We start from the raw sequence: 57,671 nt of genomic DNA on the forward strand, positions 1-57,671 counted from the left end.
CCCGCAGCAGCGCCGCGTCCGTATCGCTCTCCCCGTGGCCCCTCATGGGGCGGAACAGTCTCACACCCCCTCTATCGACGAAGGTCCGGCGACCGGTTCACGGGCAGGGGCGGGCGGGGGCGGGGAGACCGTGTCCCGGCGCGGGGATCGCGAGTTGGACGGGACGTGAACGAGACCAGCCAGACCATGGAGCAGCGGCGCTGTGCGGTGTGCGACCTCATCGTCGGAATGGGGTGTCCGGGCTGCGGCACGGGCACGGGGTGGGCGCTGACCCGCGGCGCACCCGCCGCCGCGGCCCGCGAGGCGTGGCACCGCTTCCCGCCCGGCGCCATCCTGATCTCCCGGACCGGGTACGCGCACATCCCCGGCTGCACCCATCTGACCGAGGAACTGGTGAGAGCGCCCGAGTGGGGGTGGATCCCCGATCCGGCGGCCGGCCTCTGGGACCGGGCGAGCGCGGCGCACCCGGTGACGGCGACGGAGGGCAACACCCGGCTCAGCGCGGTACGGCGGTGCACGGAGTGCCAGTCCTGGCTGACGGACCGCGTGTGACGCGGTCGGGACGTCTGCCCGCGCCTCCGCTGGGTAGGCCTGCGGTGACCGACGCCCCACCCCACGAGGAGCCCACCGTGACCGCGCCCGCCCCCTCCAAACGCCCGGCGGAAGCCTCCGCCGCCCCGCTCGACGAACCCCGCCAGGGCGCCTTCAGCGCCGAACGCGCGTGCGCCGAGGCCCCGCTGACCAGCGAGCCCCCGTTGCCCGACGCCGAGCCCCTCACCAGCGAGCCGCCGCTCGCCGCCGTGGACACCGACACCACGAGGCCCTAGATGACCGCACCCCTCGGCGAGGAACTCGCCCGGCTCGCCGCGCTGCACGGTGTCGCCACCTCCTACCGGCCCGCCCCCGACCGCACGGTCACCGCCTCGCCCACCGCCGTCACCCGCGCGCTCGCCGCGCTCGGCGTCGACGCGGACACGCCGCGGTCCGTACGGGACGCGCTCGACGCACGGGAGCGCGAGCTGGCCGCGCGCCTGCTGCCGCCGACGGTCGTCAGCTGGAGCGACGGCCCGTGCGCCGCGCTCGCCGCCCTCCCCGGCGGCACCCGGCTGCGCGTCGAGACCGAGCAGGGGGAGGTCCGCGACAGCGCCGACGGGCTGCCGCACGGGGTGCACCGGCTGACGGCCACCGCGCCCGACGGCCGAACCGCCCGCGTCCACCTGGTCGTGGCTCCGCCCCGGCTGCCCACACCGCCGCACCGCTCGTACGGACTCCTCGTCCAGCTGTACTCCCTGCTGTCCCGCCGCTCCTGGGGCATGGGCGACCTGGGGGACCTCGGGGAGCTGGCCGACTGGGCGGGACGGGTCCTCGGCGCCGGGTTCGTGCAGGTCAACCCGTTGCACGCGGCCGTACCGGGGGCGCCGACCGATCCGTCGCCGTACCGGCCGTCCTCGCGCCGCTTCCCCGACCCCGTGCATCTGCGCGTCGAGGAGATCCCCGAGTACGCGTACGTCGAGGACCGCGCGGCGGCGGAGCGGGGGGCGCGGCTGCGCGAGGCGGTGCTGGAGAAGGGGGAGCTGATCGACCGGGACGCCGTGTGGGAGGCGAAGCGGGAGGCGCTGGAGCGGGTCGCCGCGGTGCCGCTCGGGCCCGGCCGGCGGGCGGCCTACCGCGACTTCGTCGCCGGACAGGGACAGGCCCTGGAGGACCACGCCACCTGGTGCGCCCTCGCCGAGGTGCACGGGGCGCGGTGGAGCGACTGGCCCGAGGAGCTCAGGGACCCCCGCTCGGCGGGGACGGCCCGCGCCCGGCGCGAGCTGGGGGACCGGGTCGGCTTCCACGCCCGGCTGGCCTGGCTCACCGACACCCAGCTCACCGCCGCCCAGCGCACCGCGCGCGAGGCCGGGATGGGCATCGGGATCGTGCACGATCTCGCGGTCGGGGTGCATCCGTCCGGCGCGGACGCCTGGGCCCAGCAGGAGTACCTCGCCGCCGGGATGTCCGTCGGCGCCCCGCCGGACGCCTTCAACGCGCGCGGCCAGGACTGGGGCCTGCCGCCGTGGCGCCCCGACCGGCTCGCCGAGTCCGGCTACGCGCCCTACCGCCGTCTCCTGCGCGGCCTCTTCCGCTACGCCGGCGCCCTGCGCATCGACCATGTCATGGGGCTGTTCCGGCTCTGGTGGGTCCCGCAGGGGCAGGCGCCGACCGAGGGCACCTACGTCCGCTACGACGCCGAGGCTATGCTCGCCGTCCTGGTGCTGGAGGCCGCACGGGCCGGCGCGGTGGTGATCGGCGAGGACCTGGGCACCGTCGAGCCGGGCGTCCGGGAGGCGCTGCGCGCCCGCGGGGTGCTCGGGACGTCCGTCCTGTGGTTCGAGCGGGACTGGGACGGCGACGGGCGCCCGCTGCCGCCGGAGCGCTGGCGCGCCGACTGCCTCGCCACCGCCACCACCCACGACCTGCCGTCCACCGCCGCCCGGCTCACCGGCGAGCACGTCGAACTGCGCGACCGCCTGGGCCTGCTCACCCGGCCCGTCGAGGAGGAACGCGCGGAGGCCGCCGCCGACACGGGGGAGTGGCTGGGCCTGCTCACCCGCCTCGGGCTGCTGTCCGGTGGCGCGGCGCTGTCCGGTGGCGCGGGCGCGGGCGGCGGGGACCGCGCCGCCGAGGAGGCCGAGGAGGCCGAGGTGCAGGCCCTCCACCGCTTCCTGTTGCGCACCCCCGCCCGCATGATCGGCGTCTGGCTGCCGGACGGCGTGGGCGACCGCCGCCCGCAGAACCTGCCGGGCACCTGGGACCAGTATCCGAACTGGCGGCTGCCGATCGCCGACGGCCGGGGCCGCCCGATGCCCCTGGAGGAGCTGGCCGCGGCACCCCGGCTGCAGCGGCTCTTCGACGTCCTCAGGGAGGCGGCGCGGGAGTGACGGGCTGCCGTGCAGGCTCCCGTACGGCACCCCGGGCGCGCGGCCCCGCGAGGCGTTCGCTACTTTTGCTCTGTGGACAAGAAGAACGCCCTGCGCGCCGGCGCCCTGGCTGCCGGTACGACGCTGATGATGCTGCTCATGTCGTCCCCCGCCCTCGCGCTGACCCGCGACGACGGCGACGACCCCGGCACCGGCCTGAGCGTCGGCGAGACGCTGGGGCTCTATGTCGTGCTCCCGATCGTGATCTTCGCTGTCATCACCGGCCTGGTCATGGTGCTCGACAAGTCCCACCCCGACCACCGCGTCTTCAAGCCGGGCAAGGCCAAGGCCAAGGCCTGACCCCCCACTTCCCGGCACCACCTCCCCTCTGAGGCCGCCGCCCCCACCGCCCGCGCATCCCACGCGACCGGGCACGGGGGCGGGGCCTTTTTCGCGTGCCGTGCCACCGAGGCCGTGCCGTCGGCCGGCGCCCGAGAGCAGCAGCGTGCCGTCCCCCGTACGGCACGCTGCTGCTCGTGGGGCCGGCAAGGGGCCGGCCGTTTCTCCGGTGCGGTGGTGCCGGGGACACCATGGAGGCGGAAGGTGGCCCGGAAGCTTGCGGGAATCTTGCCTCGCAGGTGGCGGGGTGGTTGGGTGGCGCCCGGCGGGGAACGCGCGGGGGATTGCGCGGTGGGCTCGGCGCGGGGCAGGGGGGACGGCGTGACGGGATTTCGCCTGCTGGGGCCCGTGGAATTATGGGTGTCGGGCCGGCCCGTGGACCTGGGCCCCGCCAAACGGCGCACCCTCCTCGCGGCGCTGCTCGTGGACGCGGGCCGCTGGGTGTCCGCCGAGACACTGATCGACCGGGTCTGGGGCGAGGAGCCGCCCGCCCAGGTCCGCGCCACGCTCTACGCCCATGTCGCCCGGATCCGCGGGGCGCTCGCCCAGGCGCTTCCGCATCTCGGTGACGGCGGGACGGGGAAGGTCCCCGCGCAACCGCCCCTGGTGCGCGGCTCGGGGGGCTACCGGCTCGACGTGCCGCGGGACCTGGTCGACGCCCACCGGTTCCGCGACCTGGTCACCACGGCCCGGCTGAGCGGCGGTTCCGCCGCCGCGCGGGTGGCGGTGCTGCGGGAGGCGATGGGGCTGTGGCGCGGCGAGCCGCTCGCCGGACTGCCCGGCGACTGGGCGGCCCGTACCCGGGAGAGCTGGACACAGCAGCGCATCCACGCGGTCCTGGACTGGGCGGACGCCGAACTCCGCGTCGGCGGACACCCCGTGGTGGTCGACGTGGTGTCCGCCCTGGTCGCCGAACACCCGCTGGTCGAGCCGCTCGCGGTGGCGCTGATGCGCGCGCTGCACGCCGCCGGGCGCGCCCCGGAGGCGCTCGCCTGCTACATCGCGCTGGGCAAGCGGCTGGCCGAGGAACTCGGCACCGCCCCGGGCGCCGAGGCACGGCAGGCCCACCGGACGATCCTCGGCGGGAAGGCCGCCGGAGCGGGGACCCGCCGCCCACCGCCCGTCACCGCCGGGGCTTCCGCCGTCGCCACCGGGCGGCCCAGGAGCGTCCCCGCGCAACTCCCCATGGAGGCAGCTGGGTTCACCGGGCGGGACGAGGAACTGGCCCGGCTCGACAAGCTCCTGGTCGTGGCGTCGGACCGGCCGTCCGCCGTGGTGGTCTCGGCGGTGTCCGGGACGGCGGGCGTGGGCAAGACGGCGCTGGCGGTGCACTGGGCGCACCGGATCCGGGACCGCTTCCCGGACGGCCAGCTCTATGTGAACCTGCGCGGCTACGACCCCGAACGGCCCATGACCGCAGCCGACGCGCTGGTCCGGTTCCTCACCGCGCTCGGGGTCCCGGGCCAGGACGTCCCGCCGGAGCCGGACGACCGGGCTGCGCGCTACCGCAGCGAGATCGCCGACCGGCGGATGCTGATCGTCCTGGACAACGCCGCCACCGTCGAACAGGTCCGCCCCCTGCTGCCCGGCACCGGCACCTGCGCCGTCCTGGTGACCAGCCGGGACAGCCTGGCCGGACTGGTCGCCCGCGAGGGCGCCCACCGCCTCGACCTCGATCTGCTGCCCGCCGACGCCGCCCGCGCCCTGCTGCGCCGGCTCGTCGGCCCCCGCGCCGAGGCCGAACCCGACGCCGTCGACGCGCTCGCCGCACAGTGCGCCCGGCTGCCGCTGGCCCTGCGGGTCGCCGCGGAACTCGCCGTCGCCCGCCCGGCCACCACCCTGGCCGACCTCGTCCGCGAACTCACCGACCAGCAGCGGCGACTGGACCTGCTCGACGCGGACGGCGACCCCCGGGCCGCCGTCACCGCCGTGTTCTCCTGGTCGTTGCGGCAACTGCCGCCCGACGCGGCACGCGCCTTCCGGCTGCTCGGCCTGCACCCCGGCCCCGATCTCGACGTCCACGCCGCCGCCGCGCTGACCGGCGGCGCCCCGGCGGACGCCCGCCGGATGCTCGACGTCCTCGCCCGCGCCCATCTGGTCCAGCGTGTGGACGGCACCCGCTACGGCATGCACGACCTGCTGCGCGCCTACGCCACCCGGCTCGCCCATGCCGAGGACGCCCCCCAGGCCCGCGAGGCGGCCCTCGACCGGCTGTTCGACCACTATCTCGCCACCGCGGCCGCCGCCATGACCTGCCTCCACCCGGCCGAGGCCCATCTGCGGCCCCCCGCCCCCGAGGCCGCGACCCCCGACCTGTCCGATCCCGACGCCGCGCGCGCCTGGCTGAACGCCGAGCGGGCGTGTCTGACGGCGATGTCCGCCCACACCGCCGCCCACGGCCGGCCCAGCCACGCCATCCGGCTCTCCCTCACCCTCTACCGGCACCTCATCACCGGCCGGCACACCGACGGCCTCACCATCCACGGGCACGCCCGGGACGCGGCCCGGCTGCTCGGCGATCCGGCGAGCGAGGCCCGCGCGCTGCTGGGCATCGGCACCGCGCACTGGCAACTGGCCCGGCACGAACCGGCGCGGCGGCACCTCCAGGAGGCGCTGACGCTGTTCCGGCAGGCCGACGACCCGCCCGGCGAGGCCCGCGCCCTCGTCAACCTCGGTCTCGTCGACGAGCGCCTGGGCCGCTTCCGGTCGGCCGTCGGCCTCCTCGAACAGGCCCTGGTGCTGTACCGGAACGCCGGGGACCGCTCGGGCGAGGCGGTCGTGCTGAAGGACCTCGCCACCGTGGAGGGGCAGCTGGGCCGCTACGGAGAGGCCGCCGACCGGCTCCAGCAGGCGCTGGCCCTGCTCCGCGCGGTCGGCAACCGGTATCTGGAGGCCCACGCGCTCAACGACCTCGGCACGGTCGAGGCGCGGCTCGACCGGCTCGACTCGGCGGCCCGCCACCAGGAACAGGCCCTGGTCCTGCTCCGCGAGGTCGGCGACCGGTACGGCGAAGCCGGGGCGCTGCACAGCCTCGGCGTCGTCCACACCCGGCTCGACCGGCCCGCGGAGGCCGCCGAGTGCCACCGGCAGGCGCTCACCCTCTACCTCCAGAACGGCGACCGGGACGGCGAGGCCAGAGCGCTCAACGGCCTCGGCGAGGCCGCCCGGGCCGCCGGCCGGCCGCTCGACGCCGTCACCCACCACACCGACGCACTCGCCATCGCGGAGGACATCGGCAACCCCGGCCAGCAGGCCCGTGCCCACAGCGGTCTGGGCGACGCGCACCGGGCGCTGGGCGACACCCCGCTCGCCGTCACCTGCTACGAACGGGCCCTGACCCTCTACACCGACCTGGGCATGCCCGAGTCGGCCGCCCTGCGCACGACCCTGGCCGCCCTCACCGACACGGGACCGGACACAGGACCGGACACAGGACCGGACACAGGGCCGGACACAGGGCCGGACACAGGGCCATAGGAAAGGGCGCCCGGTGTGGTGACACCGGGCGCCCTCATCGCCGTACGGACGACTCCCGTACGCACAACTCCCCTGCGGACGCCTACTGCGCGTCCGCCGCCTGGGCCTTCAGCGCGCGCTCCACGCCCGCGCGGGCCTCGGAGACGAGGCGGCGCAGGGCCGCGTTCGGCTCGGCGGCGGCCAGCCAGGTGTCCGTGCGGACCAGGGTCTCCTGGGAGACTTGGATCGCCGGGTAGAGGCCGATCGCGATCTGCTGGGCGATCTCGTGCGAACGGGACTCCCAGATGCCCTTGACCACCTCGAAGTACTTCTCGGTGTACGGGGCGAGCAGCTCGCGCTGGTCGGTCTGGACGAACCCGCCGATGACGGCCTCCTGGACCGCGTTGGGCAGCTTGTCCGACTCCACCACCTGCGCCCAGGCCTCCGCCTTGGCCTCCGGCGTCGGACGGGCGGCCCGGGCGGTCGCCGCGTGGCGCTCACCGGCGGCGGTCCTGTCCCGCTCGTACTCGCCGGCGATCTCCGCCTCGTCGAACCGGCCCACGGCCGCGAGACGCTCCACGAACGCCCACCGCAGCTCGGTGTCGACGGCCAGGCCCTCGATCGTCTGCGAACCGTCCAGCAGGGCCTCCAGCAGGTCCAGCTGCTCCGGCGTACGGGCGGTGGCGGCGAAGGCGCGGGCCCAGGCCAGCTGGTGGTCGCTGCCCGCGGCGGACGTCCGCAGGTGGGCCAGGGTGGCGTCGGTCCAGCGGGTGAGGAGGGCCTCACGGGTGGCCGGGGCGCCGTACAGGTCGATGGCGAGCTTGACCTGACGGTGCAGCGACTGCACCACGCCGATGTCGGACTCCTTGCCGATGCCGGACAGCACCAGGGACAGGTAGTCACGGGTGGGTAGTTCGGCGTCCCGGGTCATGTCCCACGCAGAGGCCCAGCACAGGGCGCGCGGCAGGGAGGACTCGAAGTCGCCGAGGTGCTCGGTGACGAACGCGAGGGACTGCTCGTCGAGACGGACCTTGGCGTACGACAGGTCGTCGTCGTTGAGCAGCACGACCGCCGGACGGCGCGTGCCGACCAGCTGCGGTACGGCGGTCAGCTCGCCGTCGACGTCCAGCTCGATGCGCTCGCCGCGCATCAGCTTGCCGCTGTCGTCGTCGAGGTCGTACAGGCCGACGGCGATGCGGTGGGGCCGCAGGGTCGGCTCGCCCTTGGCGCCCGCGGGGAGGGCCGGGGCCTCCTGGCGGATCGCGAACGAGGTGATGACACCGTCCGCGTCCGTCTCGATCTCGGGGCGCAGGACGTTGATGCCGGCCGTCTCCAGCCACGCCTTCGACCAGGCCTTCAGATCGCGGCCGGAGGTCTCCTCCAGCGCGCCGAGCAGGTCGGACAGGCGCGTGTTGCCGAAGGCGTGCGCCTTGAAGTACGCCTGGACGCCCTGGAAGAACTCGTCCATGCCGACGTAGGCGACGAGCTGCTTCAGCACGGACGCGCCCTTGGCGTACGTGATGCCGTCGAAGTTGACCAGGACGTCGTCGAGGTCGCGGATCTCGGCCATGATCGGGTGGGTGGACGGCAGCTGGTCCTGCCGGTAGGCCCACGTCTTCATGGAGTTGGCGAAGGTGGTCCACGAGTGCGGCCAGCGCGACTCGGGGTGGTACGCCTGGCAGGCGATGGAGGTGTAGGTGGCGAACGACTCGTTCAGCCAGAGGTCGTTCCACCACTCCATGGTGACCAGGTCGCCGAACCACATGTGGGCCAGCTCGTGCAGGATGGTCTCGGCGCGCAGCTCGTACGCCGCGTCGGTCACCTTGGACCGGAAGACGTACTGGTCGCGGATGGTGACCGCGCCCGCGTTCTCCATCGCGCCCGCGTTGAACTCCGGCACGAACAACTGGTCGTACTTCTTGAACGGGTACGCGTAGTCGAACTTCTCCTGGAACCAGTCGAAGCCCTGCCGCGTCACCTCGAAGATCGCGTCCGAGTCGAGGAACTCGGCGAGGGAGGGCCGGCAGTAGATGCCGAGCGGCACGGACCGCCCGTCCTTCTCGTACACGCTGTGCACGGAGTGGTACGGCCCCACGATCAGCGCGGTGATGTAGCTGGAGATCCGGGGCGTCGGCTCGAACTCCCAGACGTCGTCCTTGGGCTCGGGCGTGGGGGAGTTGGAGATGACGGTCCAGCCCGTCGGCGCCTTCACCGTGAACCGGAAGGTCGCCTTCAGGTCCGGCTGCTCGAAGGAGGCGAACACCCGGCGGGCATCCGGCACCTCGAACTGCGTGTACAGGTAGGCCTGTTCGTCGACCGGGTCGACGAACCGGTGCAGACCCTCGCCGGTGTTGGTGTACGCGCAGTCGGCGACGACCCGCAGGACGTTACGGCCCTCCAGCAGGCCCGGCAGCGCGATCCGGGAGTCCTGGAAGACCTCCGTCGCGTCCAGCGGATCGCCGTTGAGCGTGACCTCGTGGACGGCCGGGGCGACCAGGTCGATGAAGGACTCCGCACCGCCTTCGGTGACGTCGAAGCGCACCGTGGTCACGGACCGGTAGGTGCCGCCCTCCTGCGCGCCGGAGAGATCCAGATCGATCTCGTACGAGTCAACGGTGAGCAGCTTCGCCCGCTGCTGCGCCTCTTCGCGAGTCAGGTTTGTGCCAGGCACGCGGTCATCTCCTCGTTATGGGTCGGTTGCGCCATCCTTCCACGGGTCGGGTGCCCGGGGCGACGACGTTACGGGCGGTCCGGCGGGCGCGTTGGAGGGCCCCTCTCCTCCTGGCCGCGACCCTCTCCCTGACAGCCCTGCTCACCCACCCACCCGACTCGGCCGGGTGACAGGCCGGCGACGGGCGCTGCGGTGGCCGGGGGGACAACGCCCCCGGCCCGGCAGCGGCAGCCGCTCCTACGCTCCCCGGCGGTCCGTGCCCCGGCCCCCGGCTCCGGCGGAGCCGCCCGTGGCTCCGGTGCCCCGGCCGCCCGTGCGGCGGCCGGAGCCGCGGGTGCCGCCCGTTGCCGGGCCGGTGGTGGTCCGGCGCTCGGATCCGCGTCCGGCCGTCCCGGTCGTGGAGCCGCCGGAGCCGCGGCCCGGCTTGGTGGAGCCGTTGGCGCCGGGCGTGCCGGGTGCGCCGGAGGCGGTGCGGCGGGTGGCGCCTCGGCCGCCCGTTCCGGTCGTGCCCGGCGCGGCGCCGGAGCCGCGCGCGGCCTTGCCGGTCGCCGGGGCGGCCGTGGTGCGGCGTGCGTTTGCCGCGGTGCGCCGGGTGGTGCCGCCGTCGTTCGCCTCGGCCGTGGTGCGGCGGGCGTTGGTGCGGCCGTTCGCCTCGGCCGTCGTGCGGCGGGTGGTGCCGCCGTCGTTCGGCTCGGGCCTGGTCCGGCGGGTGTTGGTGCGGCCGTCGGGTGTGGGCGTGCCCGTGCCCCGTGTGCCCCTGCGGCGCCTCGTCGCGGTTGCGGTGCGGCGGCTCGGCGTGGGCGGTTCGGCCGGTGCGGGGAGTTCGATCGTGACCGCGACGCCGGACGGTTCGCGGGCGCCCGTGAGGGTGGCCAGCTCCGTGTCGCCGGAGGTGATGCGGGCCGTCCGCGGGCGGATGCCCGCGTCCGACAGCAGCCGGGTCATGTCCCGTTTCTGCTCCGGCAGGACCAGGGTGACCACACTGCCGGAGCCGCCGGCCCGGGCGGTGCGGCCGCCCCGGTGCAGGTAGTCCTTGTGGTCGGTCGGCGGATCGACGTTCACGACGAGGTCGAGGTCGTCGATGTGTATGCCCCGGGCCGCGACGTTGGTCGCCACCAGCGCGGTGACCTGGCCGTTCTTGAACTGCTCCAGCGTGCGGTTGCGCTGCGGCTGGGAGCGGCCCCCGTGCAGGGCGGCCGCGCGCACGCCGACGGACAGCAGCCGCTTGGCGAGCCGGTCGGCGGACCGCTTGGTGTCGAGGAAGAGGATGACCCGGCCGTCACGGGCCGCGATCCGCGTGGTCACGGCCTTCTTGTCGGTCTCGTCCTGGAGGTGCAGGACGTGATGCTCCATCGTGGTCACCGCCCCGGCGGACGGATCCACGGAGTGCACCACGGGATCGGTCAGGAACTGCTGGACCAGGCGGTCGATGTTGGCGTCCAGGGTGGCCGAGAACAGCATCCGCTGGCCGTCCGGCCGCACCTGCCGGATCAGCTTGGTGATCTGCGGCAGGAAGCCCATGTCGGTCATCTGGTCGGCCTCGTCCAGGACCGTGATCCGCACCTGGTCCAGGACGCAGTCCCCGCGCTCCACGAGATCGTTGAGCCGGCCGGGGCTCGCCACGACCACCTCGGTGCCGCGCCGGAGAGCGTCGGCCTGCTTGGTGATCGACAGCCCGCCGACCACGGTGGCCACTCGCAGGTTCACCGCCGTCGCGTACGGCGTCAGCGCGTCCGTCACCTGGAGGGCGAGTTCCCGCGTGGGCACCAGCACCAGGGCGAGCGGAGCCTTGGACTCCGCCCGCAGCCCGGCCGTGCGGGCCAGCAGCGCCAGCCCGAACGCGAGGGTCTTGCCCGAGCCGGTGCGTCCCCGCCCGAGCAGGTCACGGCCGGCGAGCGAGTTGGGCAGGGTGGCGGCCTGGATCGGGAAAGGCGCGGTGACGCCCTGCGCGGTGAGGGTTTTCAGCAGCCCCGAGGGCATGTCCAGGGACGCGAAGTCCTCGACGGCGGGGAGGGCCGGCGTCGTGTTCTCCGGCAGCCGGAATTCCCTCGGCGACGATGTGGACGGTGGGGGTGACGAGGGACGCCGGTTCGGCTTCCGGGGTCTGCGGGACATGCGGGGGTCTGCCTTCCTGGAAACAGCACAAACCGGGGTCCGCACCATGACGGTGCGGACCCCGGTGAGCGGAATACGCGTCCGGCGATCAGGCGGGGACGATGTTCTCCGCCTGCGGGCCCTTCTGGCCCTGCGTGACGTCGAAGGAGACCCGCTGGCCCTCCTGCAGCTCACGGAAGCCCTGGGTCGCGATGTTCGAGTAGTGGGCGAAGACATCGGGGCCGCCGCCGTCCTGGGCGATGAAGCCGAAGCCCTTTTCGGAGTTGAACCACTTCACGGTGCCCTGTGCCATTGCTATCTCCTTGTGTAGGCGTTCTATAAGCAGAGGCCCCATCCGGAGAAGCCGGTAAAACAAATAATGCGCCTGGAGGAAGACATTCCCAGCAGGCGCACATAGGTTCATGGGTACCACAACTGCAACACGACGACCGTAGCACAGCTCGGGGTTCGACGTCCGGATTCCGCCGGTGATCCGGCCGGCGCGGCGCGAGAGTCGGACGTATGACGGAAACCGCGAGCACCACAGGCCGCACCCACCTCCCGCGCCCCATTCCGCCGGACGTCGTCGCCGTACTGCGCACCCGGGACGACGCCGGCCGGCGGACCGTGGCCTTCGTCGACCGGGAGGGCGGCGCGCCCCTGCGCTGCTGTCTGCGCCGCAGCGAGCCGGGGGAGACGATCGCGCTGGTGTCGTACGCGCCGTTGCGCCGCTGGGCGGCGCTGCACGGGGCCGAGCCGGGCGCCTACGACGAGCAGGGGCCCGTCTTCGTGCACGGCCGGGACTGCCCCGGGCCGGCCGGCGGCGAGCTGCCGTTCACGGGGGCGCACCGCACCGTGCGCCGGTACTCGGCCGCCGGGCACATCCTCGGCGGGGAACTGGTCGCCGACGGTGACATCGGTCGCGCCTTCCGCGACGCGTTCGACGACCCCGACGTGGCACTCGTCCACGTCAGGGCCGTCGAGTACGGCTGTTTCCTCTACGAGGTCCGCAGGGACTCCGCAGGCACGCCCCAGTGTTTCGACACCCCCTAGGGGGTGTTTCGAAAGTCCCGCACAGCACCCACGGCGCCCGGCACGCCCTCTCGCCGCACCGGCCGAAACCCCAAGTACGTCCAGTACGAGGGCTTTCGTCCGGCACGCCGAGAGCACGCACCGGACACCGCGGGCACCGCACGGGACTTTCGAAACACCCCCTAGCCCTTCAGCTCGGCCGCGACCAGTTCCGCGATCTGCACCGCGTTCAGCGCGGCGCCCTTGCGGAGGTTGTCGTTGGAGACGAAGAAGGCGAGACCGTGGTCCACCGTCTCGTCGGCGCGGATGCGGCCGACGTACGACGGGTCCTTGCCGGCCGCCTCGAGGGGCGTCGGGATGTCGGTGAGGACGACGCCCTCGGCCGAGGAGAGCAGCTCGGTGGCGCGCTCCACGGACAGGGGACGCGCGAAGCGGGCGTTGACCTGGAGGGAGTGGCCCGAGAAGACCGGCACGCGGACGCAGGTGCCGGCGACCTTGAGGTCCGGGATCTCCAGGATCTTGCGGGACTCGTTGCGGAGCTTCTGCTCCTCGTCGGTCTCGTTCAGGCCGTCGTCGACGATCGAGCCGGCGAGCGGGACGACGTTGAAGGCGATCGGGCGCCGGTAGACCTGCGGGTCGGGGTAGGCCACGGCCGCGCCGTCGTGCGTGAGCTTGTCCGCCTCGGCGACGACCTTCTGCGCCTGGCCGTGCAGTTCCGCCACGCCCGCGACGCCCGAGCCGGACACCGCCTGGTAGGTGGCGACGACCAGCGCCTGCAGGCCGGCCTCCTCGTGCAGCGGCTTCAGGACCGGCATCGCGGCCATCGTCGTGCAGTTCGGGTTGGCGATGATCCCCTTGGGACGGTCGGCGATCGCGTGCGGGTTCACCTCGGACACGACCAGGGGGACCTCGGGGTCCTTGCGCCACGCGGAGGAGTTGTCGATCACGACCGCGCCCTGCGCGGCGACCTTCTCCGCCAGCGCCTTCGACGTCGCGCCACCGGCCGAGAACAGGACGATGTCCAGGCCGCTGTAGTCGGCGGTCGCCGCGTCCTCCACGGTGACGCCGTCGAGCTCGGTGCCCGCCGAGCGGGCCGAGGCGAACAGCCGCAGCTGCGTGACGGGGAAGTTCCGCTCCTTGAGGATCCTGCGCATGACCGTGCCGACCTGACCGGTGGCTCCGACGATTCCGACCCTCACGGCGACTCCTGACTCTCACTCTTGACCGGGGCTTTTCCATCATGCGGCCGACCCCGGTCCACCTGTCCAATTCTTTGCGCCGCATGCCCGAGGACTGGGACGCCCCCACCTGATCAACGGTTTCGGAACTTCCGTCGTACCCCTGTTGATCTGCAGAAATTCGCCCTACGGTCACGTCGTGCCGCAAGCCGTACGGCCCCGCGCCCGGATGTGACGTACGCCTCCGAACGTTCGCGCCCCCTGCGGCGTCGTAGGAGAAACGCGGCGAGGGGAGGGGTGTCTGTGCTGCGCAGAATCGCCCGTCGCGTCCAGGGGGACGACCAAGGTGATCCTCTGGACGTGACGCAGGAACGCCGGGTGCGGGCGGTGCTCGCGCTGGGCGGGGTGCCGCAGGCGGACCTGCCGGACGGGGTGCAGCAGGTCCGCCTGCGGCTGCTGGAGCGGGCCGCCAAGGGGCAGGAGGCGCCGCGGGACGTCTCCGCGTGGGCGGCGGTCGTCGCCTCCAACCTCGCCATGGACTGGCACCGCGCCCGGCGCCGCCAGGAACGCCTCGGCGAGCGACTGGCCTCGCTGCGTCAGCACGAGCACCCCTCGGGCGAGGACACCAGCGTGCTCTCCCTCGCCGTCGCCCAGGGTCTGGACGATCTGCCCGACGCCCAGCGCCAGGTCGTCGTCCTGCGGTTCTTCGCCGATCTGCCGGTCGTCTCGATCGCCCGGGAGCTCGGCGTCCCCGAGGGCACGGTCAAGAGCCGCCTGCACACGGCGGTCCGGGCCCTGCGCGCCCGCCTGCACGAGGACGAGGTGGTGTGACATGCCCGGACAGCGGCACGAGAACCCCGACGGACCCGACGGACCCGACGGACCCGACGGCATGGACGGCACGGACGCCCTGATGGCCGCGATCACCGGTGATCCCCTCCCCGAGGAGGCCCGCGCCGATGCCGCCCTGCTGGCCGCGCACCGCTCGGCGACGGCGGACGTGGCGCTGCTGAGGGAGCAGCTCGGTCTCCTCGCGGAGGTGCTCACGGAGCCCGTCGAGCGGCCCGCCCCGGCGGTCGTCCGGCCGCCGCGACGCCCCCGTGCCCGGCTGCGCCCCTTCGCGCTGCGGGCCGTGGGCGCGGTCGCCGCCGGTGCCCTGGTGTTCGGGGCGGGGTGGGTGGTCGTGCAGGGGGGTCCGGCCGGCGTCCGGTCGAGCTCCGACAGCGGGGCGAAGGCCGTCTCGGGTCAGGAGGACGCGGGCAGTCCCCTGGGTGACTCCGCCTACCTGGCCTGTGCGCGGCTGGTCGTCGAGGGCGATGTGACGGCCGTACAGGCGGTGCCGGGGACGGACGAGGAGCGGATCACCCTGCGCGTGACCCGCTCGTACAAGCCGGAGAAGGCGCCGCGGGAGGTGCGGTTCCTGCTGGCGAGGGACATGGATCCGCTGGTGGCGGAGGGCGACCATGTGCTGCTCGCCCTGGCGCAGGGGTCGTCCTCCCCGGACGTCTGGGCGGTCGGCGAGGCGGACATCGCCGCCGAGCGCACGGTGCTCCGGCGCGCCCTGCCGCAGTCGGCGGGAACGGCCTGCGAATGACGAAGGGGCGGGTGTCCCCCCGGACACCCGCCCCTCTGTCCTCTCATACGGTCGTTACGGGGTGACCTTCTCGATCGCCACGTTGCCCGAGCCCGCGACCGTGCCCCGGGCGTTCACCAGCTGGACCTGGCCGAAGAAGGCCCGGCCCTCCGGTGCGGCGGCCGCGGCGGTGACCTTCGCGGAGACCTGCGCCGAGGCGCCCGTGGCCAGCTTCACCGGCGCGGAGTCGTCGACGGAGATCGTGCCGAGCGAGGTGGCGTAGAAGACGTCGAAGTAGTCGTACGCCGTCGTCCCGGCCGGGACCGCGTAGCCCGACACCACGATGGTGTAGGTGCCGGCGGCGGGCGAGGCGAGGGAGACCGCCTCCTCCGAGTCGCCGTCGGCGGAGATCCCGACCTGCTTGCCGCTCGCGTCCAGGACCACCAGGTCGAGGTCGGCGGAGGCGTCGGAGACCTTGCCGATCTTCACGTCGAGGGACTTGGCGCCCGCGGGGACGTCGACCGTGGTGGTCTGCTCCTCGCCCTGCGCGATGGTCGGACGGGTCGTCTTCGAGGAGCCGAGCGGGCCGCCCACCAGGTGGCCGTCGACGGCCGCGTAACCGTTCGTCACCTTCCAGGAGGCGGTGGCCGGCCGGCCGACCTTCGCCTCGGGCACGGTCACGGTCGCCGGGTCGAACGCGGCGCCGTAGACCGTGGCATCCAGCGTGTACGGGTTGTCGAGCAGCGGCGAGGTGCGGCGCGACTCGACCTCGATCTCCCAGACGCCCGGCAGCGGGTCGGCGTAGGAGCGGACGTCCGGCTTGCAGCCGTTGCCGTCGAGGTAGTTGTTGTAGCAGAACGGCGTGCCGCTGTCCTCGACGGCGACACCGTAGGGGTGGATCGAGATGAACCGGGTCTGGCTCTTGTCCTTCAGCCCGCCGATCGCGACCTCGAGCGTCCCGGCGCCCTCGGGCACGGTCAGGAAGTAGTGCTGCGAGCTGTTGCGCTGCACGGTGTTCGCGGCGTGGAAGGCGTACGTCACCGGGGTGGAGACGATGACCGTGTTGAGGATCTGCTTGTCGACGCCCTCGGTCCGCGGGTCGTCGACCTCGAGGATCGCGCTCTTGATCCCGGCGGACCGGGGGGCGGCCTGGATCTTCACGGTGACCGGCTTGTTCAGCTCCAGCTTCACGGTGTCCGGGCCGAGGATGCGGAAGGCGCCGTCCGCGTTGTTCTCCAGGCTCAGCTCGTGCCGGACCGCCTTGTCGGCGCCCGTCGTGCGGGTGACGGTGACCTCGTAGGTCTTCTTCTGACCGGCCTTCAGGCCGCCCTCGCGGTCGTAGATGCCGGTGCCGAACCCGGGCGTCTTCAGCGCCTGGTCGAGCGCGGTGTCGACCGGGGCCTTGACCGTGTACTCGTGGGCGGTGGCGCCCTTCCTGAGGGACTTCCAGGCGTCCACGATGTCGATGCGGCCCGCGCCCTCCTCGTAGGCCTGCACACCCTTGATGTGGTGGGCCGTGGAGGTCAGCGCCGTGCGCAGGTCCGCCGGGCTGAGGGCGAGGCCCTTCTGCTTGGCGGCGGAGATCAGCAGCGCCGAGGCGCCCGCGGCCTGGGGGGAGGCCATCGAGGTGCCCTGGAGCATGGAGTAGCCGGCGGGCAGGGCGTAGCCGGACTCGGCGACCGGGCTGCCGGGCAGCCAGGTCTGGGTGGTGTTGACGGAGGCGCCGGGCGCGACGAGCGTCGGCGTGAAGCCGCCGTCCTCACGCGGGCCGCGCGAGGAGAACGGCAGCAGCGCGTACTTCTTGGCGACCTGGGAGCCGTAGTTGGAGGCCCAGGTCTCCTTGGAGATGGCCGCGCCGACGGAGATCACCTTGTCGGCCAGACCGGGGTCGCCGATGGTGTTGGCGCCCGGGCCCTCGTTGCCGGCGGCGATCACGAGCTGGACGCCGTAGGTGTCGATGAGGCGGGTGTACAGCTCGGCGCGCGCGTTGTTGCCGTCGTTGAGGCCCGGCAGACCGCCGATCGACATGTTGACGATGTCGACGCCGCGGTTGACCACCAGGTCGATCATGCCCTCGGTGAGCGCGACGTTGGTGCAGCCGCCGGTCCAGGTGCAGGCCCGGGAGGAGACGATCTTCGCGCCGGGCGCGGCGCCGTTCATCTTCCCGCCGAACAGGCTGTTCGCGGCGGTGATGCCGGCGACGTGGGTGCCGTGCTCGGACTCGATGATGCCGATGTTGACGTAGTCGGCCTTGTCCCCGGCGGCGTTGTAGACGACGTCCTTGCGGGTCTCGACGACGAACGGGATGCGCTCGGCGACGTCGGTCGCCGGGTTGTCGGTGCCGAAGTAGCCGCTCTGGTAGCCGTCCTTGTACGGCTTCATCGGCGCGTCGTCGGTGAAGTCGAGGTTGTCGTTCGCGTCCACGCGGACGGTCCCGGTCGCGGCGTCGTAGAGCACGCCGAAGGCGTCGGTGGTGTCGCCGTCGCGGTTGACGTCGCCCTTCTCGTCGCCGCCGGCGGTGATGGACTCGTAGAAGTAGTTGAACTTGTACGAGCCGGCCGGGGCCTTGAAGGTCTCGGGCACACCGGTGGTGGCCGGGGTCGCGGTGAACTGCGGGCCGCTGACCGAGGTGAGCATCCGGCGCCAGGTGGCGTCGTTGTCGGAGACCGGGTCGGTGGCCGTCACCCAGTCGACGATCTTGCGCTCGCCGGTGGTGGTCCTCTGCAGCGCGGGGTGCGCGAGGTCCACACCGGAGTCGAGGATGCCGATGGTGACGCCGCGGCCGTCCGCCTTCGGGTTCTTCCGCACGAAGTCGACGGCGCCCGTCTCGAAGGACGGGTTGTACGGGTTCGCGGCGGGGGTCTTCCTGTCCGGCGCGGCGTAGGTCCTCGTCTTCGACGAGGTCCCGGCGCCCTTGGCGGTGTCCGCGCTCGGGGTCGGGTCGTCCAGCGCGATGTCCTGGCGCAGGTCGATGGCGTGCACCGAGGACAGCTTCGCGGCGGCGGCGATCGCGGCGTCCGCCTTCGCGGTGGGGACGGTGGCGCGGACGTAGCCGACCTTGTCGAAGGTCCGGCCGACGATGCCGCCGTTCACCGCGTCCAGCTGCTCGGCGACCTGCTCGGTCTTCCCCGGCGCGGTCGCGACCATCATGGTGACGGTCTTGTCGCCCTCGGCCTTGGCCTCGGCGAGCAGTCCGGCGTCGTCGGAGCCGAGCTTGTCGTGGGCGGACTTCACGCCCGGGTCGGCGGCGGCCGGGGCGTGGCCCGCGTCGGCGGCGAACGCCAGGGGTATCGGTCCGGCCGCGGACAGCGCGGCCACCAGGCCGACGGCCGCGGCGACGCGTGCCGCGCGTCTGGTGCCGGATATCGGTTCGCGCTGGGGGGTGAAAGTCATCGGCATCCCTTGTTGGTAAAGGAACGGTCGACCGGGCTGGTCATACCTGATCGAGAACGTCCGGGACGCGGTCCCGGACGAGCGGAAAGCTTTACGCAACAGACGGGTGTTTGGGGAGTGTTGACCGAAACGATATGGATCTATGGGGAAAACCCTCTACGAGAACCCTGTGCGGCGAATATTCGCTCCCTGTGCGGGTCCTTCGCGGCTAACGTGCCCGTATGCGCAAGAAGTTGAGGGTGGCGGCCTACGCCGTGGTCGTCCGTGACGGCCGGCTCCTGCTCGCCCGCTCACCGGCCGACGACGGCGGCCACGAGTGGGTGCTGCCGGGCGGCGGCATGGACCACGGCGAGGACCCGCTGGACACCGTCGTGCGTGAACTCGACGAGGAGACCGGCTACCGCGTCGAGGTGACGGGCCTGCTCGGTCTGGACTCGTCCCGGCACGTCTTCGGCAGCTGGGCGGGTCTCCAGGGGCCCGTCGACCACCACGGGCTGCGGATCGTCTACGAGGCCCGGATCGTCGGCGGCGAACTGCGCGACGAGGTCGACGGCTCCACCGACATGGCCGCCTGGCACGACCTGGACGCGGTGCCCGGCCTGCGCCGGGTCCGGCTGATCGACATCGCGCTGCGGTTGTGGCGCGAACGGCCCGTGGACGGACGGGCGTTCGTCCCGGCGGAGCCCCCGGTTACCCCGTGAGATGAACACGGAGTGACCGGTTCCCGGCCGTTTCCGGGCTGTTTCCCGGCGGCGCGAGGAGAGGTCGGGGCGCCTCCGGGCGCCCATGATCCACGTACGGCGATCGGCGCTTCACGTTGCGGAAGCGTTCACGCGCAGGCCATACCCGGTGTCGAGCATCCGATACGAGCGGGACGTTCGCGGCTGCGACCGCCCCGCGTCCACTGTCGACGCGTTCGTACTCGGGGAGATCGCGCCATGTCGCGCTCACGCTCTGTCACGTCCTCCGCGCTGGGGGTCGACCGTCGTACCGTCCTCGCCGCCTCCGCGGCCGTCTCCGTCTCCGCGGGCGTCGGTTACGCCCTGCGGCCCACCGACAGCCAGGCCGCCTCCGTGCCGCCGCAGGCACCGGCCCCGGCCGCCGGGACCGCGGCGGCCTCCGCGAGCCCCTCCGCCGCCCCCCTCGCGCCCTACACCAAGGGCACCACCCTCGCCTCCGTCGCCGCCCCGCGCTCCGGCTCCGGCTACCGCCGCCTCGGCAGCGCCGCCGGCTGGAAGCGCGTCGTGCGCACCGACCTCGCCGCCGCCAGGTCCGGCCGCGCGAGCCGCCGTACCGGCCTCGCCGCCTTCGTCCAGCTCACCGATCTGCACCTGATCGACAGCCAGCACCCGCTGCGCCTGGAGTACCTGCGCGCCGCGAGCGAGATCGCCTGGCGGCCGCAGGAGGCGCTCACCGTGCAGGGCGCGGTCTCGCTGGTCGAACGCGTCAACTCGCTGCGGGCCGCGCCCGTCACCGGCGCCCCGCTGGACTTCGTCGTCACCACCGGCGACAACACCGACAACAACGCCCACACCGAGCTGGACTGGTACCTCACCGTGATGAGCGGCGGCCGGATCAGCCCCAACTCCGGTGACCCGCGCCACTACGAAGGCGTCCAGAACAGCGGAATCCCCCTGTACTGGCAGCCCGACGCCGGCTCCCGCGACGCGTACAGGCAGCGCGGCTTCCCCCATCTCGACGGCTTCCTCGCCGCCGCGATCCGCGAGGTCAACAGCCCCGGCCTGACCCTGCCCTGGTACTCCACCGTCGGCAACCACGACGCCATGCCGCTCGGCTGCTACGCGCACGGCGACCCCTGGCTCGCCGAGTACGCGGTCGGCGGCCGCAAGCTGATGGAACTGCCCGCGGCCGAGGCGGCCCGGCTCCAGCGGAGCATCAGCCAGGACCGGGACCCCCGGGGCACGGTCATCCGCGACCTGCTGAAGTCCAGGACCCGCGCCATGCGCACCGTCACCCCCGACGAGCGCCGCGCCCCCTACACCCCCGCCGAGCACGTCAAGGCCCACCTGGACCCGGCGTACCGGGGCGCCGGCCCCGTCGGCCACGGCTACACGGCCGGCAACCTGGCCGCCGGCACCCAGTACTACACCTTCCCCGTCGCCGAGAACGTCGTCGGCATCAGCCTCGACACCACCGACCCCGGCGGCCACTACAACGGCTCGATCGGCACCGCCCAGCTGAAGTGGCTGGACGCGACCCTGCGCTCCCACAAGGACACGTACGCGATCGTGTTCAGCCACCACACCAGCCAGAGCATGTCCAACACCCGCCCCGACCCGGCCCGCCCCGGCGAGCGCCGGCACAGCGGTGCCGAACTGACCGCGCTCCTCGGCCGCCACCGCAATGTCGTCGCCTGGGTGAACGGCCACATCCACCGCAACGACATCACCCCCCACCGGGGCGCCGCGGGCACCTTCTGGGAGGTCTCCACGGCCTCCCACGTGGAGTTCCCGCAGCTGGCCCGGGTCATCGAGCTGGTCGACAACAAGGACGGCACCCTCTCGATCCACACCACCCTGATCGAGTCCGCCGCGCCCCACCGCACCGACTTCACCGACCTCTCCCAGACCGGCCTCGCCGCCCTCTACCGCGAGCTGTCGGCGAACGCCCGCTTCGACGGGGCCCGGCTCGCCGGCGAGGCGAAGGACCGCAACACGGAACTGGTGCTGCGGAAGGCCTGACGCTTCCGTCATCCAGCCTGCGCACACACGTGACGTCCAGTTCACTCGTATGAAACGTCCGTACCGCCTCATATCGGCTAACCCGCACTTCACGGGGGTGGCTGGATATCGGTGCGAGGCGGGTGACGGTGTTGCGTACGGGACGCGGACTGCGGGTGCTGTCGGTCTACGAGGGGTTCTTCTCCGGCGGGGCCCGGATCGTGCACAGCGACGTGGTGCTGGGACTGCGCGAGGGCGGCCAGCACCACCGGGTGCTGAGCATCCACGGCGAGGTGCACCGCGAGGCCACCCGCCAGCGGATGGAGGACGACGCCTGCTACCGGGCGCTCACCGGCGCCGACGTGGGCGTCACCTCCCTCGGCCGGACGTTCGGGATCGGGGGCACGGATCCGGCCGCCTTCAGCGGGCCGGAACTCGCCGACACCGCACGGGCGACGGCCGACGCCGACGTGATCCTCTCCCTCAAGGAGCAGCCGCTCGCCCTGCTGCGCCAGGCGGGCCTGCCACGCCGCCCGGTCGTGGTCTGTCTGCACCGCTCCGACCCGGAGAACCAGGGCCGTGCCCTGCACGACCTCAAGGCCGGGATCGCCGACGGCACGGTGGCGGCGGCCGTGTGCTGCGCCGAGTCGACCCGGGCGGCGTACGAGGCGGCCGGCGTCCCGGCCGCGCTGCTGCACGTCATCCCCAACGGGGTCGACCTGATCCGCTTCCGCCCGGACCCGGCCCGCCGGCGGGCCCTGCGCGCCGCGCTCGACGTCCCCGCCGAGGCCCCGGTGGTCGTCTTCGCCGCCCGCTACGACGGCATGAAGAACGTCCCGCTGTTCCTGGCGGCGGCCGGCGCCTGGCTGGACGCGGTCCCCGACGGACACGTCCTGATGTGCGGGGCCGGCATGTCGGCCGCGAACCCGGGCCTCGCGGCCGACATCGCCGAGGCGTTCGACGGACGGCAGCGGGGCCGTGGCCGGCTGCGCCTGCTCGGCGTACGGCACGACATGGAGACCGTGTACGCCGGCGCCGACGTGGTGGCCCTCACCTCCTCCTGGGGCGAGGCGGCCCCGCTGTGCCTGATCGAGGGCATGATGTGCGGCGCGGTCCCGGTCGCGACGGACGTCGGCGACAGCGCGGCGATCGTCGCGGGCCACGGCCTGGTCACCCCGCCGGACCCGGAGGCGATCGCGGCGGCCTGGTCGGAGGCGGTGGCGAACCGGGACGCGTACGCCCCCGCCCTCGCCGCGAGCCGCGAACGCTTCAGCCGCACCCGCATGATCGCCTCGTACGCAGCCCTCATCGACCGGGTGTACGACACGCGGAGGGGCCACCCGTCGCCGGTGGCCCCTCCGCTCCCCTCCTGATGCGCCGCCCCGGTCCTCCCTACCGGGGCAGCACCACGACGTACGCCGCCGGTTCGCGGTCCCCCGCCGCCATCAGCGCCGTGCGGACCACCGCGGCCTGCTGCTCCATGGCGTCCCGCAGCTTCTTCGGCGTGATGTACACGGCCGTGATGCCGAGCCGCTCCAGGTGCTCACGCTTGCGGGCGTACTCCGACCACAACGCGTCGTCGTCCTGGCGGGGCGCCCGCGTGTCCAGTTCCACCGCCACCGCCTGCTCCGGCCAGTAGGCGTCGAGTCCGCCGAGGTGCGGCCCGCCGGGCAGGCGCAGGTCCACGTTCCAGACCGGGTCGGGGAGGCCGTACTCGACGACCATCCGGTAGAGGCGGTCCTCGGCGATCGCCCGGCCCTCGGCCAGCAGGGAGTCCACCGCGTCCACCACATGGGGCCGCCCCAGCAGCTTGGCGCTGTTCAACTCCCGCACGACGGCAGCCGGTTCGCAGTGGCCGCCGCGCACCGCCTCCGACAGCAGCCGTCGTACCGCGCCCGCGTCCGTCAGCTCCGCCACCGCGTCGGCCAGCGCCCGCGGGACGGGCGCCACCGGAACGCCCGTCGCCTGTTCGGGGACCGGCAGGCTCGTGGTGCGCACGACGTGGGCGCAGCCCGTCGAGCGCAGCCGGCGCAGGCGCGGGACCAGGACGTCGATCCGCTCCAGGGAGGACAGCGAGGGGGCCGAGGCGAAGCCGTACAGGGTGAGCGCCGCGAGGCCGGTGATCATCGCCTCCCGGTACGTCGGGCGGTGCGGGCCGTCGGCGTCCGGCTGGGCCGGCACCCCGGCCGGTTCCTGCTGCTCGCGGGCCGCGTACAGCAGGACCGCGTGCAGCCGCTCCTCGCTGGTCGGCGGCCCCTGGTGCAGCATGAACACGCCGGGGAGGAGCTGCTGCCAGGGGCCGCCGGGGCGGCACTGCTCGGTGGCCTCGGCGCCGGAGACACCGTGCGAGCGGAGCTGGGCCGCCGTCAGCACCCGGCGTCGGCCGTCGTGGGAGAGGTGGCGCAGCGGGCGGGGGGCGGCCGGGGGGAGCGGCGTGTTGTGGTTCATGCAACGGGGATTCCGCTCCCGATCCCTCCTTTAACGGCTGTTACACGCCTGTCGACAAAACCGGACAAGCTCGCCCTAAAGGACGGATGTTCGGATGCCGAGTAGGCATCGAAAACCCCTGGTCCCGTCGGGCGGGTCCAGGGGTTACGGGTCCGATGGAACGAATTCCGTAACGGTCACCGCCGACGGAATCCATGGCCAGAGCTAGTGGTGTTCCTCGGCCCTGGCGTCACAGGCCTGCCCGCGCAGACCGCGGGCCAGGTCGTCCCAGGCCTCCAGGACCAGCCGGCGCAGCGCCGGGGGCGCCGCGTCGTGGGCCGCGAGCCAGACGTCCGTCTCCACCAGGGTCTGCGGGGTGTCCTGGAGGTAGGGGTACAGCCCCTTGACGACGGTCATCGCGATCTGGATGGACCGCTCGGACCACACCCGGTCGATCGCCGCGAAGTACTTCTGCGCGTACGGCGCGAGCAGCTCCCGCTGGGACGGCTGCGCGAAGCCCGCGATGGTCGCCTCCACCAGGGCGTTGGAGAGCTCCTCGGACTCCACCACCTGCGCCCACGCCTGCGCCTTGACCGCCGCCGAGGGACGCGCGGCCAGACAGCGGACCTGGTGGCGTCGGCCCGAGGCGGTGTCGTCCCGGGCGAGCTCCGCCTCCAGCGTCTTCTCGTCGGCGTATCCGTGCGCGACCAGCGGCTCCAGGAACGTCCACCGCAGCTCCTGGTCGACGCCCAGCCCCTCGATCTCCGAGGTGCCGTCCAGCAGACCCTGGAGCAGCTCGAAACCGCCCTGGTCCTCGGCCGTCTGCGCGAAGAACCGCGCCCACGCGAGCTGGTGCTCGCTGCCCGGCTCGGCCGCGTACAGCTCGCGCTCGGCGCCCTCGGCGAGCAGTCGCGACCCGGTCGCCCGCAGCGGCGGCGCCACATAGTGCACCAGAGCCGACTCCGCCCAGGCGTGCAGCATCTGGAGCACCCCGATGTCCGACTCGCGCCCCGCGAACCGCAGCACCAGGGCGATGAAGTCCCGCGCGGGCAGCAGCGCGTCCCGGGTGAGGTTCCACAGCGCCGACCAGCACAGGGCGCGGGCCAGCGGGTCGGCGATGTCGCCGAGGTGCGTGTGCAGCGTCTCCAGCGAGGTCTCGTCGAAGCGGATCTTGCAGTACGTGAGGTCGTCGTCGTTGACCAGCACCAGCTCCGGGGCGGCCTCGCCGGCCAGTTCCCTGACGATCGTGCGCGGACCGTCGACGTCCGCCTCGACCCGCGCGTACCGCACCAGCGCGCCGCCCTCCGCGCGGCGGTACAGGCCGATCGCCACCCGGTGCGGCCGCAGCTCGGGATGCGACTCCGGGGCCTCCTGCACCACCGCCAGCTCCGCGATCCGGCCATCGGCGTCCAGCAGCACCTGCGGGGTCAGCGAGTTCACCCCGGCCGTCTGCAGCCACGACCGCGCCCACGCCCCCATGTCCCGGCCGCTGGTCTCCGCCAGCACCGACAGCAGGTCGCCGAGGCGGGTGTTGCCGTACGCGTGCCGCTTGAAGTAGCGGCGGGCGCCCTCCAGGAACGCGTCCCGCCCGACGTACGCCACCAGCTGCTTGAGGACGGACGCGCCCTTGGCGTAGGTGATGCCGTCGAAGTTGAGCTTGGCGTCCTGCAGGTCGCGGATGTCGGCGGTGACCGGGTGGGTGGAGGGCAGCTGGTCGGCGCGGTACGCCCAGGCCTTGCGGCGGTTGGCGAAGGTGATCCAGCCCTCGGTGAACCGGGTGGCCTCGACCATCGAGAAGGAGCCCATGAAGTCCGCGAAGGACTCCTTCAGCCACAGGTCGTCCCACCACTCCATGGTGACCAGGTCGCCGAACCACATGTGCGCCATCTCGTGCAGGATGACGTTCGCCCGGTTCTCGTACGACACCCGGGTCACCTTGCCCCGGAAGATGTACTCCTCCCGGAAGGTCACCAGCCCCGGGTTCTCCATCGCCCCCAGGTTGTACTCCGGCACGAACGCCTGGTCGTACTTGCCGAAGGGGTACGGGTAGTCGAAGTGCTCGTGGAAGAAGTCCAGCCCCTGCTTGGTGATCAGGAAGACGTCCTCGGCCTCGAAGTAGGGCGCGAGACCCTTGCGGCACAGCGCGCCGAGCGGGATCCGAAGCGTCGTGCCGTCGGCGAGCTCACGGCTGTAGGAGTCCGTGACGTAGTGGTACGGCCCCGCCACCACACAGGTGATGTACGTCGAGATCGGCTTCGTCTCCGCGAACCGCCACACCCCGTCGGCGCGCTCGCCCGCACCGTTGCTCCACACCGTCCACTCCTCGGGCGCCCGCACCTCGAAGCGGAACGGCGCCTTGAGGTCGGGCTGCTCGAAGTTCGCGAACACCCGGCGCGAGTCGGCCGGCTCGTACTGCGTGTAGAGGTAGACCTCGCCGTCCTCGGGGTCGACGAACCGGTGCAGACCCTCGCCGGTGCGGGAGTACGCGCACTGCGCGTCCACGACCAGCTCGTTGTCGGCGGCCAGGTCCTCCAGCAGGATGCGGGAACCGTCGAACACCTCGCCCGGGTCCAGATCGCGGCCGTTGAGGGAGACGGACGTCACACTCGGCGCGATCAGATCGGCGAAGCTCGCGGCGCCGGGCTCGTTGCAGCGGAAGCGGATCGTGGTGACCGAGCGGAAGGTGCGCGGCTCGTCGGTCCCCCCGCCGACGGCCGAACGCACGTCGAGGGACACGTCGTACCCGTCGACGGACAGCAGGGCGGCCCGCTCCCGGGCCTCGTCGCGGGACAGGTTCTCACCGGGCACGGGCGGTACTCCCTCGTTGGTGGCCGGACGGCACATGGACAGGAGTGATCCTGCCACGCGCCCCTGACCGCGGCAGCGGGGAATGTGTGCCGCACGTGACGGTGTTGACGCGAGGAAGGCCCTTTCTCTCAGGTTCCCCGTTCCTCTGCCGATCTCCCGAGGAGACACATGTCCGAGAAGACCCCCGTCGACTTCTGGTTCGACCCGCTGTGCCCCTGGGCGTGGATGACCTCCCGCTGGGTCCTGGAAGTCGAGAAGGTCCGTGACATCGAGGTGCGCTGGCACATCATGAGCCTCGCCGTCCTCAACGAGAACAAGCTGGACGAGCTGCCCGAGGAGTACCGCGAGATGCTCGCGGTCAAGGCCTGGCAGCCGGTGCGCGTGGTCACCGCCGCCTGGCAGCTGCACGGCGCCGACGTCCTCGGCCCGCTCTACACCGCGCTCGGCACCCGTATCCACAACAACGGCGAGGGCCCGACGGTCGAGGCCATAGCCGGCGCGCTGGCGGACGTGGGCCTGCCCGCCTCCCTCATCGACTACGCCGAGCAGAGCGACTTCGAGTTCGACGCCCAGCTGCGCGCCTCCCACAAGGAGGGCATCGAGAAGGTCGGCCAGGACGTCGGCACCCCGGTGATCGCCGTCCCCGGCCCGGACGGCGAGCAGATCGCCTTCTTCGGCCCGGTCGTCACCCCCGCCCCGAAGGGCGAGGAGGCCGCCCGCCTCTGGGACGGCACCGTCGCGGTCGCCTCGGTCCCCGGTTTCTACGAGATCAAGCGCACCCGTACCAAGGGCCCCGATTTCAGCAACCTGTGACGACTCACCTGCGGAACCCGCCCCCGCGAGCAGCCTCGCGGGGGCACCGCGCACTCCGTGACGCCCGGAGGCAGTGAGGGAGCGGTCCGCGCGTCAGCCCCTGGCGCGCGTCCGCTGCCAGGCGTACCCGGCCGCCGCCAGGAACACCGTCATCCCGCCCGACGCGTACAGCTGCACCCGGGTGCCGGGTTCGCGGGCCATCAGGACGAAGATCGCCGCCATGCCGGCCAGGGCGACCCAGGTCAGCAGCGGGAACGCCCACATGCGGACGGCGAGCCGCTCCGGGGCCTCGCGCTCCAGGCGGCGCCGCAGCCGCAGCTGTGCGGCGGCGATGAAGATCCAGACGATCAGGATCACCGCGCCGATCATGTTCAGCAGCCAGGGGAAGACGTCGTCGGGCCGCCAGTGGCTCAGTGCCACGCAGCCGAAGCCGAACACGCACGAGGCGAGGACCGCGGGGCGCGGCACCCCGCCCGGTGCACGGCCCAGCGCCTTCGGACCGTGGCCCCGGGCCACCAGCGACCAGGCGATGCGCGAGGAACCGTACACATTGGCGTTCATCGCGCTCAGCAGCGCGGCCAGCACCACCACGTTCATCGCCTGGCCGGCGCCCGGGATGCCGAGCCGGTCCAGGGTGGCGACGTACGGGCCCTTCTCGACGACCGCGGGCGCGTCCCAGGGGACGAGGGTGACGACGACCGCCATCGAGCCGACGTAGAACAGCGCGATGCGCCACATGGCCGTACGGACCGCGCCCGCCACGCCCCGGACCGGGTCCGGCGACTCGGCCGCGGCGATGGTGACGGTCTCCAGACCGCCGTAGGCGAAGACGGAGGCGAGCAGGCCGACGACCAGGCCCTCGCCGCCGTGGGGGAGGACGTCGCCGAGGTGCGCGGTGCCGGGGGCGTCCGTGCCGGGCAGGACACCGGCGATCGCCAGCACGCCCAGCACCAGGAACAGGGTGATCGCGCCGACCTTCAGCGCAGCGAACCAGAACTCGAACTCGCCGAAGTTCTTCACCGCGGCCAGGTTCGTGCCGCAGAACACCAGCATGAACAGCGCGACCCAGGCCCATTCGGGTGTCCCCGGCAGCCAGCCGGTGACGATCTTGGCGGCGCCGATGCCCTCCAGACCCACGGCCGTGCACAGCAGGACCCAGAAGGCCCAGCCGACGGTGAACCCCGCCCAGGGGCCGAACGCCCGCTCGGCGTGCGCCGAGAACGAGCCCGACGAGGGATGCGCGGCGGACATCTCGCCCAGCATCCGCATCACCAGCATCACGAGGAGGCCGGAGAGGGCGTAGGCGAGGACGATCGACGGGCCGGCGGCGGCGATCCCCGCGCCCGAACCGACGAAGAGCCCCGCGCCGATGACACCGCCGAGGGCGATCATCGACAGATGGCGCTGTTTGAGGCCCTGGTGGAGGCCGTGGGTGCGGCCCTGGTCGGGGCCGGGGGTGGCGTCCGGCTCTTGTGGAGCCTCGACGGTGCTGCTGGGCATGGGAGCGGTTCGTCCAATGCGTGAGACGGGCAAAAACGCCCACAGTCTGGGCGGCCCCTCCGCCGCCGCGGAGCGGCCGCCCACGATCCGGACGCGTCCGGTACGCAGCGTGCCTAGGCCGCTACGGCCGTGTAGTGCGAGGCACTGCCCTCGACCGAGTGGCTCTCCTTCCCGTCGACGCCCACCGGAACGTCTCCCGCGGCGGTCACCCGGTGCAGCCGGCGCGGCGCGCCGTCGTAGTTGTCGATGGCGTAGTGCTGGGTGATCCGGTTGTCGAAGACGACGAGCTGGTTCTCCGACCAGCGGTGGCGCAGGACGTTCTCCGGCCGGGTCACGTACGACTGGAGCAGATCGAGGATCTTGCGGGACTCGGCCACCGACAGCCCCACGATCCGCTGGGCGAACCCGCCGATGAACAGCCCCCGTTCACCCGTGAGCGGGTGGACCCGGACCACCGGGTGGACCGTGCGGTACGTGATGGAGGTGAACTGGGCGCGGGCGGCGGCCCGGGCCTCGTCGACGGCCTCGTCGGGCACCGCGTAGTCGTAGTCGTTGGTGTGCTCGGCCCACAGGGTGTCGGCCAGCAGCCGCAGCGGCTCGGGCAGGTCGCGGTAGGCGGCCGCGGAGCTGGCGATCAGCGTCTCGCCGCCGTACGGCGGGACGGTCAGGCTGCGCAGGGTGGTGACCTGGGGCGGGTTGAGGACGAAGGTCACGTCGGTGTGCCAGTGGTTGGCGGCCCGGCCGCGCTCGCTGTCCACGGGCAGCACGTTCGGGGCGCCGTCGACCGAGGCCACGGTCGGGTGGGCGGTGGTGACCTCGCCGAAGTGCCGGACGAAGGCCTGGTGGGTCTCGTCGTCGAGGTCCACCTCGTCGAAGACCAGCGCCTTGTGGACGTTGAGCGCCTCGCGCAGGGCGGCGTAGGTCTCCTCGTCGAGGGGCTTGGCGATGTCGACGCCGCTGACGTGGGCGCCGATGCGAGCGGTGACCTTGCGGATGTCGAGCGTCATGGTGGTGTCCTCTCAGACCAGGGCGGGTGTCTTGACGTACTGGTTGGCGGGGCGCGGCAGGCCGTAGCGCTCGCGCAGGGTCTGGCGGGGGCCGTACTCCGTGCGCAGCAGGCCGCGGGCCCGCAGCAGGGGGACGACCTGGTCGACGAAGGCGGTCAGGCCGGAGGGCAGCACAGCGGGCATGATGTTGAAGCCGTCGGCGGCACCCCGGGTGAACCAGGTCTCGATCTTGTCGGCGACCTGCTCGGGCGTGCCGGCGAAGGTGAGGTGCCCGCGCCCGCCGCCGAGCCGCCCGATCAGCTGCCGTACGGTCAGCCGCTCCCGGCGGCCCAGCTCCACGACCAGCGTGTAGCGGCTCTTGGCGCCCTCGACGGCGTCCTCGGTGGGCAGCTCCGCCGGCAGCTCGGCGTCCAGCTCCAGCGCCCCTGCCGGCAGCTGGAGCAGCCGCTCCAGGTTGGCCACCCCGTGCCGGTGGACGATGTGGTCCTCCAGCAGCTGCTCGTTCGCCCGGGCCTCCGCCTCCGTGGAGCCGAGCACCGGCACGATGCCCGGCAGCACCTTGAGGTGCCCGGGGTCGCGGCCGGCCGCCGCCGTGCGCGCCTTGAGGTCGGCGTAGAAGGCCTGCGCGTCGGCGAGCGTCTGCTGTGCGGTGAACACGGCCTCCGCGTACCGGGCCGCGAACGCCTTGCCGTCCTCCGAGGACCCGGCCTGCACCAGCAGCGGGTAACCCTGCGGGCTGCGCGGGACGTTGAGGGCGCCCTCGACGCTGAAGTACGTCCCCCGGTGCCGGGGCGGATGGATCTTGGCGTCGTCGCCCCACACCCCGGAGGCCTTGTCGGCGAGGATCGTGTCGTCCTCCCAGCTGTCCCAGAGCTTCAGCGCCACGTCCACGAACTCGGCGGCCCGCGCGTACCGCTCGGCGTGCGCGGGCTCCGCGTCCAGGCCGAAGTTGCGGGCGGCCTCCGCGCCCGCCGTGGTGACGATGTTCCAGCCCGCCCGGCCGCCGCTGATGATGTCGAGCGAGGCGAACTTGCGGGCCAGGTTGTAGGGGGAGTTGTACGACGTGGAGGCGGTCGCGATCAGCCCGATGTGCCGGGTCGCCGTCGCCAGCGCGGTGAGCAGCGTCAGCGGCTCCAGCGCCCCGGCCGGGCGCTGCGCGACACTGCTCCACAGCTGCGGCCCGTCGGCCAGGAAGAGGGAGTCGAAGGTGCCGCGCTCGGCGGTCCGCGCGAGCTCGACGTAGTGGTCCAGCTCCACATGGGCGTGCGGGTCGCTCTCCGGGAGCCGCCAGGACGCCTCGTGGTGCCCGGTGTTCATCAGGAACGCGTTCAGGTGCAGCTTTCTCGAACTCACTGGTGGTCCTCCGTGACGCCCAGCGCGGCCAGCAGCCGCTCGCGGTACTCCCCCAGCAGCGGATCGCGGTACGAGCGCGGATGGGGTCGGTCGATGGTCAGGTCGAGGCCGATGCGGCCCCGGTCGAGGACGAGGACCCGGTCGGCGAGCACGATCGCCTCGTCCACGTCGTGGGTGACGAGCAGCACGGACGGGCGGTGCCGCTTCCACAGCTCCCGCAGCAGGGCGTGCATCCTGATCCGGGTGAGCGCGTCCAGCGCCCCGAACGGCTCGTCGGCCAGCAGGAGTTCGGGCTCCCGGACCAGTGAGCGGGCGAGTGCGGCGCGCTGTGCCTCGCCGCCGGACAGCTCGTTCGGCCAGGCCCGCTCGCGGCCGGCGAGGCCCACCTCGGCGAGGGCGGCCCGCCCCTTCTCCTCACCGGCCGTCCCCAGCAGGACGTTGTCCAGCACCCGGCGCCAGGGCAGCAGCCGGGAGTCCTGGAAGACGACCGACACCCGCTCGGGCGCCGTCAGGTCCCCGCTGCCGGCGACCTCGTGGTCCAGGCCCGCGACCGCCCGCAGCAGGGTGGACTTGCCGGAGCCGCTGTGCCCGAGCAGGGCGACGAACTGTCCGGCGGGGATGTCCAGGTCGATGCCGTCGAGGACGGTCCGTCCGTCGAAGGACCGGGTCAGGTCCCGCAACCGTACGGCGGGACGGGTCAGTTGCTCAGTGTGCGGCGCCATGACAGCACCCTCCGTTCGACGAGACGGACCGCGCTGTCGGAGACCAGGCCGAAGACGCCGTAGATCAGCAGACCGACCAGGATGACGTCCGACCGGCCGTAGTTCTGGGCCTGGAACATCAGGTAACCGAGGCCGCTCGTGGCGTTGATCTGCTCCAGGACCACCAGGCCGAGCCACGATCCGGTGACGCCGAGCCGGAGTCCCACGAAGAATCCGGGCAGGGCGCCGGGGATCACGATCTGCCGGACGAACTGGAGCCTGGACAGCCCCTGCACCTCGGCGAGTTCGACGAACCGGTGGTCGATGCCGGACAGCGCCGCATGCGTGTTCAGATAGATCGGGATGTAGACGACGATCGCGATGATCGCGATCTTGAAGGTCTCGCCGATGCCCAGCCACAGGATGAACAGCGGGATCAGCCCGAGTACCGGGATCGCCCGGTTGAGCTGCACGGTCCCGTCGATCAGCGCCTCGCCGGTCCGGCTGAGCCCGGACGCGAGCGCCAGCACCACCCCGGCGGTCAGCCCGATCGCGAAGCCGTACCCGGCGCGTTCGAGGGAGGTGAGGACATCGGTGGGCAGGGTCCCGTCGGTCCACAGCCGGGCGCCGGTCGCGAGGACGGTCCAGGGCGCCGGGACCGCGCCGGGGTCGAGCCGGCCGGCGGCGGAGGCGGCGGCCCACAGGGCGACCAGCAGGAGGGGCCCGGCGAGCCGGGCGGCGGGCAGACGTTTGCCGGGGGCGAGGCTGCGGCGCCGACGGCGCGGCTGCTCGGCGGCCACGGCGACGGGGGCGGCCGTGCCCAGCGTGGTGGTGGTCATGGCGGTCAGCTCCGGTACTCGGCGGGTACGGACTTCGCGGCGATGCCCTCGAAGCGGTGGTCGAAGAGGGAGGAGACGTCGAACTTCTTCACGAAGCCGCCCTCGGCGAGCAGATCGGCGGTCTCCTGCTCCCAGGCGATCGCCTCGTCCCAACTGGGCGGGAAGAGAGGCTTGTTGGCGAGATCGGAGATCGCCCTGGCCTGGGCGGAGGTCAGGTTCTGCGTCTTGACGTAGAACTCCTCGTTCCAGATGTCGGGGTTCTCGTACTGCCACACCTGGCCCTCGGCCCACTGCGGGATGTACGCGGCGATCGCGGCCGCCTTCGCCCTGTCGTTCAGCACCGACACCGGCGCCCACAGCAGGTTCAGCAGGTCGACGACGTCGGTGGTGATCGAGCGGGCGCCCTTGGAGCCGTACTGCTGGAGGTAGGCGGGGGCCTGGCTGTTGGCGAGCGGGGCGATGTCGACCTGGCCCGACTGCAGGGCGGTCAGGAACTGGTTGCTGGTCAGCGGGACCAGCGTGACCTCGTCGTACGTCAGGCCGGCCTTCTTCAGCGCCCTCAGCAGGACGACACCCTGCGCCTGGCCCTGCGAGAACGCCAGCTTCTTCCCCTTGAAGTCCGCGACGGTGCGGATGTCGCTGCCGGGCTTGGTGGCGAAGAGATAATTCGGCTTCCGGGTGATGTTGATCGCGACGATCTTCGCGTCATAGCCCTGGTAATGCGCCTGGATCGGCGGGATGCCCGCATTGTTCGCCAGGTCCAGGGATTTCGCCCGGAACGCGTTGATGACATCTGGACCGGCCCCGATGTTCACCCAGCTCGACACCGTGAACGGCAGGTCGGGCAGTTTCGCCAGCTTGAACTGGAGTTGCTGCGCGTTCAGGTACGAGGCGATCTTCAGGCTGGTGCCGGCGGGCACCTTCGTGGCGAGCGGGGCCGTGGCGGCGCCCTTGCCGGTGGCGGCGGCACTGCTCTCGGCGCAGCCGCTGAGCCCGGCGACACCGGCGGCGGCGCCGAGCAGCGAGGTGAGGAACAGGCGGCGGTCGAAGCTCGAAGGCATGGGAGTACCCCTCACGGAAAAGCGGTGAAAAATGGCATGCGGAATTCCGGGGACGGAAAAGGGAACTCACGCGGGAAAGGCTGCGGGGAAGCAGCTGGAAGGCGATGGGAAGGCGATGGGGAGGCAGTCGGAGAGACTGCGGGAGAAGCCTGTGGGAGACACAGACCGAAGGGCGCGCTCCCGGCGCGCCGGGGCGTCAGCAACAGAGAGTGCGACAGCTCATGGAATCATCGTCCGTTCCGTGTGCGATGTCTGTCAACATTCGGAGTTTCTGAATTAATTCGGGACGGGCGACGCGGTGAGCGGATCCCGGTACAGCACGTCGAGGGCCACCGCGCCGCCCGCCACGGCCAGCACGGAGTCCCCGAAGCTCGTCGGCACCACACTCGCGGCCCGCTCCGCCCCCACCTCCGCCCGCAGCGCGGCGAGGCAGTCCTCGCGGTGCAGCACGCCCACCTCGGTGACGACGACCCGCTCGGGGTTGAGGACGTCCAGCAGCAGCCCCGCCGCCCGTCCCGTCATCCGGGCACGCTCCCGCAGCAGCCGGACCGCCTCCGCGTTCCCCGCCCCGGCCGCGGCGAGCACGGCCATCGGGTTCACCCCGTCCGTGATCCCCGCCTCCCGGGCCCGCCGGCACAGCGTCCGCTCGCTCAGCTCGACCTGGAGGCAGCCGGTCCGGCCGCAGGAGCACGGCTCGGTGCCGCCGGCCAGCGGCAGGTGCGCGACGGCTCCCGCCTGGGAACGGGGGCCGTGGTGCACCTCGTCATGGGTGGCGAACGCCGCGTCGACCACGTTCCCCACGAACAGATGCAGCACACTGCGGCTGCCGCCCGCCCGCCCGAACAGCCGCTCCGCGTTCACCAGCGCCCGCGCGTGCCCGTCCACATGGACCGGCAGCCCGGTGTGGGCGCCGAGCAGCTCCCGCACCGGCACCTCGCGCCAGGCGAGCAGCGGATGCTCCACGACGGTCCCCGAGTCCCGGTCCACCCAGCCGCCGGCGGCGACCCCGACCCCCAGCGGCCGGCTGTCCGCCGCCTGTGCGAGCAGCCCCGCCAGCCCCTCGGCGGCCCGCTCCAGCACCTCGTACGGCTCGGTGCCGCGGTGCTTGACCTCACGGCGCGCCAGCACCCGGCCCCGCAGATCGAGCAGCGCGACCGTGGTGTACGGCACGGCCACGTGCACCCCGCCGACCACGAACCGCGAGTCGTCCAGGTCGACGGGGACGTGCGGCCGGCCGGCCCCGTTGCTGCGCCGGGGCGCGGCCGACTCCCGGATCAGGCCGAGGGCCGTGAGCCGGGTGCAGTGGTCGGTGACGGCGGCCGGGGACAGCCCCGTCAGCCGGGCGATGGTGGAGCGGGCGACCGGGCCGTGCTCCAGCACGGACCGCAGGATCACACTGGCGCTGGTGCGGCGCCGGTCGCTGTCGGCGACACGGGGGACGGGGGACTTGCGGGGGGCGGGGGGTGCCGCGGTGCGGGGCATGGTTGACCGTCCTCGGGAACGGGGCCGACACGTCTCGGAAGCCGAGGCGGGTCGGGGCCCGCCTCAGACCGGGCGGCGACAGGTGGCCGTGCCCTGGCGCCGCAGGTCGACATAGCGACGCGACGTGAGGTTCAGGGACTGGGCGACAACCATGGCTGGAAGAGTAGGGCAGGAAAGGTGAATCCGACCAGAGCACTAGGATTCCTTTGGCGAGTGTTCACAATCCGCCGGCCAGGTGCAGGGTGAGCGAAACCTCGCCACCTCAGTGATCGTCGTCACGCCTGGGCCGGTGTAGCGGACATCCTTTGTGAAGATCCCATCAAGCTTCCGCCGCCCTCTTTGTCGACCGCTGACGGTGGGCGGCCCAGGACCGCTGGGATAGCGTCACTCCGTCCCCAACCTCCCCTCCTCTCCGCGGAGTCCCCATGAGCACCGCCGTCGCCAGCGCCAGCCCCGGACGGGTCCTCGCCGACCTCCTGCCCGCGTCCCGCGTCCGTGACGTCGCGCTCGTGCTCGGCGGAGCCGCGCTCACCGGCCTCGCGGCCCAGATCGCGGTGCCCGTCCCCGGATCCCCGGTCCCGGTGACCGGCCAGACCTTCGCCGCGCTCCTCGTCGGCACCTCCCTCGGTGCCCGCCGCGGCGTCTCCGCGCTCGTGCTGTACGCGCTGGCCGGGCTCGCCGGTGTCCCGTGGTTCGCGGACGGCTCCGCCGGGCTCTCCGTCTCCTTCGGCTACATCCTCGGCATGATCCTCGCGTCCGCCGCCGTGGGCGCCCTGGCCCGCCGGGGCGCGGACCGCAGTGTGTGGCGCACCGCGGGAGCGATGCTGATCGGCGAGGCGATCATCTACGCCGTCGGCGTCCCCTACCTCGCCTACGCGGCCGGCATCCCCCTCGCCACCGCGGTCTCCGTCGGCCTCACCCCGTTCCTCGTCGGCGACGCGGTCAAGGCGCTGCTGGCGATGGGCCTGCTCCCCACGGCCTGGAAGTTCGCCGACCGCTGACGCCGGGCGCTGACACTCGGCCGGTGCCGACGCCCACCGCCCCGCGCCCCGCGCGACCTCACCCGGTGGGCGGTGTTCTGGTGGACGCCGGGTGGCCCGGGGGTGCCGGACGCGCGGGTGGGTGCGGCCGTCTGTGGCCCGTCGGCGCCTCCCGGGGGCCTCGCCCGTGTCCGTGTCCTTCGTGCCGCCTCCGCGTCCCCTGGCGGCGGTCCCTCGGGAGGTGCCGGCGCCCACCGCCCCGCGCGACCTCACCCGGTGGGCGGTGTTCTGGTGGACGCCGGGTGGCCCGGGGGTGCCGGACGCGCGGGTGGGTGCGGCCGTCTGTGGCCCGTCGGCGCCTCCCGGGGGCCTCGCCCGTGTCCTTCGTGCCGCCTCCGCGGCCCCTCGGCCACGGTCGACCGCGAGGGGCTCTGACTTGCGGGTGGGTGCGCGCCGCCCCCCGGCGACCCGCATGACACACTCGTCCCATGCGCGTGTATCTCGGCTCGGACCATGCCGGCTTCGAACTCAAGAACCACCTCGTCGAATGGCTCAGGGCGGCGGGCCACGACCCGGTCGACTGCGGCCCCCACATCTACGACGCCCAGGACGACTACCCGCCCTTCTGCCTGCGCGCCGCGGAGCGCACGGCCGCGGACAAGGACTCCCTCGGCATCGTGATCGGCGGCTCCGGCAACGGTGAGCAGATCGCCGCGAACAAGGTGAAGGGCGTCCGTGCGGCCCTCGCCTGGAGCGAGGAGACCGCGTCCCTCGGCCGCCAGCACAACGACGCCAACGTCGTCGCCGTCGGCGCCCGGATGCACACCACGGACGAGGCCACGAAGTTCGTCGAGACCTTCCTCGCCACCCCGTTCTCGGGCGACGAGCGCCACATCCGCCGCATCGACATGCTGGCCGACTACGAGACGACGGGCGACCTCCCGGCGATCCCGGCCCACCACCCGCAGCAGGACTGACAGCAGGACCGAGCCCGGCAGGCGGCAGGGGAGGGGTCCCGACTCCGAGGACCCCTCCCCTCCCACCGAGGAAGGACACGGCGACCGTGCCAGAGGGGCACACGATCCACCGGCTGGCGCTGGACTACGGTGAGCGGTTCCGCGGCACGGCACCCCGGGTGACCAGTCCCCAGGGCAAGTTCTCCGACGCCGCCGCCCTCCTGGACGGCGCCGAACTCACCGGCACCGAAGCCCACGGCAAGCACCTCTTCCTCGGCTTCCGCGACGACGAGTGGATCCACATCCACCTCGGCCTCTTCGGCAAGGTCGCCTTCGGCCCGGCCCCCGCGCCGCCACCCACCGACACCGTCCGCCTCCGCCTCGCGAACACCACCGCCTACGTCGACCTGCGCGGCCCCACGACCTGCGCCCTCGTCACGGATGCCGAGAAAGAGGCCATACACGCCCGCCTCGGCCCCGACCCCCTCCGCCCCGACGCCGACCCCGCCACGGCCTACGCCCGTGTCTCCCGCAGCCGTACGACGATCGCCGCGCTCCTGATGGACCAGAAGGTCATCGCCGGCGTCGGCAACGTCTACCGCGCCGAGGTCCTCTTCCGGCACCGCATCGACCCGTACCGCACCGGCCGGGACATCACCCCCGCCGAGTGGGACGCGATCTGGGCCGACCTCGTCGCCCTCATGCGCGAGGGCGTCCGCAACAACCGCATCGACACCGTCCGCCCCGAGCACACCCCCGAGGCGATGGGCCGCCCGCCGCGCGTCGACGACCACGGCGGCGAGGTGTACGTCTACCGCCGGGCCACCCTGCCCTGTCACCTCTGCGGCGACGGGATCCGCACCGCCGACCTCGCCGCCCGCAACCTCTTCTGGTGCCCCACCTGCCAGCAGGACTGACGACCGGCGGGGCCGGGCGGACGCGGCCTCAGAAGCCGTGCGGCAGCCAGGGCGCCACCGCCGACCCGAACCCCGCGGCCGCCGCCGCCAGCGCCCCCTCCCGCAGCTCGCGCACGCGGCCGGCCGCCCCGAGCGCGGCCAGGCTCACCCCGCCCAGATACGCCGCCCCCAGCTCCCGCACCGACACGGCGAGGTCGGCGGCGTCCGTCGTACGTTCGCAGACCGCGCCCTTCGGATCACCGGACAGCCGCCAACGCCCCGCGTTCCACGGGCAGAACGCGTCCTCGACCTCCAGCACCACGTCCACCGGCGCCTGGTACGTCCGCGCCTGGAGCGCCGCTCCCAGGTCCACCAGACGCACGTACAACTGGTCCCGCACCCGCAGCTCGCACCGGCGGATGTCGGACACCTGGTACTGCCACGCCTCGTCCAGCGGCCGCCCCCGTACCTTCAGCGAGCCCGTCAGGTCGATCCCGAACAGGAACCGCCACAGCGCCGCCTCCGACAGCGGATCCAGTGCCGCGAGGTCCTGGAGCTGCACCTCACCGTTGTGCCCGCTGTCCGTGTACCGCGGCCGCACCCGGAAACGGACGTAACCGCTGACGCGCCCCTCCCGCTCCGCGAGCACGCACTGCAGGGGCGACGCCCCGTCCCGCTCGGTCTGCGCCCCCAGCACCGCCAGCTCCTCCCAGCCGGGCCGCCGGTCGAGCATCCCCGGCCGCAGGGCCACCGTGCGCGCGTACACCGCCTCGCAGGCGTCCAGCGTGGCGCGCGGATCGGCGTACGTCAGCCGTACGTCGTCCGTACCCTCCGGTACGGACAGCCGGACCCGGCCGGTGTCGATCTCGGCGTGCAGACCGAAGGTCGCCGCCGCGTAGCCGAACCGGCCGTAGATCTCCGGCTCCGAGGCCGTCAGGACGGCGAGCGGCTCGCCCCAGGCCCGGACGTCGTCCAGCTGCCGCCGCATCATCGACGTCAGCAGCCCGCGCCGCCGGTGCGTGGCGCTCACCCCGACCATCGTCACGCCCGCCGCCGGCACCGAGGCCCCGCCCGGCACGGTCAGCCGGAAGTCGTACGCCCCCGCCGTGCCGACCGGCTCTCCGCCGTCCCAGGCGCCCACGGACCGCTCGCAGGAGGTGAGCCGACGCCACAGCTCCCGCTCCTCGGCCGACTCCGTGACCCCGCCGAAGGCGCGCAGCAGGACGTCGTACCACCGGTCCCAGTCCTCGGAGCGCAGCACGCGCAGCTCGGCCCCCCGGGCCCCGGCAGCGTCGGAAGAGGTCGCGCGGCCCGTGGACCCTGTCGTCGTCGCCCCAGTCGTCATGCGTCCATGCCTAGCAGTCGCCTGCGAGACGAGCCAGGGAATTTCCCCCTCCGTGCCACGTGAGCGCTTTCCATGAAGTTCACTGTGAAGTTGAACCTCGGACGGGGGACAAGTGGGACCTCCCGTGCCAAGCGGTGGGTTGGATGGATAGGGTCCCGAACTAATGACAGAAGGACGACAGCGGCGCGCGGAAGCCGAGACGTTGACGGCCCGGTTGAGGCACTTGATGCACCGGGTCCGCACCGGCGTGCGCCGAAGCGCCGTCGACTACTTCCGCGGCGACGGTTCGGACTGGATCGCGCTGGCCTTCCTGCTCCTCACCGTCCCGCTGATCGCCGCCACCACCCTCGCCAACTCGGTGTGGTGCTCACCGGCCGCGCTCGTCCTGCCGATCGTGGCCGGCGGCCTGCTGCTGCGCCCGTCCAGCCTGCTCGGGCTGTACGCGGCGGCCGCCACCGCGCTGATCGTCGAGTCCGTGCAGCTCGGCCCGTACACCCAGGGGCCCTCCCGGGTCACCCCGGGCGTGGTCCTGGTCGTGGCCGCATGCGGTTTCTTCGGCCTGCTCATCGCCCAGTTCCGCAGCCGGGTCGGCGTGCCCTGGAGACGCGGCGGCACCATGCTCTTCGACCTGCGCGAACGTATCCGCGTGCAGAGCAAGCTGCCGAAGCTCCCGCACGGCTGGCACCGCGAGATGGCCCTGCGCCCGGCGGGCGGGCAGTCCTTCTCCGGTGACTTCGTCGTCGCGGCCCGCACCAACGGCGGCCGCACCATGGAGGTCGTCCTGACCGACGTCTCCGGCAAGGGCATGGACGCGGGCTCCCGCGCCCTGCTCCTGTCGGGCGCCTTCGGCGGCCTCCTCGGCTCCCTGCCGCCGCACGCCTTCCTCCCGGCCGCCAACGGCTACCTCCTCCGCCAGGACTGGGACGAGGGCTTCGCCACCTCCATCCACCTGGTCCTGGACCTCGACTCCGGCGACTACGAGCTCTACTCGGCCGGCCACCCGCCGGGCCTGCAGCTCAGCGCGGGCAGCGGCCGCTGGGAGGAGAAGGCCGCCGAGGGGCCGTTGCTGGGCGTCTACGAGGGCGCCCAGTTCGACCCCGTGAAGGGCTCCCTGCGCCCCGGAGACGTCCTGATGCTCTTCACCGACGGCCTGGTGGAGACCTCCGACCGCGACATCGTCGAGGGCATCGACCGCCTCACCGGCGAGGCCGACCGCTATGTCGCCGGCGGCTTCCAGGGCGCGGCGTGGCACCTCATCGAGGCGGTCGCGAAGGACGTCAACGACGACCGGGCCCTGCTCCTGGTCTGCCGGGAAGGCCCGACGGCGACGGCCCCGGCGCCGCACCCGGTCCCCTGACCGTCCGTTTGTGCCACCCCTGTAACTACTGCCGCTTCGCGATTGCACCTGCGTTCGAGGACTTGGTACAGATGGAGGTGCGTAAGGCCACGGACGGGACGGACGGACCTCACCGGGGGAGGCGGTTTCGACATGAAGTTCGACATGGGTGCGCAGACGCTGTCGACGTTGCAGCGTGATTCGCGTGGGTCGAGTGATGATCTGGGTTCGCTGATCAAGCAGTTGGTGCAGGCGGCGACGCCGTTGGAGGGGAAGTTCAACGGTACGGGCCGGGTGATGTTCGATCAGTTCAAGGCGCGCGCGGACCAGATCGCCGGTGACCTGAACGCCTCCCTCGCCGCCATTCTGGGTGGTCAGTCGGGGATGGACTCGGCGTTCTCGTCGGGTGACCAGGAGCAGGGTGACAACGCGCGGCAGCAGATGTCCGCGGCGAACTTCGACGCGGCGCGGTTCGGCGCCCGCTGAGCCCCGGGGTGGAGTGGTTCGTTTCGGGGTGAACCGGCCCGTGTGTCCCCATGTGTTGGTCATGGACTTGTGGTGGCTCTGTGGGGATGGCCACCCTCGATTGCACAGGCAATCGGTCAGTTGATAGCAATGACTCTGCGCGCAGTGCGCGTGCGGTGAGACGAGTGAGCCGAACGGGGGCCTTCATGAAGTTCGACATGGGTGCGCAGACGCTGTCGACGTTGCAGCGTGATTCGCGTGGGTCGAGTGATGATCTGGGTTCGCTGATCAAGCAGTTGGTGCAGGCGGCGACGCCGTTGGAGGGGAAGTTCAACGGTACGGGCCGGGTGATGTTCGATCAGTTCAAGGCGCGCGCGGACCAGATCGCCGGTGACCTGAACGCTTCCCTCGCGGCCATTCTGGGTGGTCAGTCGGGGATGGACTCGGCGTTCTCGTCGGGTGACCAGGAGCAGGGTGACAACGCGCGGCAGCAGATGTCCGCGGCGAACTTCGACGCGGCGCGGTTCGGCGCCCGCTGAGGTGCGCGTGTCCGGTTCGGTCGGGTTCTTTCTTCTTTCCACGGGGAGTGATGTGTGATGGCTGGTGCGGGTTCGGATCGTCGGTCGTACGACACGGGTGCGTCTGCGGACGCGCAGGGGAACATCCAGGCGGTGGTGGCGCGACTGGAGGAGGTCATCGGTCAGCGTGACCGTCAGGTGAAGGCGGCGATGGCCGACTTCACGGCGGACGGGGTGGCGGAGGAGTACCACGGCAAGGAACAGCGGTGGAACTCCGCGTCGAACGAAGTGCGGAACATCATCAGTCTGTTGAAGTCGACGCTGGAGCAGAACGACGGTACGGCGCAGTCGACGATCCAGCGCGCGAAGGCCGCCGTCGACAACATCGGCTGAGGCAGTCGTCGGGCAGGGAAACGGGGGTTGACGGATGCCGGGCTGGGACCTGCAGCCGCAGGGTATTTCGGGTGTGGTGAAGACGACGGGGGAGACCGCGTCGCACTTGCAGAAGCACGCGACGGCTTTCGGTGAGCATCTGACGTCGGCGGCGTCGAGTGCGGGGACGATCTCGGCGGATGCGCCGGCCGCGGGCGGTGAGCAGGCGCAGGGCGGACTGGTGGCCCTTGCGCTGTCGCAGTACGCGGAGCGCGCGTCGAAGGACCTGTCCTTCGTCGCGGCGCGTGCCGGCAAGTCGCTCCAGGGCGTGGTGGACGCGACGACCGCGTACCTGAACGGCGACGAGCAGATGGCGTTGGAGGCGCAGCGCAACACGCTGAAGGCGCCGAAGCCGGACATGCCGGGGACGGGCAAGGCGTGATCAAGCCCGAACAGATCCCCCAGTTCACCGGCGACCTGGCGCAGTTGGAGCTGGACCACGCGAGTCTGAAGAAGGACGCCGGGAACGTCCGGGACACCGGCAAGGACGTCAACACCCAGTTCCAGGGCCTGTCGGCGTTCTACAAGGCGCCCGAGGCCGAGCAGCTCTTCGGCACCACCAAGCCGGTGCAGGACCGGGCGGACGACTTCGCGACGGACCTGGAGACGGTGTCGTCGGCGCTGTCCTCCTACGCCACCGAGATCCGTCCCCTCGTCTCCAAGCTCAAGGAGCTCAAGACCAAGGCGACCACCTTCGTCGACTCCGTGAAGGACGATGACGACTGGGAGTACGACGGCGACAAGGTCGACGAGCACAATCAGCTGCGGGACGACATCACGGCGACGGTGGCGGCGTTCTGGGCGGCGGAGCGGACCTGCCACAACAAGATCACCGGGATCTGGGGCGGGACCCAGATGGTCGCCGGGGACGGCTCGGAGCGCAAGGACCAGTACGGCTTCAACGCCGAGGACCTGAAGAACGCGAAGCTTCCCTGGGGTGACCCGGTGGAGGAGAGGCATCACTGGTACGAGGTCGGCCACTGGGTGAAGTCGTTCGTGTGGGACGGGCTGATCGTGGACGGCATCTGGGGCACCATCAAGGGCCTGGGCACGCTGGTGGGCTTCGGCGGCTGGGAGGCGATGGGCCAGGCGTGGAAGGGCCTCGCGCAGCTGGCGACGGGTCTCGCGCTGGCCTCCATCCCGGGTGTGGGCACGGCGTTCTGGCTGATCCCCGACGACAAGCTCCCTTCCTGGATCCGTGACTCGCGCACCGCGATGAAGGAGACGGGCAAGGCGCTGGTGGCGTGGGACGAGTGGGGCAAGAACCCCGGCCGGGCGGCCGGTGCGGTGACCTTCAACGTCCTGACGACGGTCTTCACCGGCGGCGCGGGCGGCGCGGCAGCAGGCGCGGGCAAGGCGGGCGCGGTCGCCAAGGTCCTGTCGGTCGCGGGCAAGGCGGGCCGGGTGATCGACCCGATGACGTACATCGCCAAGGGCGCGGGCGCGGGCCTGTCGAAGATCGGCGACATCGCCAAGGGGCTGAAGGGCCTCGGCAAGATCGAGATGCCCACGCTGCCGGACGGCTCGGTCCACCTTCCCGACGGCCGTCTGCTGGATCCGAACGGCAACCTCGTCTCGCCCGACGGCACCATCGACACCACGCCGGTCCCGCACGAGTCCGTACCGGCGTCGTACCAGACCCCCTCCGGGCTCCCGTCCCACTGGACGACCCAGACCCCGGGAGCCACACCGTCGTACGCCGCGCATACGGCCGACGGCGGGGCGTACACCGGGGCACATGCGACGAGCGACGGCATCCACGGCGGGACCCCGCACTCACCTGCGGGCGGCGGGACGTACACCGGCGGTCTGCACGCCACGTCGGACGGCATTTACGGCGGCATCCCGCACGGCACGGGCGACGCGGTCTCGGCGGGCGCGCACTCCGGTACGACCCCGTCGGCCTGGTACCACGACACGGCGGCGACCGGTGCGGCACACGACGTACCGACCACCACCCCGCACGACACGGCCCCGCACACCGGCGGCCACGACACCCCCGCCGCCCACCCCCACGACGGCTCGCACGGCGCCGGTCACGACGGAACCGGTCATGACGGACACGGTCACGACGGAGCAGGGCACGCGGACGGCGCCGCGCACACCGGTGACCACGCGGGCGCCTGGGACCACGTGGACGCCGGAGACGGGGGCCTGGACGCCGCCGGTCACCACGTCCCCGACACACCGGCCACCCCTGGCCACGCGGGGCCGGACGTGCCGGGGCATCCGGGGGCGGGGGAGCCGTTCGAGTACAAGCCGACCATGTCCAAGGCAGAGTTCGGTGGCCTGAGCGATGCGCAGAAGCACGCGGTGGCCGAGGCCGAACTCGCGCACGGCACAAATCCCGCGCCGAGCGTCAGCAACAAGGCCGGACTGGACTACGGCCACGCGAACTGGAAAGACCTCATGGACGGCCTTCCCGCGGAGAGGAAGAGCGGGCTGGTCACCTACACCGGTTCGGCGTACGACCCGATCAACAACCATCTTCGCTACGGCACGGACGTGCCCCAGCACATCCTTGACACCATCGACAACATGGACGAGGTCATGCACGCCCGTCCGGTGCCCGAGGACATCATGGTGGTGCGCGGCACCGGAATCGACCACCTCAACCTGAAGTCACCGCTGGACATGCAGGGTGGTGTCTTCGACGACAAGGCGTTCACCTCAACGGCTCTGGGCAAGACGCCGCCACCCCCGTTCGACGCCAAGCCGGTGCGGATGCATCTGCGGGTGCCGAAGGGCACGCCCGCTCTCTGGCTGGAGTCCATCACCCAGGTCAAGGGTGAACGGGAACTGCTTCTCGCCCGCGGCACGGAGTTCAAGGTGACGCGGGTGTTCATGGACGAGGCCGATGGCAAGTGGCACGTCTACGGGGAGGTTCTGCCGAGGCCGTAGCCTGCGTTGCAGATCAACCCGAGCAAAAGGAACGTGGACGCCATGAGCAGTGAACGACCGATCAACCCGCGCTTCGACGACGACATGATGTTCAACCTCGTGTCGCCGGGACCGCCGCGCTACGCCACCGGGACCGACAAACCGGTGCGGTACTTCTCCGTCGCCGACAAGGAGACCGGTGTGGTCCTCGGCTACGTGTGGGCCGGTGACGAGGACGATGCCGCCACCTGGGAGCCGCGGCAGGCCGCAGGGCCCCGGGCCTACTCCGAGGGGAGTATCTGGCACGCCCGGCTGGAGGATGCCAAGGAGCGCGGACTCCTGCCGTCGCAGGCCCTCGCGGAGCTGTTGGCCAACCCCGAGGGCAACAAAGGGCGAGCTCTGCCGGAGTCGCTGACCGACGCGCCCAACGCCGGCGTGGTCGAGACCCTGGCCGCGAGTGCGTAGCGAGCAACCACTCTCCTCCCCCCTCCCCGACCCCCGCCACCCCGTCTGGTACTTCCCCGTCACCGCCGACGACGGAGAGATCGTCGGGTACGTCTGGGGCGATCACACCGCCTCCGAGGTCGGCTGGGCGCGACGGGCCGCGCGCAGTTCGCGGGTGCGTGAGCTGGAGGGGAAGTGGGCGCACGAGGTGTTCGAGGCCGGGCAGCGGGAGGCCGCACCCGTCGTCGTGGTGGCCGGGCTCGCGCGGGCGAAGGGTGCCGGGACGGTCGTCGGCGCCTCCTCGAAGGAGGTCGTCGAGGAACTCGCCCGCACGGTCACCGAGGCCGACGACCACTGGCTGCTGGCCCAGCTCGCCGGTCCCGACAGCCACGCCTGGCACGAGCTGGCCGACGCCTTCGACGCGCTCACCGACGACGACCGGCACGTCGAGTGGGCCGGCGGAGATGTGCAGTCGAACGGGACCATCCACGTGGCGTATCCCCGCTACAGCGAGGCGCTGATGCGGGTCGGCGCGGCGCTCCACGCCGTCGGTGCCGTCACGCCCGAGTACCGCTGGACGGAGGCCCCTCTGCCCACGCCCGCACCGGACGGCCGGATCGCTCCGGCGGACGCCGTCCGTGCCGCCACCACGGTGCTGGTCGGCGAGCGCGTCAGTGAGGGCATGATCGCCGACGCGGCGAAGGACGGCCTGCTGGACGCCGTCGGAGCCTCGCTCCGCGCCTGGCACCTACGACGCACCCCTCCCACCGTTTCCACCTCATCCGACCCACGGAGAACCCCCACCCCATGACCACCCCGCCCCCCGGCAACCCCTACGCCACCCCCGCCCCCCAGGCCGTCCCCAACCCCTATGCGCAGCCGGGCGGCTACCCGCAGGCGGGCGGCTACCCCCAGCCGGGCGGCTACCCGCACGCGGGCGGTGTGCCGCAGCAGGCCGGGTCGTACGGGTATCCGGCCCCGCACGGCCGGCAGGGCTACGGCGCCCACCCCGGGCACCCCCAACCTCCCACGCCCGCCTGCATGTTCTGCGCGGGCGCCCCCGCCGTGCACGTCACCTTCCGGGCCCACCGCGGGATTCTGATCCTGATGACCTTCGGGAAGCAGAGCGGGATGATGTGTGCGACCTGCGGGGTCGCGGTGTACCGGGAGTTGACCACGCGGACGTTGTGGCAGGGGTGGTGGAGCCCGTTCTCCCTGTTCCTGTTCACGCCGTTCACGCTCCTCCACAACCTCGTCGTCGCCCGCAAGGTGAAGAAGCTCCAGGCCCCGGCGCCGGGGCAGCACGGGCCCCAGGTCGACCCCGGCGTACCCGTCCACAAGCGGCCGTTGGCGTATGTCGCGTTCGTCCCGGTGCTCTGGGTGCTGTTCATGATCGTGACGGGCCTGACGCAGGGCTCCTGACGGAGACCGCCGGGGGACACGACCCGCACCCCGGGTGTACGCCCCCGCCCCCCGTGCCTTATGTTGCACGGGCAAAGTAAGGGGGAATTTGCATGCTGCACCACGGGCACGACCCGAGGCGCGCGCCGTGACGATGAGTCTCGCCGAGATCGAGGCCGTCGCGTGCGCCGCGCACGCCGGGCAGACGGACAAGGCCGGGCGGCCCTACACCGAGCATCTGCGGGCCGTCGCCGAGGGCGTCCGCGCCCGGGGCGGCGGTGCGGAGCTGATCGCCGCGGGCTGGTTGCACGACGCCGTCGAGGACCGGGCGCTGAGCGAGGAGTGGCTGCACGAGGCCGACCTCGACCCGCGCACCAAGGACGTCGTCCTCGCCGTGACCAAGCGGGCGGGCGAACCGCCCGAGGCCTACGCGCGGCGGATCCTGGCCACACCCGGCGCCCGGCTCGTCAAGGCGGCCGACCTCGCGCACAACGCCGACCCGGACCGGCTCGCCGTACTCGACGAGGCGACCCGCGCCCGGCTGGAGCGGAAGTACAGCGCCATGAGGCAGTACCTCGGCCTCACCCCGCAGGACTGACGGCACACCACAGAAGCTACGCACAGGACGACGACGAATGGCACGGGACTACGACAGCCAACTGCTCGAGTCGGTGGCGGTGCGGCGGCGCCGGATGCGTGACGCGCTGCTGTTCGGCGCGCAGCGCGGCCGGCGCACGCTGGACGAACGGCTCGGCAAGGTGTTCGCGGGCATAGCGATCGCGGCCGTGCTCTGCGCCGGCTGCGTCGGCTGGTCCTTCCTGCAGGCCACGCTGGCCAAGCAGAAGGCCGAGCAGGAGAAGCAGCAACAGCGGCAGGAGCAGCTCTACGATCCCGCGAGCAGCGGCCCGTCCACAGGCGCGAGTGGGGAGAAGCGGTGAAGAGGACGAGCATGGGTGTCGGGTGCACGGCACATCGGCCGGATGGCCGGAAAGACGCGATGATAGGTTCCGGTGAGTGGTGAGCACTGCGACGACGTCTCGGACCCAGCTCAGCCGTATCACCCTGATCGGTGAACGGCGGCGCGCCGACCTCGTACTTCCGTCGGACACGCCCATCGGCCAACTGCTCCCCGACATACTGCGGTTGCTCGACGACCGGGTCGCGTCCCGGCCGACCACCCGTCAACTGGTCACCTCCGACGGCTCGGTGCTGCCGAACGACGCCACGCTGTCCTCGGCCCGGGTCGCCGACGGCGCCGTGCTCCAGCTCGTCCGGGCGCACGCCGCGCCCCCGGCGCCCGTCGTGCACGACGTCACCGACCTCGTCGCCGACGATCTCGACCTGCACGCCTGGCGCTGGCGCCCGGCCGCCCGCCGGGTCAGCGCCGGGGTCGCCACCGTCGTCTTCGCCGTGGCCGCCGCCGTCCTGGCCCGGCGCGAGTTCGCACCGGCGTCCGTCGCCACCGCGCTCGCCGTCATCACCGCGGTGTTCCTGCTGGCCGGCGCCGTCGTCGCGAAGATCGGCGACGGCAACCGGGGACTGGCGACCGCGCTGCTGGCCGCCTCCGGCGGACTCGGCCTGCTCACCGCGTGGACCGCGGCCGACGCCCACGACTGGTCCGGCGAGGCCCGCCTCGCCGGTGTCGTCGCCGCGGCCGTCCTCACCCTGGTGCTGCTCGCCTACTTCTCGCCCCTCGGCCGGGGCGGGCTCATCGGCGCCGGGGCGGCCGTCGGCATGGCAGCCGTGTGGGAGGCCGTCGCCGCCGTACAGGACCGTCCGGACCGGCTCGGTGCCGTGATGACCGTGTTCTCCGTGGTGCTGCTCGGGCTGCTGCCGCGGCTCGCGCTGATGGCCTCCGGGCTCACCGGACTGGACGACAAGCGGTCCTCGGGGGTGTCGGTGAGCCGGCACCAGGTCTCCAACGCGCTCGCCGCGACCCACCGCGGCCTGGCGCTCGCCACCGTCGTCACCGCCGCCTCGGCCGCCGCCGGCGGCTGGCTGCTGACCACCGCCGACCGGCCGAGCGCCTGGACGGTGACCCTGGCCTCGCTCACCGCCGTGGTGCTGCTGTCCCGGGCCCGGGCCTTCCCGCTGGCCGCGGAGGTCGTGGCGCTGTTCACGGCGGCCGGCGTCCTCGTCGTACGGCTCGCCGTGCTCTGGCTGGACCACGCCGGCGGCGCCGGCGCGCTGGCCCTGCTGGGGACCGCCGCGCTGCTGCCGCTGCTGGTCCTGGCGATCGAACCGCCCGAGCACGTCCGGATCCGGCTGCGGCGACTGGCCGATCTCGTCGAGTCCCTCGGGGTGATCGGTCTGTTCCCGCTGGCCGTCGGGGTGTTCGGCATCTACGGGCAACTGCTCGACAAGTTCTGAGGTCTGGGAGAAGGGCGACATGCCGAGCGGTGAGAACTGGCAGAACGACGTGCTGCGCGACCTGAGGGGCGGCGGACCGGGGGGTCCGCGGCCCGGCGTACCCGCGCAGCAGCCCGCGGCGGACAGCGCCCGGGCGCCCGGCCCGCAGGCCGAGAGCCCCGGCTACGGCTACCCGCCCCAGCAGCCCCAGCAGCACCAACCGCAGCCCGCCTACGGCTATCCCCCGCAGCAGTCGCAGCCGCAGCCGCCGTACACGGAACAGCCCCCGCAGCAGCCCCAGCCGCAGCCGTACGCCGAACAGCCCACCCCCGCTCCCCGGCAGACCCCCCGCCGCGCCGCCCCCGACACCCGCCCCGTCGTCGACAAGCGGCTCGCCGCCACCGGGCTCAAGCCGCGGCACGGTGAGCCCTTCGCCGCCCGCGCCCTGCGCGCCGTACGCCGGACGGTCTCGTCCTCCGCCGCGCGCGAGGTCGCCGAGACCACCGCGACCGCCGAGACGCTCCAGCGGACGGTCACCACCGGCCGGCAGATCGCCGTGACCTCCATCCGCGGCGGCTCCGGCAAGACCACCGTCGCCGCGCTGCTGGGCGCCACCTACGCCCACTACCGCCAGGACCCGGTGCTCCTCGTCGAGGCGGACCCCGCGCTCGGCTCGCTGCCGCTCAGGCTCGGCGCGGAGAGCCTGCGCTGGACCACCGGCGACCTCGCCGCCCTGGTCGAGCCGCAGATGTCGCTGCTCGACATCACCGGCTACCTCGTCCAGCTCCCGGAGAACGCCTGGCTGCTGCCCGGCAGCCAGGGGCAGGTCGGCGCGATGCTCGACACCCGCGGCTACGAGCGGGTCATGGTGTCGCTGCGCCGCTACTTCGGGGTGACCGTCGTCGACTGCGAGACGCTGCCCGCCGAGGTGGCCCGTACCGCGCTGTCCGCCGCGCAGGCCCGGGTGCTCACCACGCCCGCCACCCTGGAGGGCGTCGCCAGCACCCGCTCGGTGCTGGAGTGGATGCGCGGACTGCCCCGCGACATCACCACCACGACCGTCGTCGTCCTCACCGAGACGTCCCCGCACCCCGGCCTCGACCTGGACAAGGCCGCCGAGCAGCTCAAGGCGACCGGGGCGAGCGTCCGCGTCCTGCCCTACGACCGCCATCTCGCGGCCGGCGGCGCCATCCGCACCGATCTGCTCGCCCGCCCGACCCGGCAGGCCGTCACCCGGCTGGCCGCCGAGGTCTTCGAACTGTCCCAGAAGCGCCGTTGACCTCCCTCGACCGGACCCCTCGAAAGGCCCCCTCGCAGGGAACCCCGAAGGACAGACGATGAGTACCCGACTGATCCACCGCCCGGCGCGCACCACCCGCCCGCCGGCCGCCTCCGAGCCGCGCACCATAGAGGCCCCGCCCAACCTGCCCGAGGGCAAGGCCGGTTCCATCGCCACCTCGCTGCTGCCCGTCGCCGGCGTGATGTCCTCCGTCGTGATGATGACGGTCGTGCGCAACAGCCAGTTCGCCGGGCTCGGCGCGATCATCCTCGTCGTCACCCTCGTCGGCTCCCTCACCCTGGTCTTCTCCCAGCGCGGCAAGGCCCATCGCACCCGCCGCACCCAGCGCGAGGCCTACCTCGCCTATCTGGAGGACCTGCGCGAGGAGCTCAGCAAGGAGGAGCGCGAGCGCGCCGAGACCGCCCAGGTACTCAACCCGCCGCCGGACGCGCTGTACGACATCGTCCGCGACCCGGCGCGGCTGTGGGAGCGCCGACGGGTCGACGGAGACTTCCTGCGGGTGCGGGTCGGCACCGGTGAGATGCCGGTCCGGGACCTGAAGGTCGGTCAGCAGGGCTCGTCCGTGCTGACCCCGCCGGACCGGTTCATGCTGAACGAGGCGTCCGCGCTGATGTCCCGCTTCCGCACCGGCACCGACCTGCCGCTCACCGTGCCGCTGGACCGCGTCGGCAACATCAGTGTCGTCGGCGCCCGCGAGGACACCCTGCGGGTCGCCCGCGCGCTGCTCGTCCAGGCCGCCGCCACGCACGCCCCCGACGACGTGGCGTTCGCGCTCGCCGCGCCCGGCGACCGGATCGCCGACTGGGAATGGGCGAAGTGGCTGCCCCACCTCCTCGACCCCGAGCAGTACGACGGCCCCGTCGCCGCCCGTCGGATCGCGCCCTCCGTGCCCCAGCTGGCCCGGCGGATCGGCCCCGAGCTGCGCCGCCGCGCCTCCTTCGCCGCCGAGGTGCGCCGCGGCCTGTCCGGCAAGGACGCCCTCGGCATGACCTCCCGGCTGCTCGTCGTCGCCGACGCGCACGGCGACGACGCCGTCGACCTGCCCCGCCCCGACGACGCCGTCGGCCTGCGAGAGATGGGCGTCACCCTCCTGCACCTGCTCGACGAACGGGTGCAGGAGCCCGGCAGCGTCGGCGTGCGGATCACCGTCGACGGCGAGCGGATCGCCATCGAGGACCTGCGCGAGGAGGAGCCGATCGGCGCCCACGGCACGGTCGACGAGATCGGTGTCCCGTTCGCCGAGGGCTTCGCCCGGATGCTCGCCCCGCTCAGGCTGTCCGCCGACTCGATGGCCGCCGACGCCCCGCTCTCCGGCCCGGTCGACTTCGCCGAACTCCTCGGTATCGAGGACGTCGCCGACCTCGACCTGGCCCGGCTGTGGGCGCCGCGCGGCGAACGCGCCTTCCTGCGCGTGCCCATCGGCGTCAGCGACTCCCACGAACCCGTCCTGCTCGACCTGAAGGAGTCCTCCGAGCTGGGCATGGGTCCGCACGGCCTGTGCGTCGGCGCCACCGGCTCCGGCAAGTCCGAACTGCTGCGCACCCTGGTGCTCGCCCTCGTCGCCACGCACCCGCCGGAGGACCTCGCCATGGTCCTCGTCGACTACAAGGGCGGCGCGACCTTCGCCCCTTTCGCCGACCTCCCGCACGTGGCCGGCGTCATCACCAACCTGGAGAACCAGGCAGGGCTCGTCGAACGCGTCCACGCCTCCCTGGCCGGCGAGGTCAAGCGCCGCCAGCAGGTCCTCAAGGACGCCGGGAACGTCGCCGACATCGGCCACTACGCCGCCCTGCGCGCCGAGAAGCGCCCCGACCTCGACCCGCTGCCGCACCTCTTCGTGGTCATCGACGAGTTCGGTGAACTCCTCACCGCCAAGCCCGACTTCATCGACCTGTTCCTCTCCGTCGGCCGCATCGGCCGCTCCATCGGCGTGCACCTGCTGCTGTCCAGCCAGCGCATCGAGGGCGGCAAGCTCAAGGGCCTCGACACCTATCTGTCGTACCGGCTCGGCCTGCGCACCTTCTCCGCCGACGAGTCCCGCACGGTCCTCGACACCACCGACGCCTTCCACCTGCCGCCGCTGCCCGGCTTCGGCTACCTCAAGGTCGACACCAGCCACTACGAGCGCTTCAAGGCCGGCTACGTCTCCGGCGCCTACAGCGGCCCCGTCCGCCGCGAGCAGGAGGACACCGGTCCGCTCGCCCTGGAGTACGAGGCCTACAACACCCTCGGCCAGGAGGAGGGCGCCGCCCCGCAGGAGCCGCAGATGCGGCGCCGGGAGACCGGGCCCACCGAGATGGGTGTCATGGTCCAGCAGATCGAGGGCGCCGGCGCCCGCCCCGTACGCCAGATCTGGCTGCCCCCGCTGCCCGAGGCGATCGCCCTCGACAAGGTGGCCGGTCCTCTGGAGGTCGGCCCGCGCGGCACCCAGCTCGCCAAGCGGCGCGGCCCGCTCCAGGTGCCGCTGGGCGTCCTCGACGACCCCACCAAGCAGTGGCAGGGCCAGTGGTACCTGGACCTCACCGTGGCGGGCGGCCACGCGGCGGTCATCGGCGGCCCGCAGGCCGGCAAGACCACCCTGCTGCGCACCCTCGCCCTCTCCCTGGCGCTGACCCACACCCCGCAGGAGGTCGGCGTCTACGGCCTCGACCTGGTCGGCGGCGGACTCCAGGCGCTCGCCGGGCTCCCGCACGTCGGCGGGGTCGCCGGCCGTGCCGACCGCGAGCGCGCCGCCCGCACCATCGACTCGGTGCGCGGCATGCTCGACCAGCGCGAGGAACTCTTCCGCGTCCACCACATCGACTCGCTGGAGCAGCTGCGCACTCTGCGCGCGGCGGGCCGCCTCCCCGAGCTGGCCTCCACCGAGATCGTGCTGCTCATCGACGGCTTCGGCGCGCTGCGCGACGACTTCGAGGAGCTGGACGACGCGGTCGTCGACATCCTCAAGCGCGGCGGCGGCTACGGCATCCACGTCGTCGCGGGCATGCTCCGCTGGAACGACGTGCGCATCGCGACCCAGTCCCAGTTCGGCACCCGCGTCGAGCTGCGCCTGAACGACCCGAGCGAGTCCAGCGTCGAACGCAAGCTCGCCCAGACCCTCGCGCCCGAGGAGAAGGGCCGGGTCCTCACGGACGGCAAACTGTTCGCCCAGGTCGCGCTGCCCCGCACCGACGGTCTGGCCGACACCGCCGACCTCGGCGCGGTCCTGGAGCGCGCCGCCCGGCAGATCCGGGCCACCTGGACCGGCGAGGTCGCCCAGCCCGTCCGGGTCCTCCCGCACCTCCTCGAACCGCACATGCTGCCCGGCCCGTCCGCCGAACCCCGCCGGGTTGCCGTCGGCCTGGACCAGACCCAGCTGGCGCCGGTCCTGCTCGACCTGTTCCACCACGACCAGCACCTGCTGATCATGGGCGACAGCGAGTGCGGCAAGACCAACCTGCTCAAGGTGATCGCCCAGGGCCTGATCGAGCGCTACGGCGACGACGAGCTGGTCTTCGGCGTCATGGACCCGCGGCGCGGGCTGCGCGGCGCGATCCCGGAGGAGTACCGGGGCGGCTACGCCTACAACGCCAAGCTCGCCGCCGGCCTCGCCGCGGGCATCGCCACCGAACTCGACAAGCGGCTGCCCGACGAGAGCACGGACGCCTCCGACCTGGAGCCCGGCAGCTTCTCCGGCCCGCGGATCGTGATCCTGGTCGACGACTACGACGTCCTCACCACCGCCGGGCAGCAGCCCCTCGCCCCCTTCCTGCCGTACATCCCCTCGGCCCAGGACATCGGTCTGCACTTCGTCCTGACCCGACGGGTCGCGGGCGCCTCCCGGGGCCTGTACGAGCCGCTGCTGATGGGGCTGCGCGAGTCCGGCGCGGCGGCGCTGGTGATGTCCGGCGACCGTAGCGAGGGCCAGCTCTTCACCGGTGTCTACGCCTCCCAGCAGCCGCCCGGCCGCGGTGTGCTGGTCCGCAGGGGCGAGCCGAACCGACTGATCCAGACCGTCCACGCGGGGACGAGGTAGAGGGACCCATGACGAAGGACGTCGTCGCACTCACGAAGAAGATGCCCGACCCGCTCAGCGTGATCGCCGGCCTGCTCTCGGGCGGCCCCGACACCCTGGTCGGCGCGGAGGAGGACGGCGCGCTGGTCCGGCTGCACGACGAACAGGGCCGCCCCCTGCTCTCGGTGGAGGCCCCGCTGCTCGTCCAGGTCAGGGGAGAGGCCCAGCGGCTCCTCGGCGCCGACGAACCGGAGGTCCCGTACTGGTGGACCGAGGCCCGCGCCACCACCGGGGTGCGCGAGGCGGAGGCCCTGGCCGGCACCTTCGCGGCCCGGGTCGCCACCCTGGTCGGCGGCACCGCCTGGCCCCGTCCGGCCGCGTCCTCCCTCGCCGTGGTGAACACCGAGGGGATGACGGCCGTCCCCGTACCGGCCGCCGCGCAGCCCGCCGTCGACGTGCTGACCGACAAGGTGGCCGTGGTCATCCAGGACCGCCCGGTGGTGGCGATGACGGCCTGGCTCGCGGACACCTTCCGCGCCGCCGCCGAAGCCGAACTCGGGCTGCAGATCGTGACGCCGGCCGGCACCCGCCTCTCCCCGACGGTCCGGGGCGCGCTGCCCGGCTGGCCCTCGCGCTGGGTGGTGCAGGACGAGGAGTGCGGCTACTACGACGGCCTGTCCGGCGCGGTCCTGACGTGGGCGAACGGCGCGTTCGTGACGGTCGGGTCCCCGGAGGCGACCCCCGAGGACCCGCGCACCCCGGTCGCCCGGTCCTTCACCCACGAGATCGCCGACTCCGGCGAGCGCCAGCTCGCGATCTCCTTCCGCTGCGTCCACCCGGCCGACGACCGGCTGGTCCTCGGCGGCGCCCTGGAGGCGGTCTGGCGCGAGATCAGCGGTGAGCCGCCGGCCGGCTGGGGCACCGAGGAACCCGCCAACCTGCCCTGGTCGCTGCGCCAGGTGACGGACGTGGCGTTCGAGCGCGCACCGGCGCCGACCTGGCTGGTGGTCGTCGGCACCCCCGAGCGCCCGGCCCTGGCGACGGTCCGTGTCTCCCGTACGAAGGGGGGCGTGGAGGAGGACGTCACCCTGGCCTTCGGCTACGGCCCCGGCGAGACCGTCCCCACGGACGCCTCGATCATGAGGGCGGCGGAGATCCTGGCCACCCGTCACGACCTCCAGTCGATGCTGGTCCAGGTCCGCAGGGCCCGCCGCGACCTCGCGGTCCCGCCCCGCTTCGAGGGCCCGGGAGTCCCGTACGCCTTCGTCCTCGGCGCCGAGGAGGTCCGTACGATGCCCGGCGACCGCGCCAGACGTACGCCTCTGCGCGAGAAACCCCGCGAACTGGGTCCGAAGACCCGCCCGGCCCTCTACTACCCGTTCCCGGGCAACCCGTCGGACCTGTCGGGCTGGAAGGACTTCGAGGAACTGATGAGGCACCTGAAGGGCTGAGGAGACCCGTACCTCAGGCGGACGCCTTCCCTCTCTCCCGGGCGCCCCGCAGGGGATCCGCCCGAAACGCCCACTCCATCCGGGGCTCGATCACCACCCGGAACACCCGCCGCACGGGCGAGGTGCACAACAGCGTGACGGCCACGGCGATCAGGACACTCACGGCGATCTCCCCGACGTGCCGGTGCAGCAGGGGGTGGTCGAACCAGCCCCGGTACTCGGCTCCCTTCAGCAGGAACCCGTGCAGCAGATAGCCGTACAGCGTCCCCGCCCCGAGCGAGGTGAACCACAGCGTCCGCCCCGGCACCCAGGAGAGGAAACCGGCGGTCAGCACCAACGAGCACCCGAACAGCGCGAGTTGCATGACGGGCCCGACCCACCACGGAGCGCCCAGCTCCTGGGCGGAGTCACGGTGGTAGAACCACGCCGCGTTCATCCGCGGCACCGCCCACCAGGCGAAGCCCAGCGCGAGGACGAACACCGGCACGGCCGCGACGCGCACCGAACGCCGCCGCACCAGCCGGAAGTGCTCGGCCCGCAGACACAGCCCCAGCACGAAGAACGGCAGGAACTGCAGCACCCGCTGGAGGTCGAGGTCGTCCCCGATGTCCGGGCTGACGGACGCCAGTACGGCGATGCCGAGCGCGACCGGCAGCGGATGGCGCAGCGTCTTCCACAGCGGAGTGGTCAGCCGCCAGACGAACAGCGCGATCAGGAACCAGGTCAGGTAGTAGGGGTCGAGGAGACTGATCTCCTGGCCGGGGCTGTGGTCGCCGTAGCGCTTGAAGAGCGAGTAGCCGGTCTCGAAGACGACGTACGGTACGACGACCCCGGTGACCAGCCGCTTCACCCGGCTCGGGCTCGCGTCGAAACCCCGGGAGAAGTACCCGGAGACGATGATGAACGCCGGCATGTGGAAGGCGTACACGACCAGGTACGCCGCCTGGAGCAGCCGGCTGTCGCCCTTGAGGGGCTCCCAGGAGTGGGCCAGGGCCACCAGCACGATCGCCAGGTACTTGGCGTTGTCGAAGAACGCGTCACGCCGGCCCGACGGCCGGTTCTGGTTCTGGTTCTGGTCCTGGGACGAGCGCGGGCTCTGAACGAGAGACGAGACGGCGTGGAACATTTGAGGCACCCTAGCGCCGCTCGGGCGTATGCGTAAAACATCGCTGGTCATTCTCGTAATGGCGCACGCCGGTCCGCAGTTGGCACACGCGCCTGCCCGAGATGTCATGATTCATACCGACTAAAAGGCGCATAACGGCCAGCTGTGTGCGGGTGTTGACGTGCTGTCGTCCCTAATTCGAAATAGCCGCGCACAGGGTGTGTGGAGAGGGAAACGATCTCCTGCAATTCCCGTGCGCGGCACGCCTCGAATTGCCGCGCGGCACAGCCGTTCCCGAACGGTCACCGCGATGATGCGTCACGGGCCGCATGGGAAGCCCGTGTTGGTGGCACGATGGTCTCGGGAGTGCGGACCAACCGAGGGTGTGTGATCAGTCGTGGCGATTTCACTGTCAGTGGTGCTGCTGTTGGCGATCATCCTGGTGGTGCTG

48 protein-coding genes (2 of these 48 only partly in view) are annotated in these 57,671 nt (G+C 72.5%); 31 read left to right on the forward strand and 17 right to left on the reverse strand.

What is annotated here, in order from left to right; genetic code table 11:
* A protein-coding gene (locus tag U5640_RS29505) for an RNA polymerase sigma factor (RefSeq protein ID WP_340379120.1) crosses the window boundary here: on the reverse strand, nt 1–46 show its beginning. It extends 542 nt beyond the left edge of the window; the window shows 46 of its 588 coding nt (coding positions 1–46); it begins with the start codon at nt 44–46; its stop codon lies beyond the left edge, outside the window.
* Between the two features lie 119 nt (nt 47–165).
* Here U5640_RS29505 and U5640_RS29510 point away from each other — a divergent pair, with 119 nt between their 5' ends.
* The 5 genes from U5640_RS29510 to U5640_RS29530 all read left to right on the forward strand — a co-directional run bounded on the left by U5640_RS29510 (nt 166) and on the right by U5640_RS29530 (nt 6,776).
* Complete coding sequence (locus U5640_RS29510; RefSeq protein WP_340379122.1) at nt 166–552, forward strand: hypothetical protein; 387 nt, start codon at nt 166–168, stop codon at nt 550–552.
* A gap of 77 nt (nt 553–629) precedes the next feature.
* Complete coding sequence (locus U5640_RS29515; RefSeq protein ID WP_340379124.1) at nt 630–827, forward strand: hypothetical protein; 198 nt, start codon at nt 630–632, stop codon at nt 825–827.
* Nucleotides 828–2,921, forward strand: coding sequence for a 4-alpha-glucanotransferase (gene malQ, locus U5640_RS29520; RefSeq protein WP_340379126.1), 2,094 nt, complete (start codon nt 828–830; stop codon nt 2,919–2,921). It begins immediately after the preceding gene.
* Between the two features lie 72 nt (nt 2,922–2,993).
* Nucleotides 2,994–3,260, forward strand: coding sequence for a hypothetical protein (locus U5640_RS29525; protein ID WP_340379128.1), 267 nt, complete (start codon nt 2,994–2,996; stop codon nt 3,258–3,260).
* A 360-nt stretch (nt 3,261–3,620) separates the two neighbouring features.
* Nucleotides 3,621–6,776, forward strand: coding sequence for a tetratricopeptide repeat protein (locus tag U5640_RS29530; RefSeq protein ID WP_340379131.1), 3,156 nt, complete (start codon nt 3,621–3,623; stop codon nt 6,774–6,776).
* An 82-nt stretch (nt 6,777–6,858) separates the two neighbouring features.
* Here U5640_RS29530 and pepN (U5640_RS29535) read toward each other — a convergent pair whose 3' ends face one another.
* The 3 genes from pepN (U5640_RS29535) to U5640_RS29545 all read right to left on the reverse strand — a co-directional run bounded on the left by pepN (U5640_RS29535) (nt 6,859) and on the right by U5640_RS29545 (nt 11,833).
* The gene (gene pepN, locus U5640_RS29535) at nt 6,859–9,426 is read right to left on the reverse strand and encodes an aminopeptidase N (RefSeq protein WP_340379133.1); all 2,568 of its coding nucleotides are present in this window, start codon (nt 9,424–9,426) and stop codon (nt 6,859–6,861) included.
* Nucleotides 9,427–9,663: 237 nt separating this feature from the next.
* On the reverse strand, nt 9,664–11,541 hold the full coding sequence (locus U5640_RS29540) for a DEAD/DEAH box helicase (RefSeq protein ID WP_340379135.1): 1,878 nt from the start codon (nt 11,539–11,541) through the stop codon (nt 9,664–9,666).
* Between the two features lie 88 nt (nt 11,542–11,629).
* On the reverse strand, nt 11,630–11,833 hold the full coding sequence (locus U5640_RS29545; RefSeq protein ID WP_020943502.1) for a cold-shock protein: 204 nt from the start codon (nt 11,831–11,833) through the stop codon (nt 11,630–11,632).
* Between the two features lie 209 nt (nt 11,834–12,042).
* On the opposite strand from U5640_RS29545, the gene U5640_RS29550 reads away from it, so the two are divergent.
* On the forward strand, nt 12,043–12,573 hold the full coding sequence (locus tag U5640_RS29550) for a DUF1203 domain-containing protein (protein WP_340379147.1): 531 nt from the start codon (nt 12,043–12,045) through the stop codon (nt 12,571–12,573).
* A gap of 161 nt (nt 12,574–12,734) precedes the next feature.
* Here the strand turns inward: U5640_RS29550 and U5640_RS29555 are convergent, their stop codons facing one another.
* A complete protein-coding gene (locus tag U5640_RS29555; protein ID WP_340379150.1) occupies nt 12,735–13,751 on the reverse strand; it encodes an aspartate-semialdehyde dehydrogenase in 1,017 nt (338 codons plus the stop codon).
* Nucleotides 13,752–14,027: 276 nt separating this feature from the next.
* Between U5640_RS29555 and U5640_RS29560 the strand changes: the two genes are divergently transcribed.
* Both U5640_RS29560 and U5640_RS29565 read left to right on the forward strand, forming a co-directional pair.
* Nucleotides 14,028–14,561 (forward strand): sigma-70 family RNA polymerase sigma factor, encoded by a 534-nt coding sequence (locus U5640_RS29560; RefSeq protein ID WP_340379152.1) that lies wholly within the window; start codon nt 14,028–14,030, stop codon nt 14,559–14,561.
* A 1-nt stretch (nt 14,562) separates the two neighbouring features.
* Nucleotides 14,563–15,324, forward strand: coding sequence for a hypothetical protein (locus U5640_RS29565; RefSeq protein ID WP_340379154.1), 762 nt, complete (start codon nt 14,563–14,565; stop codon nt 15,322–15,324).
* A 54-nt stretch (nt 15,325–15,378) separates the two neighbouring features.
* Here U5640_RS29565 and U5640_RS29570 read toward each other — a convergent pair whose 3' ends face one another.
* On the reverse strand, nt 15,379–18,696 hold the full coding sequence (locus U5640_RS29570; protein ID WP_340379156.1) for a S8 family serine peptidase: 3,318 nt from the start codon (nt 18,694–18,696) through the stop codon (nt 15,379–15,381).
* A 221-nt stretch (nt 18,697–18,917) separates the two neighbouring features.
* Between U5640_RS29570 and U5640_RS29575 the strand changes: the two genes are divergently transcribed.
* The 3 genes from U5640_RS29575 to U5640_RS29585 all read left to right on the forward strand — a co-directional run bounded on the left by U5640_RS29575 (nt 18,918) and on the right by U5640_RS29585 (nt 22,750).
* Nucleotides 18,918–19,397 (forward strand): NUDIX hydrolase, encoded by a 480-nt coding sequence (locus U5640_RS29575; protein ID WP_340379158.1) that lies wholly within the window; start codon nt 18,918–18,920, stop codon nt 19,395–19,397.
* A gap of 237 nt (nt 19,398–19,634) precedes the next feature.
* On the forward strand, nt 19,635–21,398 hold the full coding sequence (locus tag U5640_RS29580; protein ID WP_340379160.1) for a TIGR03767 family metallophosphoesterase: 1,764 nt from the start codon (nt 19,635–19,637) through the stop codon (nt 21,396–21,398).
* A gap of 155 nt (nt 21,399–21,553) precedes the next feature.
* Nucleotides 21,554–22,750 carry a glycosyltransferase family 4 protein gene (locus tag U5640_RS29585; protein WP_340385407.1) on the forward strand — a complete coding sequence of 399 codons (1,197 nt, stop codon included), beginning with the start codon at nt 21,554–21,556 and terminating at the stop codon, nt 22,748–22,750.
* 19 nt (nt 22,751–22,769) lie between these two features.
* Here the strand turns inward: U5640_RS29585 and U5640_RS29590 are convergent, their stop codons facing one another.
* Nucleotides 22,770–23,825, reverse strand: a complete 1,056-nt coding sequence (locus U5640_RS29590; protein ID WP_340379162.1) for a hypothetical protein — start codon at nt 23,823–23,825, stop codon at nt 22,770–22,772.
* Between the two features lie 204 nt (nt 23,826–24,029).
* Nucleotides 24,030–26,612: an aminopeptidase N gene (gene pepN, locus U5640_RS29595; RefSeq protein ID WP_340379164.1), complete on the reverse strand. Its 2,583-nt coding sequence runs from the start codon at nt 26,610–26,612 to the stop codon at nt 24,030–24,032.
* A gap of 168 nt (nt 26,613–26,780) precedes the next feature.
* On the opposite strand from pepN (U5640_RS29595), the gene U5640_RS29600 reads away from it, so the two are divergent.
* Entirely contained in the window at nt 26,781–27,425 is a 645-nt protein-coding gene (locus U5640_RS29600; RefSeq protein ID WP_067244185.1) for a DsbA family protein, read from the forward strand.
* A 93-nt stretch (nt 27,426–27,518) separates the two neighbouring features.
* Here the strand turns inward: U5640_RS29600 and U5640_RS29605 are convergent, their stop codons facing one another.
* The 7 genes from U5640_RS29605 to U5640_RS29635 all read right to left on the reverse strand — a co-directional run bounded on the left by U5640_RS29605 (nt 27,519) and on the right by U5640_RS29635 (nt 35,368).
* Complete coding sequence (locus U5640_RS29605) at nt 27,519–28,925, reverse strand: amino acid permease (RefSeq protein ID WP_340379167.1); 1,407 nt, start codon at nt 28,923–28,925, stop codon at nt 27,519–27,521.
* A gap of 113 nt (nt 28,926–29,038) precedes the next feature.
* Nucleotides 29,039–29,932: a TauD/TfdA family dioxygenase gene (locus U5640_RS29610; RefSeq protein ID WP_340379169.1), complete on the reverse strand. Its 894-nt coding sequence runs from the start codon at nt 29,930–29,932 to the stop codon at nt 29,039–29,041.
* Nucleotides 29,933–29,944: 12 nt separating this feature from the next.
* Nucleotides 29,945–31,285, reverse strand: a complete 1,341-nt coding sequence (locus U5640_RS29615; RefSeq protein WP_340379171.1) for an LLM class flavin-dependent oxidoreductase — start codon at nt 31,283–31,285, stop codon at nt 29,945–29,947.
* Complete coding sequence (locus U5640_RS29620; RefSeq protein WP_340379173.1) at nt 31,282–32,007, reverse strand: ABC transporter ATP-binding protein; 726 nt, start codon at nt 32,005–32,007, stop codon at nt 31,282–31,284. Before U5640_RS29620 ends, U5640_RS29615 begins: the two co-directional genes overlap by 4 nt.
* Complete coding sequence (locus U5640_RS29625; protein WP_340379175.1) at nt 31,983–32,825, reverse strand: ABC transporter permease; 843 nt, start codon at nt 32,823–32,825, stop codon at nt 31,983–31,985. The genes U5640_RS29620 and U5640_RS29625 overlap by 25 nt, the downstream gene beginning before the upstream one ends.
* A gap of 5 nt (nt 32,826–32,830) precedes the next feature.
* The gene (locus tag U5640_RS29630; RefSeq protein WP_340379177.1) at nt 32,831–33,886 is read right to left on the reverse strand and encodes an ABC transporter substrate-binding protein; all 1,056 of its coding nucleotides are present in this window, start codon (nt 33,884–33,886) and stop codon (nt 32,831–32,833) included.
* Between the two features lie 276 nt (nt 33,887–34,162).
* Nucleotides 34,163–35,368: an ROK family protein gene (locus tag U5640_RS29635; protein ID WP_340379179.1), complete on the reverse strand. Its 1,206-nt coding sequence runs from the start codon at nt 35,366–35,368 to the stop codon at nt 34,163–34,165.
* 425 nt (nt 35,369–35,793) lie between these two features.
* Between U5640_RS29635 and U5640_RS29640 the strand changes: the two genes are divergently transcribed.
* The 3 genes from U5640_RS29640 (at nt 35,794) to U5640_RS29650 (ending at nt 38,221) form a co-directional block, all read left to right on the forward strand.
* Complete coding sequence (locus tag U5640_RS29640) at nt 35,794–36,369, forward strand: biotin transporter BioY (RefSeq protein WP_340379181.1); 576 nt, start codon at nt 35,794–35,796, stop codon at nt 36,367–36,369.
* Between the two features lie 467 nt (nt 36,370–36,836).
* Nucleotides 36,837–37,325: a ribose-5-phosphate isomerase gene (locus U5640_RS29645; RefSeq protein WP_067244199.1), complete on the forward strand. Its 489-nt coding sequence runs from the start codon at nt 36,837–36,839 to the stop codon at nt 37,323–37,325.
* A gap of 86 nt (nt 37,326–37,411) precedes the next feature.
* Nucleotides 37,412–38,221, forward strand: a complete 810-nt coding sequence (locus U5640_RS29650; RefSeq protein ID WP_340379183.1) for a DNA-formamidopyrimidine glycosylase family protein — start codon at nt 37,412–37,414, stop codon at nt 38,219–38,221.
* A 28-nt stretch (nt 38,222–38,249) separates the two neighbouring features.
* On the opposite strand, the gene U5640_RS29655 is transcribed toward U5640_RS29650, so the two are convergent.
* Nucleotides 38,250–39,545 (reverse strand): GNAT family N-acetyltransferase, encoded by a 1,296-nt coding sequence (locus U5640_RS29655; RefSeq protein WP_340379185.1) that lies wholly within the window; start codon nt 39,543–39,545, stop codon nt 38,250–38,252.
* A gap of 163 nt (nt 39,546–39,708) precedes the next feature.
* Between U5640_RS29655 and U5640_RS29660 the strand changes: the two genes are divergently transcribed.
* From U5640_RS29660 to U5640_RS29730, 15 genes are all read left to right on the forward strand, one after another.
* On the forward strand, nt 39,709–40,902 hold the full coding sequence (locus tag U5640_RS29660; protein ID WP_340379188.1) for a PP2C family protein-serine/threonine phosphatase: 1,194 nt from the start codon (nt 39,709–39,711) through the stop codon (nt 40,900–40,902).
* 132 nt (nt 40,903–41,034) lie between these two features.
* The gene (locus U5640_RS29665) at nt 41,035–41,367 is read left to right on the forward strand and encodes a hypothetical protein (protein ID WP_340379190.1); all 333 of its coding nucleotides are present in this window, start codon (nt 41,035–41,037) and stop codon (nt 41,365–41,367) included.
* A 185-nt stretch (nt 41,368–41,552) separates the two neighbouring features.
* Nucleotides 41,553–41,885: a hypothetical protein gene (locus U5640_RS29670; protein WP_340379190.1), complete on the forward strand. Its 333-nt coding sequence runs from the start codon at nt 41,553–41,555 to the stop codon at nt 41,883–41,885.
* A gap of 57 nt (nt 41,886–41,942) precedes the next feature.
* A complete protein-coding gene (locus U5640_RS29675) occupies nt 41,943–42,257 on the forward strand; it encodes a pore-forming ESAT-6 family protein (protein WP_340379192.1) in 315 nt (104 codons plus the stop codon).
* 34 nt (nt 42,258–42,291) lie between these two features.
* The gene (locus U5640_RS29680; protein WP_067244208.1) at nt 42,292–42,678 is read left to right on the forward strand and encodes a DUF6507 family protein; all 387 of its coding nucleotides are present in this window, start codon (nt 42,292–42,294) and stop codon (nt 42,676–42,678) included.
* Entirely contained in the window at nt 42,675–45,197 is a 2,523-nt protein-coding gene (locus U5640_RS29685) for an ADP-ribosyltransferase (protein ID WP_340379194.1), read from the forward strand. Before U5640_RS29680 ends, U5640_RS29685 begins: the two co-directional genes overlap by 4 nt.
* A 42-nt stretch (nt 45,198–45,239) precedes the next feature.
* Complete coding sequence (locus U5640_RS29690) at nt 45,240–45,641, forward strand: hypothetical protein (protein ID WP_340379196.1); 402 nt, start codon at nt 45,240–45,242, stop codon at nt 45,639–45,641.
* Nucleotides 45,634–46,431: a DUF6508 domain-containing protein gene (locus tag U5640_RS29695; protein ID WP_340379198.1), complete on the forward strand. Its 798-nt coding sequence runs from the start codon at nt 45,634–45,636 to the stop codon at nt 46,429–46,431. The genes U5640_RS29690 and U5640_RS29695 overlap by 8 nt, the downstream gene beginning before the upstream one ends.
* Nucleotides 46,428–47,042, forward strand: a complete 615-nt coding sequence (locus U5640_RS29700; RefSeq protein WP_340379200.1) for a hypothetical protein — start codon at nt 46,428–46,430, stop codon at nt 47,040–47,042. Before U5640_RS29695 ends, U5640_RS29700 begins: the two co-directional genes overlap by 4 nt.
* A gap of 133 nt (nt 47,043–47,175) precedes the next feature.
* Nucleotides 47,176–47,619 (forward strand): HD domain-containing protein, encoded by a 444-nt coding sequence (locus U5640_RS29705; RefSeq protein WP_340385409.1) that lies wholly within the window; start codon nt 47,176–47,178, stop codon nt 47,617–47,619.
* 37 nt (nt 47,620–47,656) lie between these two features.
* Nucleotides 47,657–47,959 carry a hypothetical protein gene (locus U5640_RS29710; RefSeq protein ID WP_340379202.1) on the forward strand — a complete coding sequence of 101 codons (303 nt, stop codon included), beginning with the start codon at nt 47,657–47,659 and terminating at the stop codon, nt 47,957–47,959.
* Nucleotides 47,960–48,035: 76 nt separating this feature from the next.
* Entirely contained in the window at nt 48,036–49,391 is a 1,356-nt protein-coding gene (eccD, locus tag U5640_RS29715; protein WP_340379204.1) for a type VII secretion integral membrane protein EccD, read from the forward strand.
* Nucleotides 49,392–49,410: 19 nt separating this feature from the next.
* On the forward strand, nt 49,411–50,649 hold the full coding sequence (locus U5640_RS29720; RefSeq protein WP_340379206.1) for a MinD/ParA family protein: 1,239 nt from the start codon (nt 49,411–49,413) through the stop codon (nt 50,647–50,649).
* A 58-nt stretch (nt 50,650–50,707) separates the two neighbouring features.
* On the forward strand, nt 50,708–54,685 hold the full coding sequence (gene eccCa / locus U5640_RS29725; RefSeq protein WP_340379207.1) for a type VII secretion protein EccCa: 3,978 nt from the start codon (nt 50,708–50,710) through the stop codon (nt 54,683–54,685).
* An 8-nt stretch (nt 54,686–54,693) separates the two neighbouring features.
* The gene (locus U5640_RS29730) at nt 54,694–56,115 is read left to right on the forward strand and encodes a DUF6177 family protein (RefSeq protein WP_340379209.1); all 1,422 of its coding nucleotides are present in this window, start codon (nt 54,694–54,696) and stop codon (nt 56,113–56,115) included.
* Between the two features lie 13 nt (nt 56,116–56,128).
* Here the strand turns inward: U5640_RS29730 and U5640_RS29735 are convergent, their stop codons facing one another.
* A complete protein-coding gene (locus U5640_RS29735; RefSeq protein WP_340379211.1) occupies nt 56,129–57,241 on the reverse strand; it encodes an acyltransferase family protein in 1,113 nt (370 codons plus the stop codon).
* Between the two features lie 376 nt (nt 57,242–57,617).
* Here U5640_RS29735 and U5640_RS29740 point away from each other — a divergent pair, with 376 nt between their 5' ends.
* Nucleotides 57,618–57,671, forward strand: partial view of a hypothetical protein gene (locus U5640_RS29740; protein ID WP_055635087.1) — the beginning only. 141 nt of this gene lie beyond the right edge of the window; only the first 54 of its 195 coding nucleotides appear in the window; it begins with the start codon at nt 57,618–57,620; its stop codon lies off the right edge, out of view.

The sequence above is a fragment of the Streptomyces sp. SS7 genome, assembly GCF_037993025.1.
Taxonomy (GTDB): Bacteria; Actinomycetota; Actinomycetes; order Streptomycetales; family Streptomycetaceae; genus Streptomyces.

Coding starts and splice junctions, on each gene's coding strand:
- U5640_RS29590 (WP_340379162.1), bottom strand. CDS start 23,825: ATGAACCACAACACGCCGCTCCCCCCGGCCGCCCCCCGCCCGCTGCGC.
- malQ (WP_340379126.1), top strand. CDS start 828: ATGACCGCACCCCTCGGCGAGGAACTCGCCCGGCTCGCCGCGCTGCAC.
- U5640_RS29570 (WP_340379156.1), bottom strand. CDS start 18,696: ATGACTTTCACCCCCCAGCGCGAACCGATATCCGGCACCAGACGCGCG.
- U5640_RS29625 (WP_340379175.1), bottom strand. CDS start 32,825: ATGACCACCACCACGCTGGGCACGGCCGCCCCCGTCGCCGTGGCCGCC.
- U5640_RS29670 (WP_340379190.1), top strand. CDS start 41,553: ATGAAGTTCGACATGGGTGCGCAGACGCTGTCGACGTTGCAGCGTGAT.
- U5640_RS29630 (WP_340379177.1), bottom strand. CDS start 33,886: ATGCCTTCGAGCTTCGACCGCCGCCTGTTCCTCACCTCGCTGCTCGGC.
- U5640_RS29700 (WP_340379200.1), top strand. CDS start 46,428: ATGACCACCCCGCCCCCCGGCAACCCCTACGCCACCCCCGCCCCCCAG.
- U5640_RS29635 (WP_340379179.1), bottom strand. CDS start 35,368: ATGCCCCGCACCGCGGCACCCCCCGCCCCCCGCAAGTCCCCCGTCCCC.
- eccCa (WP_340379207.1), top strand. CDS start 50,708: ATGAGTACCCGACTGATCCACCGCCCGGCGCGCACCACCCGCCCGCCG.
- U5640_RS29675 (WP_340379192.1), top strand. CDS start 41,943: ATGGCTGGTGCGGGTTCGGATCGTCGGTCGTACGACACGGGTGCGTCT.
- U5640_RS29610 (WP_340379169.1), bottom strand. CDS start 29,932: ATGACGCTCGACATCCGCAAGGTCACCGCTCGCATCGGCGCCCACGTC.
- U5640_RS29710 (WP_340379202.1), top strand. CDS start 47,657: ATGGCACGGGACTACGACAGCCAACTGCTCGAGTCGGTGGCGGTGCGG.
- U5640_RS29680 (WP_067244208.1), top strand. CDS start 42,292: ATGCCGGGCTGGGACCTGCAGCCGCAGGGTATTTCGGGTGTGGTGAAG.
- U5640_RS29665 (WP_340379190.1), top strand. CDS start 41,035: ATGAAGTTCGACATGGGTGCGCAGACGCTGTCGACGTTGCAGCGTGAT.
- U5640_RS29600 (WP_067244185.1), top strand. CDS start 26,781: ATGTCCGAGAAGACCCCCGTCGACTTCTGGTTCGACCCGCTGTGCCCC.
- U5640_RS29565 (WP_340379154.1), top strand. CDS start 14,563: ATGCCCGGACAGCGGCACGAGAACCCCGACGGACCCGACGGACCCGAC.
- U5640_RS29720 (WP_340379206.1), top strand. CDS start 49,411: ATGCCGAGCGGTGAGAACTGGCAGAACGACGTGCTGCGCGACCTGAGG.
- U5640_RS29705 (WP_340385409.1), top strand. CDS start 47,176: ATGAGTCTCGCCGAGATCGAGGCCGTCGCGTGCGCCGCGCACGCCGGG.
- U5640_RS29620 (WP_340379173.1), bottom strand. CDS start 32,007: ATGGCGCCGCACACTGAGCAACTGACCCGTCCCGCCGTACGGTTGCGG.
- U5640_RS29655 (WP_340379185.1), bottom strand. CDS start 39,545: ATGACGACTGGGGCGACGACGACAGGGTCCACGGGCCGCGCGACCTCT.
- U5640_RS29550 (WP_340379147.1), top strand. CDS start 12,043: ATGACGGAAACCGCGAGCACCACAGGCCGCACCCACCTCCCGCGCCCC.
- U5640_RS29660 (WP_340379188.1), top strand. CDS start 39,709: ATGACAGAAGGACGACAGCGGCGCGCGGAAGCCGAGACGTTGACGGCC.
- U5640_RS29640 (WP_340379181.1), top strand. CDS start 35,794: ATGAGCACCGCCGTCGCCAGCGCCAGCCCCGGACGGGTCCTCGCCGAC.
- U5640_RS29690 (WP_340379196.1), top strand. CDS start 45,240: ATGAGCAGTGAACGACCGATCAACCCGCGCTTCGACGACGACATGATG.
- U5640_RS29735 (WP_340379211.1), bottom strand. CDS start 57,241: ATGTTCCACGCCGTCTCGTCTCTCGTTCAGAGCCCGCGCTCGTCCCAG.
- U5640_RS29575 (WP_340379158.1), top strand. CDS start 18,918: ATGCGCAAGAAGTTGAGGGTGGCGGCCTACGCCGTGGTCGTCCGTGAC.
- U5640_RS29605 (WP_340379167.1), bottom strand. CDS start 28,925: ATGCCCAGCAGCACCGTCGAGGCTCCACAAGAGCCGGACGCCACCCCC.
- U5640_RS29540 (WP_340379135.1), bottom strand. CDS start 11,541: ATGTCCCGCAGACCCCGGAAGCCGAACCGGCGTCCCTCGTCACCCCCA.
- U5640_RS29545 (WP_020943502.1), bottom strand. CDS start 11,833: ATGGCACAGGGCACCGTGAAGTGGTTCAACTCCGAAAAGGGCTTCGGC.
- U5640_RS29645 (WP_067244199.1), top strand. CDS start 36,837: ATGCGCGTGTATCTCGGCTCGGACCATGCCGGCTTCGAACTCAAGAAC.
- U5640_RS29730 (WP_340379209.1), top strand. CDS start 54,694: ATGACGAAGGACGTCGTCGCACTCACGAAGAAGATGCCCGACCCGCTC.
- U5640_RS29580 (WP_340379160.1), top strand. CDS start 19,635: ATGTCGCGCTCACGCTCTGTCACGTCCTCCGCGCTGGGGGTCGACCGT.